Annotated in this window: 57 protein-coding genes; 48 read left to right on the forward strand and 9 right to left on the reverse strand. The window is 66.0% G+C overall.

Annotated features, from left to right (window positions below):
• Positions 1-25: 25 nt before the first annotated feature.
• Positions 26-919 carry a tyrosine-type recombinase/integrase gene (locus ACQCSX_RS21890; RefSeq protein WP_427019246.1) on the reverse strand — a complete coding sequence of 298 codons (894 nt, stop codon included), beginning with the start codon at positions 917-919 and terminating at the stop codon, positions 26-28.
• A 216-nt stretch (positions 920-1,135) separates the two neighbouring features.
• Here ACQCSX_RS21890 and ACQCSX_RS21895 point away from each other — a divergent pair, with 216 nt between their 5' ends.
• From ACQCSX_RS21895 to ACQCSX_RS21910, 4 genes are all read left to right on the forward strand, one after another.
• Positions 1,136-4,192, forward strand: a complete 3,057-nt coding sequence (locus ACQCSX_RS21895; RefSeq protein WP_427019348.1) for a Tn3 family transposase — start codon at positions 1,136-1,138, stop codon at positions 4,190-4,192.
• 88 nt (positions 4,193-4,280) lie between these two features.
• A complete protein-coding gene (locus ACQCSX_RS21900) occupies positions 4,281-4,943 on the forward strand; it encodes a hypothetical protein (protein ID WP_427019349.1) in 663 nt (220 codons plus the stop codon).
• Between the two features lie 115 nt (positions 4,944-5,058).
• A complete protein-coding gene (locus ACQCSX_RS21905; RefSeq protein ID WP_427019350.1) occupies positions 5,059-5,379 on the forward strand; it encodes a hypothetical protein in 321 nt (106 codons plus the stop codon).
• Between the two features lie 221 nt (positions 5,380-5,600).
• Entirely contained in the window at positions 5,601-5,936 is a 336-nt protein-coding gene (locus ACQCSX_RS21910) for a hypothetical protein (protein WP_427019351.1), read from the forward strand.
• Between the two features lie 21 nt (positions 5,937-5,957).
• Here ACQCSX_RS21910 and tnpA (ACQCSX_RS21915) read toward each other — a convergent pair whose 3' ends face one another.
• Positions 5,958-6,395, reverse strand: a complete 438-nt coding sequence (tnpA, locus tag ACQCSX_RS21915) for an IS200/IS605 family transposase (protein ID WP_427019299.1) — start codon at positions 6,393-6,395, stop codon at positions 5,958-5,960.
• 38 nt (positions 6,396-6,433) lie between these two features.
• Between tnpA (ACQCSX_RS21915) and ACQCSX_RS21920 the strand changes: the two genes are divergently transcribed.
• From ACQCSX_RS21920 to ACQCSX_RS21970, 11 genes are all read left to right on the forward strand, one after another.
• Positions 6,434-7,804, forward strand: a complete 1,371-nt coding sequence (locus ACQCSX_RS21920; protein ID WP_427019352.1) for an RNA-guided endonuclease InsQ/TnpB family protein — start codon at positions 6,434-6,436, stop codon at positions 7,802-7,804.
• Positions 7,805-7,927: 123 nt separating this feature from the next.
• Complete coding sequence (locus ACQCSX_RS21925; RefSeq protein WP_427019353.1) at positions 7,928-8,263, forward strand: hypothetical protein; 336 nt, start codon at positions 7,928-7,930, stop codon at positions 8,261-8,263.
• On the forward strand, positions 8,260-8,538 hold the full coding sequence (locus tag ACQCSX_RS21930) for a hypothetical protein (protein ID WP_427019354.1): 279 nt from the start codon (positions 8,260-8,262) through the stop codon (positions 8,536-8,538). Before ACQCSX_RS21925 ends, ACQCSX_RS21930 begins: the two co-directional genes overlap by 4 nt.
• Positions 8,531-8,896, forward strand: coding sequence for a hypothetical protein (locus ACQCSX_RS21935; RefSeq protein WP_427019355.1), 366 nt, complete (start codon positions 8,531-8,533; stop codon positions 8,894-8,896). The genes ACQCSX_RS21930 and ACQCSX_RS21935 overlap by 8 nt, the downstream gene beginning before the upstream one ends.
• A 135-nt stretch (positions 8,897-9,031) precedes the next feature.
• Positions 9,032-9,490, forward strand: coding sequence for a hypothetical protein (locus ACQCSX_RS21940; protein ID WP_427019356.1), 459 nt, complete (start codon positions 9,032-9,034; stop codon positions 9,488-9,490).
• Between the two features lie 130 nt (positions 9,491-9,620).
• A complete protein-coding gene (locus ACQCSX_RS21945; protein ID WP_427019357.1) occupies positions 9,621-10,034 on the forward strand; it encodes a hypothetical protein in 414 nt (137 codons plus the stop codon).
• 84 nt (positions 10,035-10,118) lie between these two features.
• On the forward strand, positions 10,119-10,607 hold the full coding sequence (locus ACQCSX_RS21950) for a Clp protease N-terminal domain-containing protein (protein WP_427019358.1): 489 nt from the start codon (positions 10,119-10,121) through the stop codon (positions 10,605-10,607).
• A 17-nt stretch (positions 10,608-10,624) separates the two neighbouring features.
• A complete protein-coding gene (locus tag ACQCSX_RS21955; protein ID WP_427019359.1) occupies positions 10,625-11,410 on the forward strand; it encodes a Clp protease N-terminal domain-containing protein in 786 nt (261 codons plus the stop codon).
• 60 nt (positions 11,411-11,470) lie between these two features.
• A complete protein-coding gene (locus ACQCSX_RS21960) occupies positions 11,471-11,965 on the forward strand; it encodes a hypothetical protein (protein ID WP_427019360.1) in 495 nt (164 codons plus the stop codon).
• Positions 11,966-13,530: 1,565 nt separating this feature from the next.
• On the forward strand, positions 13,531-17,589 hold the full coding sequence (locus ACQCSX_RS21965; protein ID WP_427019361.1) for a hypothetical protein: 4,059 nt from the start codon (positions 13,531-13,533) through the stop codon (positions 17,587-17,589).
• Positions 17,583-18,980 (forward strand): hypothetical protein, encoded by a 1,398-nt coding sequence (locus ACQCSX_RS21970; RefSeq protein ID WP_427019362.1) that lies wholly within the window; start codon positions 17,583-17,585, stop codon positions 18,978-18,980. The genes ACQCSX_RS21965 and ACQCSX_RS21970 overlap by 7 nt, the downstream gene beginning before the upstream one ends.
• A 157-nt stretch (positions 18,981-19,137) precedes the next feature.
• Here the strand turns inward: ACQCSX_RS21970 and ACQCSX_RS21975 are convergent, their stop codons facing one another.
• Complete coding sequence (locus ACQCSX_RS21975; protein ID WP_427019363.1) at positions 19,138-19,293, reverse strand: hypothetical protein; 156 nt, start codon at positions 19,291-19,293, stop codon at positions 19,138-19,140.
• 112 nt (positions 19,294-19,405) lie between these two features.
• On the opposite strand from ACQCSX_RS21975, the gene ACQCSX_RS21980 reads away from it, so the two are divergent.
• A complete protein-coding gene (locus tag ACQCSX_RS21980) occupies positions 19,406-19,735 on the forward strand; it encodes a DUF4190 domain-containing protein (protein ID WP_427019364.1) in 330 nt (109 codons plus the stop codon).
• Positions 19,736-19,754: 19 nt separating this feature from the next.
• Here ACQCSX_RS21980 and ACQCSX_RS21985 read toward each other — a convergent pair whose 3' ends face one another.
• On the reverse strand, positions 19,755-20,150 hold the full coding sequence (locus ACQCSX_RS21985; protein ID WP_427019365.1) for a hypothetical protein: 396 nt from the start codon (positions 20,148-20,150) through the stop codon (positions 19,755-19,757).
• Positions 20,151-20,248: 98 nt separating this feature from the next.
• Here ACQCSX_RS21985 and ACQCSX_RS21990 point away from each other — a divergent pair, with 98 nt between their 5' ends.
• The 9 genes from ACQCSX_RS21990 (at position 20,249) to ACQCSX_RS22030 (ending at position 31,078) form a co-directional block, all read left to right on the forward strand.
• Positions 20,249-20,407 (forward strand): hypothetical protein, encoded by a 159-nt coding sequence (locus tag ACQCSX_RS21990; protein ID WP_427019366.1) that lies wholly within the window; start codon positions 20,249-20,251, stop codon positions 20,405-20,407.
• 1 nt (position 20,408) lies between these two features.
• Positions 20,409-21,077, forward strand: a complete 669-nt coding sequence (locus ACQCSX_RS21995) for a nuclease-related domain-containing protein (RefSeq protein WP_427019367.1) — start codon at positions 20,409-20,411, stop codon at positions 21,075-21,077.
• 63 nt (positions 21,078-21,140) lie between these two features.
• The gene (locus ACQCSX_RS22000) at positions 21,141-26,567 is read left to right on the forward strand and encodes an LAGLIDADG family homing endonuclease (protein WP_427019368.1); all 5,427 of its coding nucleotides are present in this window, start codon (positions 21,141-21,143) and stop codon (positions 26,565-26,567) included.
• A gap of 104 nt (positions 26,568-26,671) precedes the next feature.
• Complete coding sequence (locus ACQCSX_RS22005; protein ID WP_427019369.1) at positions 26,672-27,349, forward strand: hypothetical protein; 678 nt, start codon at positions 26,672-26,674, stop codon at positions 27,347-27,349.
• A gap of 72 nt (positions 27,350-27,421) precedes the next feature.
• Positions 27,422-28,111, forward strand: a complete 690-nt coding sequence (locus ACQCSX_RS22010) for a helix-turn-helix domain-containing protein (protein WP_427019370.1) — start codon at positions 27,422-27,424, stop codon at positions 28,109-28,111.
• Positions 28,104-28,922 (forward strand): hypothetical protein, encoded by an 819-nt coding sequence (locus tag ACQCSX_RS22015; RefSeq protein ID WP_427019371.1) that lies wholly within the window; start codon positions 28,104-28,106, stop codon positions 28,920-28,922. The genes ACQCSX_RS22010 and ACQCSX_RS22015 overlap by 8 nt, the downstream gene beginning before the upstream one ends.
• Positions 28,923-28,993: 71 nt before the next feature.
• The gene (locus tag ACQCSX_RS22020) at positions 28,994-29,341 is read left to right on the forward strand and encodes a hypothetical protein (RefSeq protein ID WP_427019372.1); all 348 of its coding nucleotides are present in this window, start codon (positions 28,994-28,996) and stop codon (positions 29,339-29,341) included.
• A 202-nt stretch (positions 29,342-29,543) separates the two neighbouring features.
• On the forward strand, positions 29,544-30,401 hold the full coding sequence (locus tag ACQCSX_RS22025) for a metal-dependent hydrolase (RefSeq protein ID WP_427019373.1): 858 nt from the start codon (positions 29,544-29,546) through the stop codon (positions 30,399-30,401).
• 122 nt (positions 30,402-30,523) lie between these two features.
• Positions 30,524-31,078, forward strand: coding sequence for a hypothetical protein (locus tag ACQCSX_RS22030; protein WP_427019374.1), 555 nt, complete (start codon positions 30,524-30,526; stop codon positions 31,076-31,078).
• Between the two features lie 506 nt (positions 31,079-31,584).
• Here ACQCSX_RS22030 and ACQCSX_RS22035 read toward each other — a convergent pair.
• Entirely contained in the window at positions 31,585-32,112 is a 528-nt protein-coding gene (locus tag ACQCSX_RS22035; RefSeq protein ID WP_427019375.1) for a hypothetical protein, read from the reverse strand.
• Between the two features lie 281 nt (positions 32,113-32,393).
• Here ACQCSX_RS22035 and ACQCSX_RS22040 point away from each other — a divergent pair, with 281 nt between their 5' ends.
• From ACQCSX_RS22040 to ACQCSX_RS22060, 5 genes are all read left to right on the forward strand, one after another.
• Positions 32,394-32,999, forward strand: coding sequence for a 5' nucleotidase, NT5C type (locus ACQCSX_RS22040; RefSeq protein WP_427019376.1), 606 nt, complete (start codon positions 32,394-32,396; stop codon positions 32,997-32,999).
• A 1,081-nt stretch (positions 33,000-34,080) separates the two neighbouring features.
• Positions 34,081-34,965 (forward strand): hypothetical protein, encoded by an 885-nt coding sequence (locus ACQCSX_RS22045; RefSeq protein WP_427019377.1) that lies wholly within the window; start codon positions 34,081-34,083, stop codon positions 34,963-34,965.
• Positions 34,966-34,967: 2 nt separating this feature from the next.
• A complete protein-coding gene (locus tag ACQCSX_RS22050; RefSeq protein WP_427019378.1) occupies positions 34,968-35,366 on the forward strand; it encodes a hypothetical protein in 399 nt (132 codons plus the stop codon).
• Between the two features lie 32 nt (positions 35,367-35,398).
• Positions 35,399-36,361 carry a DUF7007 domain-containing protein gene (locus tag ACQCSX_RS22055; RefSeq protein ID WP_427019379.1) on the forward strand — a complete coding sequence of 321 codons (963 nt, stop codon included), beginning with the start codon at positions 35,399-35,401 and terminating at the stop codon, positions 36,359-36,361.
• Between the two features lie 2 nt (positions 36,362-36,363).
• Entirely contained in the window at positions 36,364-37,077 is a 714-nt protein-coding gene (locus ACQCSX_RS22060; protein ID WP_427019380.1) for a DUF7007 domain-containing protein, read from the forward strand.
• Between the two features lie 21 nt (positions 37,078-37,098).
• Here the strand turns inward: ACQCSX_RS22060 and tnpA (ACQCSX_RS22065) are convergent, their stop codons facing one another.
• Positions 37,099-37,536, reverse strand: a complete 438-nt coding sequence (gene tnpA, locus ACQCSX_RS22065; RefSeq protein ID WP_427019299.1) for an IS200/IS605 family transposase — start codon at positions 37,534-37,536, stop codon at positions 37,099-37,101.
• A 38-nt stretch (positions 37,537-37,574) separates the two neighbouring features.
• Here tnpA (ACQCSX_RS22065) and ACQCSX_RS22070 point away from each other — a divergent pair, with 38 nt between their 5' ends.
• The 16 genes from ACQCSX_RS22070 to ACQCSX_RS22145 all read left to right on the forward strand — a co-directional run bounded on the left by ACQCSX_RS22070 (position 37,575) and on the right by ACQCSX_RS22145 (position 51,581).
• Positions 37,575-38,945 carry an RNA-guided endonuclease InsQ/TnpB family protein gene (locus ACQCSX_RS22070; protein WP_427019381.1) on the forward strand — a complete coding sequence of 457 codons (1,371 nt, stop codon included), beginning with the start codon at positions 37,575-37,577 and terminating at the stop codon, positions 38,943-38,945.
• Positions 38,946-39,151: 206 nt separating this feature from the next.
• Positions 39,152-39,892 (forward strand): hypothetical protein, encoded by a 741-nt coding sequence (locus ACQCSX_RS22075; protein WP_427019382.1) that lies wholly within the window; start codon positions 39,152-39,154, stop codon positions 39,890-39,892.
• 598 nt (positions 39,893-40,490) lie between these two features.
• Positions 40,491-40,919: a hypothetical protein gene (locus tag ACQCSX_RS22080; protein ID WP_427019383.1), complete on the forward strand. Its 429-nt coding sequence runs from the start codon at positions 40,491-40,493 to the stop codon at positions 40,917-40,919.
• A gap of 127 nt (positions 40,920-41,046) precedes the next feature.
• Positions 41,047-41,532 (forward strand): hypothetical protein, encoded by a 486-nt coding sequence (locus ACQCSX_RS22085; RefSeq protein WP_427019384.1) that lies wholly within the window; start codon positions 41,047-41,049, stop codon positions 41,530-41,532.
• An 11-nt stretch (positions 41,533-41,543) separates the two neighbouring features.
• Positions 41,544-42,488 carry a hypothetical protein gene (locus tag ACQCSX_RS22090; RefSeq protein WP_427019385.1) on the forward strand — a complete coding sequence of 315 codons (945 nt, stop codon included), beginning with the start codon at positions 41,544-41,546 and terminating at the stop codon, positions 42,486-42,488.
• A 26-nt stretch (positions 42,489-42,514) separates the two neighbouring features.
• Positions 42,515-43,354 (forward strand): oxygenase MpaB family protein, encoded by an 840-nt coding sequence (locus ACQCSX_RS22095; protein WP_427019386.1) that lies wholly within the window; start codon positions 42,515-42,517, stop codon positions 43,352-43,354.
• A 45-nt stretch (positions 43,355-43,399) separates the two neighbouring features.
• Positions 43,400-43,894: a DUF2958 domain-containing protein gene (locus ACQCSX_RS22100; protein WP_427019387.1), complete on the forward strand. Its 495-nt coding sequence runs from the start codon at positions 43,400-43,402 to the stop codon at positions 43,892-43,894.
• 249 nt (positions 43,895-44,143) lie between these two features.
• Complete coding sequence (locus tag ACQCSX_RS22105; RefSeq protein ID WP_427019388.1) at positions 44,144-45,349, forward strand: hypothetical protein; 1,206 nt, start codon at positions 44,144-44,146, stop codon at positions 45,347-45,349.
• A gap of 63 nt (positions 45,350-45,412) precedes the next feature.
• A complete protein-coding gene (locus ACQCSX_RS22110; protein ID WP_427019389.1) occupies positions 45,413-46,405 on the forward strand; it encodes a hypothetical protein in 993 nt (330 codons plus the stop codon).
• Positions 46,402-47,175: a hypothetical protein gene (locus ACQCSX_RS22115; RefSeq protein WP_427019390.1), complete on the forward strand. Its 774-nt coding sequence runs from the start codon at positions 46,402-46,404 to the stop codon at positions 47,173-47,175. Before ACQCSX_RS22110 ends, ACQCSX_RS22115 begins: the two co-directional genes overlap by 4 nt.
• On the forward strand, positions 47,175-48,134 hold the full coding sequence (locus ACQCSX_RS22120; protein WP_427019391.1) for a hypothetical protein: 960 nt from the start codon (positions 47,175-47,177) through the stop codon (positions 48,132-48,134). The genes ACQCSX_RS22115 and ACQCSX_RS22120 overlap by 1 nt, the downstream gene beginning before the upstream one ends.
• 4 nt (positions 48,135-48,138) lie before the next feature.
• Positions 48,139-48,867: a hypothetical protein gene (locus ACQCSX_RS22125; RefSeq protein WP_427019392.1), complete on the forward strand. Its 729-nt coding sequence runs from the start codon at positions 48,139-48,141 to the stop codon at positions 48,865-48,867.
• A gap of 175 nt (positions 48,868-49,042) precedes the next feature.
• Entirely contained in the window at positions 49,043-49,654 is a 612-nt protein-coding gene (locus ACQCSX_RS22130; protein WP_427019393.1) for a hypothetical protein, read from the forward strand.
• On the forward strand, positions 49,654-50,310 hold the full coding sequence (locus ACQCSX_RS22135; protein WP_427019394.1) for a hypothetical protein: 657 nt from the start codon (positions 49,654-49,656) through the stop codon (positions 50,308-50,310). Before ACQCSX_RS22130 ends, ACQCSX_RS22135 begins: the two co-directional genes overlap by 1 nt.
• Positions 50,307-50,822 carry a hypothetical protein gene (locus tag ACQCSX_RS22140; RefSeq protein ID WP_427019395.1) on the forward strand — a complete coding sequence of 172 codons (516 nt, stop codon included), beginning with the start codon at positions 50,307-50,309 and terminating at the stop codon, positions 50,820-50,822. The genes ACQCSX_RS22135 and ACQCSX_RS22140 overlap by 4 nt, the downstream gene beginning before the upstream one ends.
• A gap of 6 nt (positions 50,823-50,828) precedes the next feature.
• Positions 50,829-51,581 (forward strand): hypothetical protein, encoded by a 753-nt coding sequence (locus tag ACQCSX_RS22145; RefSeq protein ID WP_427019396.1) that lies wholly within the window; start codon positions 50,829-50,831, stop codon positions 51,579-51,581.
• Between the two features lie 54 nt (positions 51,582-51,635).
• Here the strand turns inward: ACQCSX_RS22145 and ACQCSX_RS22150 are convergent, their stop codons facing one another.
• Positions 51,636-52,424: a metallophosphoesterase family protein gene (locus ACQCSX_RS22150; protein ID WP_427019397.1), complete on the reverse strand. Its 789-nt coding sequence runs from the start codon at positions 52,422-52,424 to the stop codon at positions 51,636-51,638.
• A 65-nt stretch (positions 52,425-52,489) separates the two neighbouring features.
• Here ACQCSX_RS22150 and ACQCSX_RS22155 point away from each other — a divergent pair, with 65 nt between their 5' ends.
• A complete protein-coding gene (locus tag ACQCSX_RS22155; RefSeq protein WP_427019398.1) occupies positions 52,490-52,918 on the forward strand; it encodes a hypothetical protein in 429 nt (142 codons plus the stop codon).
• Positions 52,915-53,784, forward strand: a complete 870-nt coding sequence (locus tag ACQCSX_RS22160; RefSeq protein WP_427019399.1) for a hypothetical protein — start codon at positions 52,915-52,917, stop codon at positions 53,782-53,784. Before ACQCSX_RS22155 ends, ACQCSX_RS22160 begins: the two co-directional genes overlap by 4 nt.
• Positions 53,785-54,227: 443 nt before the next feature.
• Here ACQCSX_RS22160 and ACQCSX_RS22165 read toward each other — a convergent pair whose 3' ends face one another.
• Together ACQCSX_RS22165 and ACQCSX_RS22170 are read right to left on the reverse strand one after the other, a co-directional pair.
• The gene (locus tag ACQCSX_RS22165) at positions 54,228-54,875 is read right to left on the reverse strand and encodes a ParB family protein (RefSeq protein WP_427019400.1); all 648 of its coding nucleotides are present in this window, start codon (positions 54,873-54,875) and stop codon (positions 54,228-54,230) included.
• Complete coding sequence (locus ACQCSX_RS22170) at positions 54,872-55,699, reverse strand: ParA family protein (protein ID WP_427019401.1); 828 nt, start codon at positions 55,697-55,699, stop codon at positions 54,872-54,874. The genes ACQCSX_RS22165 and ACQCSX_RS22170 overlap by 4 nt, the downstream gene beginning before the upstream one ends.
• Positions 55,700-56,219 lie beyond the last annotated feature (520 nt).

Genomic DNA, 56,219 nt, shown 5'->3' on the forward strand with positions numbered 1-56,219 from the left:
GCCTGAAACCTGCCACGCCCGTGGTTTATCGGTCGGTGGGGAGGGTGTCGATGGCGTTTTGGCGGTCGGCTTCGGATGGTTTCGTGTAGCGGCGGGTGGTCTCCAGCCGGGCGTGGCCCATGAGTTCGGCGACGAGCACGACGTCGTGGCCCTCGCGCACGAGGTTGGTTCCGAACGTGTGGCGCAGGATCTGGGTGGTGAAATCGATGTCGGGGCTATCGGTGAAACCGGCGTCGCAGGCCAGATCCCCAAGGATGCCATCGCATCCCTTGACGCTCAGTCGTTCGCCGCGGTAGTTCAAGAAGACCGCGGGGTTGTTGGCCGCGCCCGGCCATGAGGGGCGTTCCTCGTTGATCCACAAGGCCAGGTTCTCCCGCAGCACGGGGTGGACGGGGACTTCCCGGTAGCGGCCGCCCTTGCCGGAACGAACGATCAGCAGGCCCTTGCGGGCCGAGAGGCGCACGTCCCCGAGGTCGAGTGCGGTGATCTCGCTGATCCGCAACCCGGCATAGAACGGGGTGTAGCCGATGGCCCGGTTGCGGGGGTGGGTGCAGCGTTCACAGGTGCGTAGCCAGCGTTTCTGGTTGCGTTCGTCCAAGGCCCTGGGTGCGGTGGAGGGCAGTTCGAGCCGTTTGGCGTTCGGGGTGCCCACGCCGGTGCGGGTGTAGAAGTCGCTCAGGGCCGCCAGATGCGCGTTGATCGTGGCGGGTTTGCGCTTGAGGACTTTCTGAAGGTGGGTGCGCCAGTCCCGGACGGCTCCGTCTCGCGCCGCTGGGTCAAAGAGGGCCGAGCTGTCCACGTCGGCGCCATCGAGCCAGGCGAAGAAGGTACGCACCCGTGAGGCGTAGGCGCGGCGGGAATCGTCATCGAGCGGGGCAGACCCCAGAAGCAGGAGGTATTCGCCCCAGAGTTGTTCCAAATACGGGGCCAACCCGGCCGGGGCACGTCCCCGTCGAGGCTTTTCTTCTGCTTCCGTTGTGATATCTGAAGCTGCCCCGGGGCCTTCCTGTCCCGCAGATTTCGCGATATCTGAAGTCATTGCAGTATTCTACTTCAGATATTCGTTGTTATCTGAAGTTGTTTCGACTTGTGCGCCTCGCTGGTGCCTCCGGTTCCCTGCAGGAGAGGAAGATTCGTGACGTCCGTGGACAGGACCGCCTATCCGAGATTCACCGCTGCGGTATCGGAGCGGCAGTTGGCAGAGTCGTTCACCCCGACCGAGGACGAGAAGGACTGGGCCGGGGCAAAGACACGGGACGAAGCCGGTCGTGCGGTGCTGCTGACGGTGTTGAAGTGCTATCAGCGGTTGGGGTATTTCACGCGGGCCGAGGAGGTTCCCGCGGCCGTTACCGGCCATGTTGGAGCGCTGTTGGGTGTGACGATCGACCTTGCCGGCGCGTCCCGGGCGGAGAGGACCTGGTGGCGCTATCGCGATTATGTCCGCGTCCGCATGGGCGTCGTCTACGATGCCAAACGGGTTCGCCGGATGGCTGCCGGGGCGTTGGAGGCCGCGGTGGTGACCAAAGACCACCCTGCCGACCTGATTAACGTGGCGTTGGAGGAACTGCTCCGTGCCGGCTGCGAGCTGCCCGGGTATTCGACTCTCGACAGCATGGTCGCCAGGATCCGTGCCCGGTACAACACCACGCTGTTCGCCGGGGTTCAAGAGCGGATGGCTTCCGGTGACCGGCTGCGGTTGGAACGATTGCTGCTGGTGGACCCTGTATCGCGGCGCAGCGAATTCGAGACGCTCAAGGCGCCCGCGGGCTCGGCGATGAAGCTGGGGAAATTCAAGGACCGCATCGAGCTCCTGCGCCGGCTCGACGCGGTCGGCGAGACCGGCACCTGGCTCGGCGGCGTCTCGGCGCAGCGGATCTCCCATTTCGCCGGGCAGGCCCGCGCCCTCGATGTCGATGAACTCTCCAGGACCGGGGAGCCCAAGCGGCTGACCCTCATCGCGTGCCTGCTGCATGAGACCCGTATCCGCCTGCGCGACGAGACCGTCGAGATGTTCTGCAAACGCATGGCCCTCGTCCACAAAAAGGGACGCGAGCGGCTCGAGGAACTCAAACTCGCCCACCGCGCCGAGTCGGAGTACCTGCTCGATGTGTTCGGAGAGGTCCTCTCCCTGGCCCATGAGGTGTCCGGGAATGAAGAGACCTCCGAGGGAGGGTTCGACGCAGCCGCGGCGGGGCAGAAACTCTTGGAGACGCTTCAGGCCGCCGGTGGCCTGAAGCGGCTGACAGCCGCACACGAAGCGGTCTCGGCCCACCACGGACGCAACTACTTGCCACTGCTGGAATCGTTCTGCCGGGCTCACCGCGCCGCCCTGTTCGAGCTGTTGGAGGCCCTTGTCCTGGAAGCGACCAGCGCTGATGCCAGCGTGGTGAATGCCGTGAACTTCATTCGTGCCTGCCGCAAACGCACCGGTGAATACGTCCCCGAAACCCTCACGGTTGCCGGCGAAGATGGCACCTTGCGGAAGCTGGCACTCGATCTGGACTCCTTCGCTACCGAGGCGTGGAAGAAGGTCATCCGTGACAAGAAGCACCCCGGGAAACTCGCGCGCCGCCACCTGGAGGTCTGCGTGTTCTCATTCCTCGCCGCGGAACTGCGCTCGGGCGATATCGCAGTGGTCGGCGCCGATTCCTACGCGGGGCTGCACCGGCAGATGATGACTTGGCAGCAGTGCCGCGACCTCGCCGAGGACTTTTGCTCCCAGACCGGCATCCCCGCAACCGGGAGCGGGCTGGTCGAGCACTTCAAGGCGCAGCTGGCCGACACCGCACAGGCCGCCGACGCCGGATACCCGGCCAACACCGACCTCGTCCTGGAAGGCGACCGGCCCTTGCTCAAACGCCGGAAAGGGGCCGACCGGAGGCCATCGGCCATCGCCCTGGAAGCAGCCGTCCATGAGCGCCTGAGCGAACGCGGACTTCTGGACATCATTACCGTCAGCGCCCACCGGCTGGGCTGGCACAAGCATTTCGGACCGGCCTCGGGCTCCGACCCGAAACTGCGCGACGCCTTGGGCCGATACTGCCTCACTGTCTTCACCTACGGCACCCTCCTTGGCCCCGCACAGGTCGCCCGCCACATGGAAGGCGCCGTCAGCGCCCACGAGCTCTACACCGCAGGGAACAAGCACGCCACGGCCGAGAAGATCACCCGTGCCTCGGCCGAGGTCATCAATGCCTTTGCGCATCTGGACGTCGCCTCCGTCTGGGGCGATGGGCGCACCGTCGCAGCCGACGGCACCCAGGTCGATACCTGGGAGAACAACCTGCTGGCCGAGTCCCATATCCGCTACGGGGGATACGGAGGCATCGCCTACCGCCACGTTTCCGACACCTACATCGCGCTGTTCAGCCACTTCATTCCCTGCGGAGTGTGGGAAGCGGTCTACATCATCGAAGGACTGCTGCAAAACGACTCCGAGCTGCAACCCGACACGATCCACGCCGACACGCAAGGACAGTCCCTGCCCGTCTTCGGTCTCGCCGCGCTCCTGGGCTTTGACCTGCTCCCACGCATCCGGGACTGGAAAGACCTCATTCTCTACCGCCCCGACACGACCACCCGCTACACGCACATCGACTCACTGTTCGGTGACACAGCCATCGACTGGGGACTGATCGAGACCCACTGGCCCGACCTGATGCGCACCGTCATTTCCATCCGCGAGGGCCGCCTGTCATCAGTCACCCTTTTACGCAGGCTGGGCAACCACTCCCGCAAGAACCGCCTCTACCGGGCCTTCCGCGAACTCGGGCGCGTCGTGCGCACCATCACGCTGCTCCGCTATCTATCCGACCCCGAACTGCGCGAACAGATCACCGCGATCACCAACCGGGTCGAATCGTTCCACAAATTCAGCGACTGGCTGGCTTTCGGGAACGAAATGATCGGTCACAACGACCCCGAACAGCAGGAAAAGATCATCAAGTTCAACGAGCTGCTGGCCAACATCGTCATCTACTCCACCGCCTGCGACATCACCGCCGCCGCCAACGAGCTCGCAGCCGAAGGCCACACTATCGACACCGAAGACCTGGCCACGATCTCTCCCTATATCACCAGGAGCATCCGCCGCTTCGGAGACTACGTCCTCAACCTCGCCCCGCCGGACCAAGACCCGCAAACGAAACTAGACCTGCAACCAGGGGCACTATTCCCACCCACCAGAATCTAGAACCATGCATTCCCCGCCATGGGGCATGGCAGGTTTCAGGCGTACTTGGGTCCCACCCCACCTGGACGGGTCCTCCGCACGATTGGACATGGACCGCTCCGGCGAGTTCAGCTTCCAATACCGCGGACGGCCGATGGAAACGGTTGGCACCGGGGACTACCTCTGTGGGGGTTGGGAGATCATCGCCCCCGGCGCCGCTGCTTCCCCCGACGTCGTGGCCGTCCTCGTCAAACGGTCCCAGCGGTACAGGGCCGCCCTGGCCGCCCAATGGTTCATCAGCACCTGGGACGTGCACGATGGTGCGCAGCCGGTCAACCTGCGGGCCCTGCTCAAACGCCGCGGCGGCCGGGTCAACAAGCCAGGAGACCAGCCCCCGGGTGTGAGCGCCCGGCTCATGTCCCCGCCGGCCGGCTTCCAAGTGATCTGGCGCGCGGAAGACGACGGGAACCGCCGGCAGGAGTTGCTGGCCCTGGCCATCGCCGCCCGCGAAATGGACCGGACGATCGACAGCTACGCGCGCACCGTGGACTACGACTTCAGCGACACCTTCACCACCAGGCCCGACCTGTACTGGTTCGCTACTCTGCTGCTGGTACCGGCCGCGCAGGCAGCCTTGGCGGGCAACATGGAGTCCGCCGCGCGGATCGGACACGACCTCCAAGTCGACCCGGCCAGAGTTCATGACGCCCATCGGCTCTGGGCGGAGATCGCCACCCCCGAAATCCCCTGGGCGCTCAAAGGAACGCCGTGAGGAACCCTCGGCCGGCAAGCCGCTGCGGGAAACGCAACGGGACTGGCCCTGGCGGCGGTGAGTCGACGTCGGTGCCTGGTTGCTCCTGGCACCGTCCCAGTGCGACCATCACAAGATGACAACCGATAACCGGATCAGCACGGAGTTTCCCCTGACCCCGGGGGCCACCGGTGCCCAGGAGCTAGTGACCCTCTGGTCGGTCCACCATCCCGGGACCGTGCATTATGAGGCGATCGCCGTCCGCTCTCACATCAGCAGCACTGACGGGACCGGCCTCGAAGCTGACACCATGGACCCGGTCACCATTTTGAAAGGTGTTGGTGACGGCACCCATCTTGCGTTCTTCCACGAACAGGCGCTGATGCAGCTGCAGGAGCTCAAAGCCACCGACTACCGGGTCGCCGACCTGTTCGCACCCCAGGACGAGTGGCCATAATCCGGGCAGGCACCGGCTGTGGCATGCCCACCGGGGCGGGTGAAACTTTTCCCCGTGGATTCGAGTCCAGACTGGCTGGATGACAGCCCGCAGCCCGAACAATCCCCCTTCCCTGGGGCGGACCCTTAGTTTTCTCACGACAAGCCCACCGCCACGAACCACCGGCGAACAAGCAGCTCCAGCCGGTGAGACCGAGGCAGTCTTCCGCACACATGGCTGCCATGACCGATTTCATCACGTACCGCGAAACGACCGAATACACGATCGCGCTGCCCCGCGACGACGAAGCGGACGAGATGTACGGCGAGCCCGACCGCCGGGACGTGAAGGTGATCTCCCGTGAGGAGATCGGGCGCCGGCACGAGCCCGACTACACGCTGGGTTGCGACTTGGACGCCGAGATCTACTTCCTCTTGAAAGACGGGGAACGGATCTTTGAATCCCGCAGCCACGACGCCGTCGTCACCCACTGCGCCTCCCTCGGCGAGGATGTCTCCCGCGTCTTCCGGTTCGGGGATCTTGAGCGGGTTTTTGCTGGGCGCAACCCCCGTCCGTGAGGGCGGGGATAGCCCTGTAGGTCAGCTGGGGTATCTGCCGCGTTTGCGGTTCGGGGACTGCTGGTTGCGGATGTATTCGGCGACGGTTTCCAGCGGTGCGCCGCCGCAGGAGACGACGGCGTAGGACGGGGACCAGAAGTGGTCGCCCCACAGCGCCCGGGTGACCTCGGGCCACTGGTGCGCGCGGACGCGCATGGAGGAGATGGTCTTCAGGCTCATCACCAGTTTCGACAGGGCGACCTTGGGCGGGTAGGTCACCAGCAGGTGGGCGTGGTCCTGGTCGGTTTCGAATTCATCCAGGGTGGCCCCGTACCGGGTGCAGACCTCCTCGAACGTGGACTTCAACTCCGCCCCGACCCGGTCCGTCATGACCCTGCGGCGGTATTTCGGCGTCAGGACAAGATGCGCATGAAGTTTATAGACCACATGACGGCCGTTCCTGAAATCATCATCAATCATAGGTTGATTCTAAATCCAGACCACTGTAAAATCAAAGGATGAAGAGAAGCTCCGCAGACTACCGGGTGGCCGTGGTCCCCGTGCGTCTGAACGGGGCCTCCTACACGGCTGCGCATCAGGCCTGCCACCGGGCCGCCGGGCTGTGGAACCACACCCTCGCGACCCTCAGGACCCGGTGGGATGAGGTGAAAACCGACCCCACCACCAAGGAGCTCCGGCACCTGGCCGCAGCCTCGGACCCGGACCTGCAGCGGCTGCACGCCCACACGAAACAGGCCATCGTCGATGACCTGCTCGACGCGGTCGCCACCTCCCGGGCGAACCGTGGTGCCGGGACCCGTGCACCGTGGCGGGAGAAGAATTACCGGCCGCTGTCCTTCACCAAAGGCTACGGGTGGCGCATCACCGGGGACGGGCGGCTGAACCTGTCCCTGGGCCGGAACCTGCCGGGCATCCGCCTGGCCCTGCCGGCCGTCACCGACTCCCGCACCAACCATGGTGTGCCGGCCGCCGACTGGGGCGAAATCCGGCTCTGCTGGGACCGTGACGGACGGTCCTGGTCCCTGCACATCAGCCACCGCACCGCTGCCACCCCCGTGCTGGACCCGGCGAACATCATTGCCATCGACCCCGGCATCATCAACCCCATGACCATCGCCGTGGAAACCCCGGACGCCTACGAGATCACCGTCATCAACGGCCGTGCCGCCCGCGCCATCAAGCACCGCCGCAACAACGCCGTCGCGGACCTGCACCGCCTCATGTCCCGCTGCACCAAAGGCTCCCGGCAATGGCGCCGCTACAACCAGGCCGCCAAACACGCCCGCGCCCACGCGAACAGCTCCCTGCGCAACATCGACCACCAGGTCTCCCGCAAGGCCGCCGACATCGCCATCACCCACAACGCCGGCACGATCGCCGTCGGGGACGTGCGCGGGATCGAGAAAAACACCGCCAAAGCCGAGAAGCGCCGCTTCGGCAAGGACCAGCGCCGCCGCCTCTCCCAATGGTCCCGCGGACGCCAGGACCACTACCTGGCCCACAAAACCGGATCCAAACCGACCTACACGAACGAGTCCCACTCCTCCAAGACCTGCCCCGCGTGCCTTACACGCAACGCCCCCTCCGGGCGCGACTACCGGTGCCATCACTGTGGCTTCACCTGCCACCGCGACGCCGTCGGCGCACTGAACATCCTCATGCGCGCCACACACGGGAAATACACCCCCATCGACCCGGACAAAACCATCCGGGTCCTATATCTCCGAGCCACACCCCTGCGTGCGGCCCTGAGTAAAGCCCGGAACCGGGCCACACCCCGCACAGGGTGTGTAGCTGAAAACACCGTTAGCCACGCTGCAGCCGCAGGCCCCCGGGCCCCGGCAGGAGAACACTCCGTTGCAGCCTAAGCAAAGCGCAGGCTTCAGAAGCCCCGTCCGTAAGGGCGGGGAGGTTCACGACCCGGACAAGTCCTGGGACGTCATCGCCGAGAACAGGGCAGCCGCCACGGCCGTGACGACGGGGCGCAAACGGTGAACATTCCTGCCCAGGCACTCGACGCCGCGAAGGAAGCGATGCGGGAAGTCACCCCGCCGCCCGGCGTGAGCAAAGCGGACTGGCTCGCCGAGCACGGCACCTGGGCACTGTTCGCCGGTGCCATTGCCGCGGCCGCCCCGGCCATCGCGGCCCAGGCACTCACCGACGCCGCCACCGACCTGCAGGACTGCGTCGACGTCATCCGGGTCCGGTCCCATGACGCCGGCATCGACAACAGCGCCCAGGTGAACGCCATGACCACCGATGTGGGGTGGCTCCACCACCGCGCCGACGCAATCCACGTCCCGTCCACGAGAATGAGGAACCCATGAGCTACACCCCGATGCCCGCCCATCTTGACCCGCAACTGCAGGCCGTCGTACGGGAGATCAGCAGCCCCCACGCCGACGCCGGCAACACGGTCTTCGTCATCCGCGAAGCCCTCGCCCAGGCGTACGCCGCCGGCCACAAGGACGCCCACAACCAGGCGGTGGGCCATGGGTGGATCACCGCCGAACTCAAGAAGACCTTCGAAGCCCGTGGGGCCAAAGCACCAACCGCCCTGGACGGCCCCGCCCAGACCCAGCCGGAGGAACCCCGTGCCTGAGCACGTCACTGTTCGCGAAACCATCGAATACACCGTCACGCTCGAAGGCTGGGAGAACGGCGACTTCACCCGCCTGAGCCACGTCAACGCTGAGAGCACCACGACCGTCCTGCGGGAAATCATCGGCCACCACCACGAGCCCGACTATGTGATCGGCCTCGACGCTGACAAGGAGGTGCACATCCTTTATGCCGACCGCCTCGAAGTGTTCAACCACCGCAGCCATGACGCCGTCATCGCCCGCTTCCGGGACCTGACAGGATACGCCGGACGGCTCACCCTCTTCGACGATCTGGTCGATACCGACAAGTCGTGGTTTCCCGAATCGAACCGCCCGGAGCCAACCACCGCATCCTGAAGCCGCTCCACCAAACACACCCGCAGGAGTCGAGCGGCCGGTACGACGGAGGAACTGGCCGGCCTGCCCGACTCCTGCGGGTCGCGCCTCCCAGGCCCGGGCAGCGCAACCGGCACCTCCGCACACATCAGTGGCATGGAAACCTTCTATGGCCACGTGAACACGCTCGAACAATTCTTCTCCTATGGCCCCGACTGCGCGCTCCGGTTTGAGCCGTTCAATGACGCCTATGGCACCGTGCACCCCGACAGCGCCCCGGGCACCGGCAAGTACGACGTCGAGCTCATCCTCAACGACGGCGAATACTTCCAGGTCCAGGACGCCAGCGGCGACGTCAGCAGGCGCCGGGGCGGGAACTTCCTGGACTACCGCGACGCCTACAAGGCGGCCCTCACCTGCGGGGAGTATGGCGGCATCGCCCGCATCACCATCAGAGTCCCGGCCGGCACCGAGAACGTCACCGCCCTGGCCGCCGACGGAACCGCCGTCATCATGGGCCGCGACACGAAATGGCGGAGCGTTTACCTTCCCGAGCGCATCCGGTTCCTCAACCGGCCGGCCACCGACCCGGAAGCCGGCGCTGGTGAGCAGTAGCGTCGGGAAGCACCTCACCGCGCAGCGGCTGGACCAGGCCGAGTTCGCGATCACCGCTGAACGGGACGCCGTCACCGGCGCGGCACCCTCCGCACCGCCTACCCCTCACCCCCTCATATGGAGCACTGACATGCCACCTCGCCTTCAGCCGGTCACCGCAAAAACCGTCGCCCTCCGTCTCGAACTCCACCCCGGCACCATCACCCTCGACACTGTCAAGACCATCTTCGACCAACTGGCCGATGGTGCCGCCGCCGACGGGAACCATGCCCTGCGGCTCGAAGCCCGCGACGCGGCGGCCGCCGTCCAGGACCTCATCGACACCCCGGAGCCCCGCGGGCTGGTCGCCTCCGCCCGGCTGATCGGCGACATCGACACCATGGTCCAGGTGTCCGAGGACCTCCGGATTCTCACCGCCGAAGCCTACGATCTGCTCTATGGGCGCACCGCACAGGCGACAGTGGCGCTGGAAATCCTCATGGCGTTCGCCGCGCAACTGGAAGCCGCCGACCTGGAACTGCGCACCGGAACCCGCGCCGCCTGAACGGGAACCGGCCGGGCATGGCGGCCCGCCGTGCCGCACACATGGCAGGCAACAACGACCCCGGCCACACCGAAGGAGCCCGCCATGTTTGAACGCTTCACCAAGGATGCCCGCCGCATCGTCGTCCTCGCCCAGGAAGAGGCCCGGCTGCTGAGCCACAACTATGTCGGCACCGAACATCTGCTCCTCGCACTCACCAGCGACGCCGGTCCCGCCGGCCAGGCGCTCAAAGCGCAGGGAGTCACCCGGGACAAGGCCCGCTCGCACATCGTCGAACTCATTGGCGAAGGCATGTCCGCCCCGAACGGCCACATTCCGTTCATTGGCGGCACGCGAGCAGTCCTGCAGTCCGCGGGGCGCATCGCCTTGGGGTTCTGGCACAACCATGTCGGCCCCGAACACCTGCTCTTGGCCCTGGTTATCGACGACAGGTCATCGGTGCAGGTTGCCGGACAGGCCATCCTCAACTGCGGTGCCGCACCGGAAACGGTCCAGGTGTGCCTCACATCCCTGATGGCTGCATCGCCCGCACCGGCTCCCGAGCCTGGCTCCGGCTTCGCACTCTCCGCCTGAACGGAAAGGACCCCGCCATGTTTGAGAAGTTCACCCCCGATGCCCGCCGGATCGTCGCCCTCGCCCTGGAAGAAGCGCGCGGACTAAACCATCGCTTCATTCATACTGACCATCTGCTCATCGCCTTGAGCCGCGACGACGGCCTTGCCGGTGAAGCACTCGGCTACCTCTGCATGGGGGCCGCCGCATTGCAGGACCTGGCGACCGGCCGGCTCGGCGGCGGCACCACCGCACCGGCCGGGCACATCCCGTTCTCCGGCCAGGTCTACGCCGTGTTCGAACGCGCCCACGAACTCCACCTCCGGCTCGGCCACCCGGAGGTCGGACCCGAGCACATCCTGCTGGCGATGACGACCTTGGACAACGCCATTGCCCCGGAGATCTACTCGTTTTTCGACACCACCGAGGCACAGCTTCAGGAGAGCGTTGCCCGCCAGATGGTCACCGGCGTCGATTCTTCCGGCCCGGCCGGCCCGTTCAGCTTCCGCGTCCGGGTCGACAGCCACGGCACCGTGCACGGCGGCTCCGCCTCCGCCACCAACTCCCGCAAGGCGGAATTTACCCTGCACCCGGGTGAACTGTTCAGTGTCTCCGAGGACGGCACCATCGACGAGAACGCCCGGTTCCTGGACTACACCGCCGCCGCCCGGGCCGCTGCCGAGAGCTACGGCGAGGTCGTGATCCTCACCTCGCACCGGAAGGACATCGACGCACTCGACCGCCACGGAAACCGCATCAAGGTCGGCGAAGTCACCGTCTGGACCCCCGAGCCCATCCACCAGCGCCTGGTGTTTCTGGACTAGGCTGCGCCTGCCCGCCACGCTTCGGTGAGGGGGCCGGCACGGTCCGCACACATGGGGGACATGAGCCACACACCCGACCCCCGCGCCGATGATGTTTCCACCACCGACTACTGCAAGCTCTTGCCCCGCCAGCGCTACACCCACGAGGCACGGGGCCAGATCCTGCTGCTGCCCTCCAGCGGCCTTGTCGTCGTCCCGTTCACGGAGCACACCGGGGGCTGGGACGTCGTCGTCATCGACGGCCACGGCAGCTACCCGGTCGGCGGCCACCATCTCTGCGTCGGCGACGCCGAAATCGAAACCGCCATCGAACTCGCGCTCGGCGAGCCGGTCCCGACCCGTTTCGTTCACAACCGCGTCGAGGCCGAGGCCCTCCCGGACGGCACGGCCATCCTCACCCGCGACGGGGGTTCGCTCCGCAAAAGCTCCGACGAGGCAGGCACGCTCTGGACCGGGTTCCTGAAAGCCCCGGTCCGCACCGCCGACCTCCACGAGGCCCTGTTCCCCGCGACGGTCCGCGGCCCCGTCCAGACGAAGGAGTCCTCCCACGTTTGAGAAGTTTCAACGCCCCCGCACGCAGCGCCCTGGTCCTGGCCAGGGACAGCGCCGCCGACCACGGCCAACATCATATCGTCGCCGGCCATTCCGGAATCCGCTCGACCTCGACGCGCGGCTCGTCCTTGAACAGGCGGCCATTCCCGAACCGGTGGATGCCTGACCTGCGCCCGGCTCCCCGGCGATAGCCGACTCCACGAACACCCTTTCCCGCGCCGCCGTCAGGTGGTGCGGCGTGTGGGGGCCGGCAGTAGCCGCAGACCCGGGCCGGAAAGTTTGGGCGGGAACGGTTGGAGGGCCATATTAAGAGAAGGACTCGGGGCTTCGCCCCTCGCCCTTCGCGTATCCCGTCTCGTTCCCCGGACCGCCACCGTCATGGTTCCCCCGTCTCGTGGCTCCGTGGTGTTGTCGTGGCTGCGCCAGTGCTCGCGCGCTGCGCGCGCTGCGCGGCATGTTTCTCGCCGCGGCTGCTTGGTGTCTTTCGTTGCGGCCGTGCGGGGTCGCTGCGCTCCCCTTTGCCGTGCTGCGCACGGCCGGTGCGTTGCCGTCACGGTCTCGTGTTGTGGCCCGTGTTGTTGTTCGTGCCGCTGCGCGGCGGGCTCGTCTCTGTCTGCCTCATCAGCACTGTCTGCCTCGCCGTCTTCTGCATCGTCGGCTGCGCCGGCTGCCGGTTCGTCCCCGTCGTGTTGGCCATCATGCTGCCCGCCGTGGTGTCCGGCGGGCGGGCCCGCCCCGGTCCCCGTCCTGGTTTCCGCCGCGGTGACCGAAATGTTTCACGGGGGCTGCGCCCCGGGCCGGTGCCAGATACCTGGGGTGGTTTCCTTCTGCCGGTGGGGCCTGCCGGCGGCCGGTGGCCGCTGATGCCCGTCACGGGGGACGCTGCGGTTCACGACCCGGTGCACGGGGGCTGCGCCCCGGGGCGAAGCCCCCGCCATGGTTCACGATCCGGGGAACGGTGCGGGCACCGGTGTGGGGGACGACACGGCGGACCGGACACCAAGACGGTCCCCCGACACGGCACCCGGGGCGAGAAACGGAACGGCACACCCGGGTGCGCAGCACCGCCGCCGGCAGGCCCCACCCAACATCCACCCACGCACCACCACCAGCCACCCAAGCCACCCGCGCGCAGCGCACCCCCGGCCACCGGCACCAAGGGACACCCACAAGACATGGATCAGAGGCACCCGCCGCCGTCCGCAGGACATTAAAGGCCCGCGGCAGGCGACACCCGAGGCACCAAAAATGGGCAACGCAACCACCCCCTGCATCCTGGGTGAGCCATTTCCTAGACGCCGTCATTTTGCCGTGCAGCCGCACACAGAACAAGTGTCAGCAGAACACCACCGGCAACACCATCAACCATCCCTGCAGGGTGACCAGTCCACTCCAACCTGCCCGCGTCAATACATCACATTTATAGGCCAGAAGCGGGCGCGGGGTTCCCGGACGGGTTTCGGGCGATTCGGGGATTTCTGCAGCGAGCCAGGATCTGTAAAAACCCCCAAATCCGCCTACCCGGGTCTGTATGGCCATCATCAATGAAACTACGCATGTTCCAGGGTATGGAACAGCGCATCTTCAGGCTTTCACGGGCCGGCGGCATCGACACAAACCCCACAACCTTCACTCAGCGTGCCGGAACTTTCGCGTCCGCTGCCACCAACTCCGGCCAGGCCACGCTGCTGACCCGGCGGGAGAAGACCGGACTCAACGGATACCTGATCCTGCCGGCCACCTCGCTTGGAACGAACGCGCCGCTGCACCTGGCCCACACGGTCGGCGCCCGCGCCGAAGAAGCCGAGCTGCCGACCGACCTGGGCGACACCGAGGCGATCGGGTCATTGACCTACAAGCCGTCCCCGGCGCTGCGGGAGACACAGTCCGGCATTGATCCGACCGAACTTCCGCGCCTGCTGGCTAACGCGTTGCCGGAAGGCTCCTGGGTTGCTGTCACGATGCGCAAGCCCTCCAACAAGGAGCGGAAGTTCTACACCCCGTGGCTGGGAAACCGGCTCGGCACCGCTGTCCCGACGCACCACTCCACCTCCCCGACGGCGGTCCTTGTCTCCATCGCCGCGGGCGGCAACTCCCGCGAGGAAGTGACGTCGCTGCTCTCCCAGGTCACCGCCGGTCTGCCCGGTTTCGACCTGGATTCCGGAGTCCGGTTTGCCCCGAAGCGGCACGCCCTGTTCCTCGGCCTGCCGATCGGTTTGGTCCTGGCCGCCGCGACTCTGTTCGGCCTCCCGCAGGTCCCGGCAGCGTACGCCGCCTACATCCCGGCAGGAATCGCCCCGCTCCTGTATGCGATCTCCGGTGTGGCCGCCACCCTCGGCCTCGCCGCCCTGACCGGCCGCATCTCCTCCCCGGACACGAAACTTCGCAACCGCCTCGCCGCGGCGGCGTTCCCGTCGCCGGCGGCACGGCGCGGACGGCCCCGCCCGCCCCGGAAGGAACGCACCATCAAGGGATCCCGAATGGTTGGCGGCGAGAAAGTCCCATACGAGAAGTTCGTGCCGGCCTCCGACGGGGACTACCCCCTGGCACCGGAGACGTTCATGGTCGGACCCAACGTTGTCGTCGGCATGGTCTCCCCGCACGCCGGAGCCGTCTCCGGTGTCGCCGCGACCCGGGCCCGCTCCACACCGCCGGCGATGCTGCAGCCGATCGGCCCGATGCTGGGCACGAACGACGACGGCTCGGCCCACCTCTCCGCCGACGCGATGCGCTTTTCCGTGGCCATCGTCGGCAAGCCCGGAAGTGGAAAAGCCGAAAGCCTCGACGCCAGGTTCCCCGTCCCGGTATCGGACAAGTTCCCGACCGGGTGGGCTCTCAACCGCGAACTCGTCGTCGGCGATCAGGTCTTCAGTACCGGAGGTGGTGTCACCAACGTTGCAGGGTTCTCCGAACCTTTTGACGGTGACATGTTTGAGGTCCGTTTCAGTGACGGCCAGAAAGTCAGGACCGACGCAGGACACCTCTGGGCCGTTTCGTCACGCACCACCCGACGCCGCGACGGGTCCGGTGTGCTGACAGGAAAGATGGCTGAGGTCGACCGCCGTGCGGAAGAGGAAGCCAAGAGACTTCGCGGCATCGCAGAGCAAATAGAGCCTGGAACCATGGCTGCAGGGAACGACATGGCACGAGTCAGCGGCATCGGGGCCGGAGTGCTCCTTCGGTTCGTCAGGAAAGCCGGTATCGATTCGGTCAGGGCGCAGGTGGCGGTTCGTCCGGAGGGTCCGACGAACGCCAGAAGGGCGCGCGTAAGGTTTGATGCGGTGTCGGCCAAGAAGGCGTTGCTGGACCTTTCAGCGAAGAAGACCTCAACCGTCGGCCGTATTGGCGTCGCATCGTTCACCCCGCGCCATGGACATCTCATGACGGCCCGCGAAGTCCTGGTCGCCTGCGGCGCGGCTGCACCGAGGACTGCCGACGTCTCCCAGATGAACGAGCGACTCAAGACCGCCGGCGTTCCCCGGGTCCGCGATTCGCACAACGTGCTGCTTCCGACCAAGGCCACCTTCAAGACGCTCGAGGTCTACCCACTCCGGGAGGTCCTCATCCGTTATGCCGACCACATCGAAGCCGGCAAAGAGCGCGCAGCACGCGTCCAGCTACGAACCACTGCCGAACTTGCCGCCGCTGTCCGGGTGTCCGCGGAAAACGCGGTGAACTGGGCCATCGACCTGGCCGCCCCCGTGGAAGGCCAAGAGATTGACGCCGTACTCGACCCTTACGTTCTCGGCGCCTGGCTCGGAGACGGGAACACAAACGGGCCTGCCATCACTTGCTTTGACCAACCGATCCTCGACGAAATCGCCGCCGCCGGCTTCGAACTGCGTCCACGTAAGGCACCGGGGCTCTACGGGTTCATTGGAGCCATCGAAAAGTTCCGGGCCCTGGGCTTGATCAACAACAAGCACATTCCGAGCCCCTATCTCCGTTCGTCCTTCACCCAGCGCCTCGCTGTGCTGCAGGGCCTGATGGACACCGACGGCACCGTGGGCGCGAACGGCACCTGCGAGCTCACACTGTGCCACGAGCGGCTTGCCGCTGACGCGCTGGAACTCATCAGGTCCCTCGGTATCAAGTGCAAGAGCACACCATCTGACGCCAGCTACGTCGACAAGCACGGCAACAGGAAGGTCACCTCCACAAGGCACCGGATGCACTTCACCACGTCGCTGCCCGTCTTCAGGCTGCCACGGAAACTGGACCGTCTTCCGGCCGAGACCAGGTCCACTCAGGGTCTTCTGTACATTGAGTCCATCGAGCGGGTCGAGTCCGAGCAGGTTCGCTGCATTTCCGTGGACGCTGCCGACGGGATGTACCTGACCCATGGCTTCATCCCCACCCACAACTCGCTCCTGGTCCGTTCCCTGTTCGGCTGGCACTGCCTGGAGCGGGTCAACCCGTCCGGCAAGCCCGGCTACCCCGGCACGCACAACACCCTGATCGCGTTCGAGTCCAAAGGAGACGGGGTGGCCAAGTACATCCACTGGGCGCACACCCTCGGGGACAAGGTGCTCGCCATTGACGTCGCCGACGCCCGCACCCCGGCCATCGACCTGTTCGCCGTTCCGGGCGACAACGCGGCCAAGGCCGTCTTCTTCACCAACGCGCTCAAGTACACGTTCGGCGCCGACGCGATCGGCCCCCGGTCCTTCCCGACGATCGTCGCCATCCTCACCGCGGCAATGTCCGTGGACGAACGCGTCATCGACTCCATCGAAGACCGGGACGACCGGATCCTCAAGCACGGCATGTCCCCGCTGTACTACGCCTACCAGCTGCTCGCCGGAACCTCCGACAAGATCGCCGTCCAGCTGGCCCTGGCCATCAAGTCGCTCGGCATCAAGCTGCGCGAACGCGGCGAACCGGACGAGACACTCGAACAGGCGTACATCGCCATCTCCTCCCTCTTCGAAGACCGCACCGAGTCCGCGCGCCGGCCGTTCCTTGAACCGCCCCGGAACAAGTTCGAACAGCTCCTGATCCTGGAGGACTGGTGGACCCCCTCACGCAAGAAGGTCAGCTGGACGGACATCATCGAAGGCCACCGCTCCGTCGTCATCAACACCGGCTCCTCCCCGTCCGGCATCCTTCTGGATGACGAACAGAACCAGCAGATCTCCTCACTGTTGATGTACTCGCTGCAGAACGCGCTCAAGCGCACCTGCTCCGGCTGGCTGGAACAGGACCGGTCCGTGTCGATCTTCGCTGACGAGCTCTCCCTCCTCGCCGGCACCTCCCCGGAGGTGGTCGCCTGGATCCGTGACCAGGGCCGGTCCTACGGCATCCGGGCAATGCTCGCCACGCAGCGGCCGGAACAGCTCGGCCCCGCACTGCGCAACAACTTCCTCACCTACGCGACCCTGATTTCGTTCGCCCAGACGGACGTCACCACCGCCGGTGAGGTCGCCGCAAACGTCGGTTCCAACGGCGAATGGACAACCGAGGACATCCAGCACCTCGAGCCGTACCATGTCGTCGTCCGCTCCGAAGTGGACCAGCGCCGGCAGTCCGCGTTCATCGTCAAGCTCCCCAACTTCGAAGCCGACGTCCTCTCCTACGCCACCGCGCAGGCCTACACCCACAAACCAGCAGGAGCCTACCCGTGGTAACCGTTGCACCCGAACGCCGCATCGTCAAAGACGGCATCCACGCCGAGATCATGCCGTCCGCTAACCCGGACGATGACCTGGCCATGCACCACCGGGCCGACCCGTACTGGGACAGGCTCTGGGCACCAGGGTCCCAGGCCAACTGGATCACCGGCTCGATCTCGCGGCACCACAAAAAGGAGGGGCTCAGCAAGGGCAATGCCAAGCTGAGCCTGGATCCCGATGAGGCGCTGCGCATCCTGACATCCAACCGGGGACGCACCGGCCGCCTTGCGGCGTGGGGTGTCCTAGACTCCTGGCGCACAGTGTCATCGGAGCAGCTCGCTGCCTTCACCGGTTGCCGGTACCTTCTGGATCCGAACTACTCGACCCTTGCCGCGTCCTTCGCGCTGGACATCATCGACATCGGTACCTACCCGAACAAAACCAGGCCCAGCCCCGGCATGAACCGCAACGTCGTCTACCGGACCTCCAACTCGGATTCCTTCACAAAGATCATCGAGCCGACCCTCACCGGCCCGGAGTGGTTGAGCGTCACCGCCGGCCACCCCTGGTCCACCGGAGGCCAGTACGACCGGCACAATATTCTTGCCACCGAACTGGGGCTGAGGGTCAGTGAGTATCTGGACGTCGGTGCCGTCCTGGGCGAAAAGCTCTCCTCGATTGACCTGCTCGCAGGCGCGGGGCTCGGTAAAAAACTGGCTCGGACAGACAGCCGGCGCGCCGACGGGACGATCGTCCGCACTGACGGGATGCGCATTGTGTTCGAGTTGACAGCCACCGCCTCGGCGGCTTTCGAGAACAAGGTCCGCCGCTGGGCGCAGGTGCTTTCGGAGCGGCCACTGGAAACATCGGGACTGACCGTGGTGTTCATCGCGGCCCCGCACCCTGACCGTCCGCGGCACACGAGCACGGACCCGCGGCACGAAATCTACCGCAAGATGGCAACCGTCCTTCGCGAATTCCCCGGCCGCGGCCAGGACTCACCAGCAGCCCGGATGGGGGTCGCCCACTGGGAGTCATGGTTCCCGGACCGGCATCTGATGAGCGAAGAATTCTTCGACCTGCGCGCCGACTTTGCGATCAACGATGCGACCGGGCCGGACCGGTGGGCGCCACGGGATCTGCTGGGCGACTACCCCTTCACGCCGTGGCACACCTTCGATGCGACCGCGGTGCTGGAGAACTCGAAGCTGCTCGCCGCCACCCCGCACTGGATGCGCAAGGGCGATCACACGGCAATGATCGGCTCCCCCATGGACCGCGCCGGCGTCGAGGTCCCGCACCCGGCACCGGCCAAACCGCACCTCTGCAAGGGCCGTCCGCTCGGTGGCGCGGTCGGCAACGGCGGCGACGCAAAACTTCCGGCCCGGCTCCGCATCGAATGGTAGCTAGGCGGGAGAGCCCGCCTGACACAATCGAGCGGATTCAGCATGGTGCTTGACCTCTGACTCGAATTGCAGGACTCTCATCCCAGCACAACGTTGTGTACGGTCTGCCTGCCTGGAGCTGACATCAAGCCTTGGGGAGCCGCATGAATTGCCCGAATTACCAAACACCCAACGACCGGAGCGCCACGTCGTGCAGCACCTGCGGCACGACCGTCAAAGCGTCACCCTCCAGCAGCCACGCACCCTCCGCGGGTTCGCGCCCGGACGGGCGGATGACCATCGCGGAGCGCCGGGCCGCCGGCGTCGCCACCACTACGGCCATGTTTCCCGCAAACGATCACACGGCCCTTGCGGCATACGATGTACCGGCGGCGTGGCGGGCCCAGACGCCCGGCCCCCGCACCAACTCCTTCGCCGTCACATCCATGATCCTGGGACTCATCGGCATGTGCGTCCTGGCCATCGTCTTCGGCCACCTCGCCAGGGCACAGATCAGACGCACGGGTGAACAAGGACAAGGCATGGCCAACATCGGGCTCATCTTCGGTTACATCGGGGCGGCGCTCCTTCTCATGGTCATCATCTGGACGTGGGTCGGGGTTGCCGTGTTCAAAGGACACTGGCTCCGGCCGCGGCCCAAATTCCACAGCGCTCTGCTTCGTGTGCCGGGCCTTTGCACCTGCACGCCTGATACCTCATCCCTATGGACCGTGCCGGTGCATATGTCCCACCTGTCCAGGGCCGGCAGTCGGTAACGGCGGCGACGCAGGCTCCTCAGCTAAAATCTCCCGTTGACAGCGCATATGCGATGTCTCTAGGAGTGCTGATCGGGTGGCCGACACTCCCGTCTCTCTTCACGATTTTCATCTCCAGTCGACAACTATTCGAGCCCCCCGCGCTGCTAAAAATGGCTTGTCCTCTGAAATGAATGCCCTCAAGTGTCAGGTCGATGTTGTAGACCATTTGGGTACCGTTCCATCCGTCGCTCGGAGTGTACGGACCATCACGCGTCGTGTAGACGGGATCCTCTTCTGGGCCAATGCCGGTGCTCCACTTTTTGACAGAATCAGGAACTCGCGCACGCGTTTCTGCGATGAATTTGCGTTTGTATTCTTCGACTCTCCGTCTGTCTTCACTGACAAGTTTCTCGGCGTCCTCACGCAACCCCATGTCTCCTCCTCAGCCGGCCAATCCCCAACCTTTACCCGTAGCCTCGCTCCCGGTCAAGGGGGCACCGGTGACCGCATTGCCTACGCATGTTTCGAGGTATGAGCGAAAAAAATTTCAAGGAGCGGGTCCTCAGCGACCGGGACAAAGACAAGAAGGACATTGAGGACTGGATGCACGGATCCGGTGGCAAGGTCCTGGGCGTGATCCTCCTCCTGTTGGGGATCTGGACCGTGGCCCGACTGATCTGGACGTTCTGACGTGAACGGCGTCTACGGCCGGGCCGCCACCGGGTTGCAGGATTCTTCCTGGGCGGTGAACGAGACCGTTGCCCGCATCGGCGCCAAGGGGGAACAGAAAACCGAGGCGCTCCTGAACGGCTTCGCCTTGAAGGCCGCCGTCCTGCATGACCTGCGCGTTCCCCTCCCGGGCTTCAAGGCCAACATCGACCACGTCATCGTCTCCGGGAAGAACGTGCTCATCCTGGACACCAAGGTGTGGAAGCCCGGGTTTTACTCATCCGTCTTCGGCTACCGGCGCGGCTGGGCGAAGGCGGACCATGTGGGCAAGGACCAGTCGTACGTTTCCCGGTCGATGGACTCCTTTCTGGCCGGCACGGGCGCACGTATCGGACTTCCCCGCCTGGTCGTGTGGTCTTCCCGTGACGGGCAGTCGCTGAGCACGTGGGCGCTGAAGGTTCCGGGAGCCTCCATCGTGCACGGCCTCGGCGTCGTCCCCCTGGTGAAGGCCTTCGTCCGGCAGGGGCCGGCCGACCCGGCCATCGTCGCCCGCCTGCGCCAACTACTCGTGACGTCACCGCGCCCGGGCCGTGGAACGGCACCGGCGAATGTCGGCGGCGATGATCCGTTCGGAGGCCCGCCCCGTCCGCCCCGCGTGAACCCCCACCGCGGCCCGGACCCGTTCGCCTAACCGCCGCCGGGAACCGGCCCGCATAGGTACACCCAGGACCAGAACTCTCACCGAAGGACGACCATGGCGGCACGCCGAAACCAGGGACCCTCCAAGCCGATCACCGGGCTGGCCATGCTGGCCGCCGTCGCGGTCGCCGGCTACGCCATCTACCGGGGCTACCCCGGGGTCGCCGCCATCTGGGCCGGACTGGTCGTCTCCGCATGGACGTACCCGCCGGCGATCTTCTCCGGCAAAAAGGATTCCCGCGGCTACCCGGCACCGGCCCATGCCGGGGAGCAGGCCGCCATGAACAAGTACCGGTTCTGGGAGGACCTGAAGTTCAAACTCGCCCTCCCCACCACCGACTGGCTGCCGGGGCTCAAACCGCACCTCTCCTTCCTTGTTGCCCTCTGGGCGGGGGCTGCCGCCTACCTGGTCCCCGTCAGCGATCCCTACACCGGCGGGTACGGGCCCTGGATCAACGCCGCCGCCGCATTCATTGCCGTCGCCCAGTCCGCCGCGTCCCGGCGCCGCACCCAGGTCGCCGATGATGAGAACCCCGGCGCCCGGCTGGACTCCCTGATCGCCCTGGCCCGCAAGCACCCGGGCCGGGTGGCCGGGCTGGTCATCGGCGGGCTCGTCGCCGGCGCCGTGGCCGGCACCATCACCACCGTCATGCTGCCGCTGGCCACCACGGCCGCCGCCGTCCCGGCCATCCCGGAGCCGGCCATCTGGGCCCTGTGCCTGACCGGTGGACCGTTGGCGCTGCTCTCCCGGGCCTGGATCACCGAAGCCCTCGAACACTGGCGGGTCGTCGTCGCCGCCCGGGAGGAATGGAAGGGCCGGTGGGACATGCTCAAGCAGGACCCGGCCCCCCGCCTGATTGACCGGCAGGAAGTTGGCACCGCCGTCATCGACACCTTCGACGCCCCCGCCTCGGCCGGTGCCATGGCGTACTGGACGATGGGTGAGAAGATCATCCCCACTCTGGGGACCGGCGCCCGCGTCGCCATTCTGGACGTCCCCAACCTGGACTCCAACAACCAGCCGATGCCCGGCACCAAGCACCCGCTGCGCTTCGACATTGTCCGCTGGCCCTCCGACCAGATGCCCGACATCACCGACCCCGCCACCCCGAAGGACGTCGTCTACCAGTTGGCCCGCTGCGCGATCGCGTGGGCCGCCGACGGTGTCTACTCCCGCCCCGTCATCGACGACGTCCACCTCCTCACCGTCCCGGCCGGGCCCGCCGGCGGCACAGGAGGGGATGACACGGACAGGGATGAACCAGCCGGGGATGACACGGATGGTTCCGGGCGCTCCGCCTGGGCGATCACCTGGTACCTTCCCGAAGGACCCCCCGCCTCCTACATCCGGGCCAACGGCAAAAACGAAATGGCCGACGCCCTGCAGGCCGAGGTGTTGGTGGACCACCGTGCCCGGTCCGGGCTTGGCTGCGTCTACACCGGGGCGCTCTCGGACAACGACACCGTCTGGGATCCGGCCTGCGGACTCACCGGCAAGGACATGAAGAAGCTCATCAACGAGGACGCCTGGAACCAGCGCTGGGCCGAGGCCGCCCCCAAGCACAAGGCGAACCCGCCCGTCATGGAAGCCAGCACCGCCAACTCGGCGCGCCTGAAAAACGGGGTGATCGTCAACCACTTGGCCTTCATCACCCGCCAGGGCATGACTCCGCACGATTTCTTCCTCTTCGAACCGGCCCTGCCCTCAACTTTGAATGCCGCCCCGTTCGTGGCCATGACCGGGTTCCCGGGATCCGGCAAGCGGCAGGGCGAACGCCACCCGCAGGCCTTCAGCGTGTACTGGGCTTCCGAGGCGGTGCCCGCGAAGCCGGATGACCTGGCACCGGTCCCCCGCTCCGATGCCCCCCGCTGGGTGCTGGCCGGGCTCATCAACCAGGCGTTCAAGGCCGCCAAGCTCGCCGACCGTCCCGCGATCGCCGCCGCGACCTGCCTGACCAAGCCCGAGTCGCGCCAACACATTTGGAAGATCGACCTGCGCCTTTACGGCGGAGTGACGTTGAAGGATGTCCGGGGCATGGCGGACCGGATCCGCCAGCACTGGGCCTCGGGCTGGTTGCGCGTCGCCGCCGCCCCGGACGGCTGCACCATCGTCGTCGGGGCCAGGCCGTCCAAGGTTCAACTGGCCAGCCCCCGCCATGAGCAATACCTTGCCGCCCTGGACTGGGAGCAGGCGTTCCTTGACTCGGGGGTCTCCGGTACGGGTGGTCTCATGCCGGTGCTGACCAATGTCGGCCATCTGCCCAAGAACGACAAAGTCATCGTGACCGATTTCAACCTGCCCTCCGGCCTGGACTACACCATGGTCCGCGCGGTGACGGAGAAGCTCAAAAACGCGACGGACAACATCTTCATCGATGTCCAGCGGACAGCCTCGGCAAGCAACATCCGCATTCTCAGCTGCCCCGAAAACCCGATGCCCGAACGGGTGGCCTTCGACTTCGAGGCCGTCGACAACTCCGGGCACCTCATCCCCTTCGCAACCGGCATCGAGGGGGAATCGATCATGTACGACCCGATCACCTCCCCCCACGCGCTGCTGGCCGGCGTCACCCGGTCGGGAAAGTCCGTCCTGGCCCAGGGCTTCGTCTACGGCATGCTCATCAAGGGGGCGCTGCTGTACATCATCGACCCCATGAAGGCGGCCGCGGACTTCAAATTCGCCAAGGACTACGCCGCAGGTTTTGCCGTGGACCTGTTCGAGGCGGCGGCCACCCTCAAGGCCGTGTACGCCATCGTCGCCGAACGGAAGATGGTCAACTCCGCCATGGGCGTCGGCTCCTACCACGAACTCGCCGACCCGCCCCCGCCCCTGGTGGTCCTCATCGACGAATTCACCTCCCTCATGCAGAAGGAAGTCGTCCCCCCGCCGTCCGATGACCCCGAAGAGGAAACCCTTCGGGAAGAGATCGTGGCCATCAACCGTGCCAAGCAGGAGATCGGCACGTTCACCGGCAAGCTCGCCCGTGAAGCCGCCTCCGCAGGGGTGAACCTGCTGCTGGGCACCCAGAAACTCTCCGCGAAAATGCTCGACACCGTCCCAGGCGGTGGCGACCTCAAAGATTTGACTCTGGACACGCTCGTGCCAGTCCCGGTCTCCGGCAAATTCCCCAGCGGATGGGCCCGCAACGACCAGCTCTCCCTCGGCGACCTCGTCTACACACCCGGCGGGACCACCACCCCGATCATCAAGTTTTCCGACGTGTTCCCCGACAACGAGGTCTACGCGGTCACCTTCGATGATGGACAGGTTGTCAAGGCCGGCGGCGGCCATTTGTGGCAGGCGACCGACCGGCAAGCACGCAGGAACCGGGCCCGCCAGGATGCGTCCCGGCCTGCCGGCCATCCTCACAACGTCCGTGACTTCATGAAGACCTCTGCACCTCATCGTGCAGACCGTCCCGGACACGACCCGCGCACAGGCGGCAGTCAAGAAGGGGAGCGGATTGTCACCACGAAGGAAATGGCAGCGACGATCAGGGATTGCCGCGGCCACCTCAACTGGGCCATCCGGACCAGCGACCCCATCGACGGGCCGGACATTGACCTGCCGGTCGACCCGTACGTGCTGGGAGCCTGGCTCGGCGCCGGGTGCAAAGGGTCAGGGAAGGTTGTGTCCTCCGCAGCCGCCTTCTGCACGGACAAAGACGGAGTAACCGACCAGCAGCACCTGCTGCGGGAACTGGGCGCTGCGGGGTATGCGCCTCACGTGTTGGCCTGCCACGACACCTTGATCGGAACCCGCGGACTCCAGGTCAAGCTCCGCGACGCCGGGGTCCTCCACGATAAGCACATCCCTGCCGTCTATCTGCGCGCTTCGCGGGCGCAACGGCTGGCACTTCTGCAGGGGCTCATGGACACGGACGGGTCTCTGATGGCGTCCGGCCGGTGCGTGTTGGCGCAGACTAGCCGCCGCCTCGCCGGCGGCGTCCTCGAGCTCGTCCGCTCCTTGGGTATTACGGCCCACTGGTCTGAAGGAGAGGCCTCCCACCTGCCAGCAGACACCGCCCGGAAGAAGGTGGCGGGAACGGTCCACCGTGTCACCTTCCGCACCGGCACGCCTGTCTTCCGGCTTCCACGGAAACTCGCCAAGCAGGGCGCACCCGTTGTCGGCGGGACAGCGAGCCGGCGGATGATTGTGTCCATCGAGCGGATCGCCACAGAGCCGACCCGTTGTATCGGGGTCGCCGACGAAGGCCATCTTTTCCTGGTTGAGGGGTTCATCCCAACCCACAACACGAACCTCGCCAGGACGCTGCTCGGCCAGGCGTCCAGTGGTGACCGCATGTCTGCCCTGCGGGACTTTGACGCGGCCCCGCCCGTCGGCAACCCCATTCCGAAGGGGCGAGGACTGTGGGAGCCGCTGGACCACAGTGCGGTCGTCATCCAAACCTGGTTTGCCACCCAGGATCAGCTCCAGGCAGCGCTGGCGGAACGCATCCCGGTCCTTGACGCCGGATCGAAAACGGACATCTCATCCTTCGTCAAGCGGCCCGCCCTCCGGGACGCGATTGCCCCCGCACCGTCTTCACCTGCCACCGTGGTCGACCTGGGCGAGATCGAGTTGGACCTCGATGATCTGGACTGGTCCGACATGGACCTCACCGATGACGAACCCGCTGCGCCGCTGACCGCCCTGAATGAGGAGCCGGAGGGAACGGCCATCACCGCTTCCGATGATGACCCGAACTGGCCCGATGACGGGACGGAATCCCGCGTGGATGACGAATCGGTGCTGTTCCTGGACGTCGACGGGACCATTGCCCCCTTCCTGTACACCGACGGTCTCGAGCACCTGGCCGCCGGCGGCCGCGGCACCGTCATGTACCATCCCGGCAGCGTGGCCCGGCTCGCCGCCCTCCCGGTCACCCAGGCATGGCTCACCGCCTGGGCGGAGGACGCCCCGGAAAGTTTCGGGCACCTGTTCCCGCACGCCCGCGACGTCCTCACCGCCGACACGGAGGTGGCCGGGTGGTGGAAGATCGATGCCGCCCTGGACTGGCTGGCCCGCCACCCGCAGGTGCGCCGTGCGGTGTGGATCGACGACGAGCTCGCCGGTGAAGATCCGGTCCTGGGCCTGACCCTTCGGGAGGTGGCCGCCGAGGCGTTCCACCATGCCGGTGTCGAAACGCTGCTGGTGGTTCCGGACCCGGACACCGGGATGGGTGCAGAAGAGCTCGGTGAGGTGGAGGCCTTCTTCGGCCTCGCGTCAGATAGCGGCCCCGCAGTGCCGGCCGGCCCGGCCGCTGGGGAGGCGGAGGCGGTGCCGGAACTTCAGGAGCTCGACTGGACCGTTCTGGAAGCCGAGGTCTCCGCACCGGCCGGCCCGGTATCCGACGACGACGACGACGACGACCCGTTCCTTCCGGACAAGGCCGCCACCGCCGCCGATGTGGAGGATCCGTTTGAGGCGCCCCGGCGGAGGCGCTTCGTCCCTCTCGATGACGAGGACCCGTTCGCCTGAGCCCCTCCCATCTCCCTGCCAGAACACCTTGGGCAGGGGGATGGGCCCGTCCGCACACATGCCTGGCAACAGACACCCAACCGGAGGCCGGAACGATGAACCCCATGCCGCACGATATGACAACCCGCGACGATTGGGAGGCACAGCCGGTCGGCACCATTGCACGGGTCGAACACTTGTCCTCCAGAGAGGAGGGCGGCCCCGTCCTGGTGGCCTTTGTCACCCGCGTCGACGGGGACTTCCAATCCACCGCCGGTCAATACCAGCTCGCCGGCGGCAGGCACTGGTCCGGCATCTGGGACCACCAGCGGCGGGCCACCGTCCTGAACGCCGCCACGGTCCCCGCAGCACCTGTGGACGCACCGACGGACGCCCCTGTCAGGCCATCGTCCCGCGATGGGGTGATCGCCGCCGCCACCGATGCGATTGACAACGCCATCACCCAACACCACCAGGTCCTCGATGGCTTCCTCCAGACCCCGTACCGGGAGTATGTGAAGATCCCCGCCGCGGAGCACCCGGCGTCCTCCCCCGCCGGCCACATCATCGACCAGCTGCTGCAGCTGGGCTGGCAGCCGCCCGAGAAGGTCGCCGACGGAGTGCAGGTCTGGACGATCTCCGGGACGCCGGCCACGACAATCCGCTCGGACGGCACGATGGTGTACCTGTCCCTGCCGGCCCGCACCGACTCAGACCGGTTCGCGTATCAGGACCGCGGCGACATCTGGCTGGAAAACCCGGTCATCACCGTCAACTTCGAACTCCCCTCCCGCACCGACTAGAACACCACTAAAGCTTCGATAGGAAAGCTTTAGTGTATTGACTCTATTGCTTCGATAAGAAAGCATTAGCGCATGTCTATTGTTGAAACCATGACGACCCTCCAGGCCAGTGAAAGGCTCGGGATCACGCAGGTGTCTGTCCGCCAGCTGGTCCACAACGGCCAGCTGAGCACCGCCGGCACCGCCGGCCGGACCATCCTGCTCGACCGGGCCTCCGTCGAGCGCCTCGCGGCCGCCGGTACCCGCCGCGGCCGCGCCTGGACGGCCAAGACCGCGTGGGCTGCGCTGGGACTTCTCTCCGGCCAGAACCCCACGTGGATCACCGCGTCCGAGAAGTCCCGGCTGAAAAGCAGGCTGCGCGAGCTCGACGCCGACGCCGTCTGCATCCTGGCCCGGAACAAGGACAAGACGACCCGCTTCCGCGCCACGCAGGACGGTCTGACAGCGCTCACCGACCACCTGATCGCCAGCGGCGCCTCAGCCATGCGGGACCAGGCCACAGCGGAAACTTTCGGCATGTCCGGCGGCAGCGGGATCGCCGAAGGCTACGTCATGGCCGGGGACGCCCGCGCCCTCGCCGACGCATTCGGCATGGTCGAAGATGCCGACGGGAACGCAATTATCCACGAAGTTGACCTGACCGACCCTTTCGCTGAAGGCCGGGCTCCGATCGCCGCGATCGCCGTGGACCTGATGGCCTCCCTGGCCACTCGCGAACGCAGCGCCGGCCGGCGCGTCATCAATGAACTCCTCCATGTCTGAGCCGACCGTGGCCCCGCTGGCCGCTGCGGCCGCCGGCCGGGACATCTGGGACGTCCCCGTCCCTCCGGGGGGATGGGGCACCCCGTGGCCACAATGCGTGGAACTGGCCAGGGCCCTGCCTGCAACGGTGTGGACGCTGGTCGGCGGCCTCATGGTGCAGCTGCATGCGGCCGCGGCCGGCCTGGCCGTCTCCCGCCCAACTGCGGACGTCGACATCGTGCTGCACATCGAAACCGGTGCGGCGACGACGGCGTCGGTGATCGGGGTCCTGACAGGGCTGGGCTACGCGCTGGAGAAGTCAATTGCGCACGACGCCCCGGCCCACCGTTTCGTCCGCGGCAAGCAGCAGATCGATGTCATGGTCGCTGACCACCTGGCTCCGGCGAAGGTCCCCACGATCGGCGGCCGCAAGCCGTTCCAGGTCGTCGGCGGCACCCAGGCGCTGCAGCGGACCGTGAACTGCCGGATGACTGCCGACGACGGCGGGCCCGTGCTCATCAGTATCCCGAACGCGCTCGGGGCACTGGTCCTCAAGGGCGCCGCCTACCGGGAAGATTCCCGCGACACGGGCCGGCACCTCGATGACGCCGTCGTCCTTTGCGCCACGATCACATCCCCGCTGGTGACGGCCGCCCAAATGAAAGGCAGCGACAAGTCCCGCATCCTGACCCTGTACAGGGAGCTCGCGGATCCCGGGCACCGGTCCTGGCAGTTGCTGGACCCGGCTGACCGGACGCCGGCAATGGATGCGCTCCGGATCCTGGCCGCCAACCACAGCCTCCCGCCGGCGAACCGGCTCAAAAAAAGCTGACCGAGCCCCGTGTCGCCGCCGACATTTGAGCCAGGATGACGTTCGCGACGAAAGCCGCACACAGGGTGGGTATGACGATACTTCAAGCCCGCGCACCCCGCGGCATCCCCTCCGGTGGGCAGTTCACCTCCAATCTCCGCGCCGAACCGCTCATCACCCTGGCACCGGCGAACCCGGCAGACATGTTCCAGCCGAAGGTGCAGGAGCCACCCTACAGCCCCGGTGTGCGCGAAAATTTGCGCCGGTCGGTGGCACCGGCCACCCCCATCACCGAGGAACAGGCGGAACACCTGCGCCGGCACCGCACACCCCTTACGGACGCCATGGACAGCCGGGGCGTGACCTCCCTGCCCTCCACAGAAGGGGCTGACGCGGCCATCCGCACCATCCAGCAACGGCTCCGGGGCCGGGGCGCCTAACAGGGCCATTCGCGCGGCGAAGCCGCACCGATCATTGGCCTTCTCTCCCCCACACCCCTGATCCCCGGCCGATAACAATATTGGCCGGGGATCACTGTGTCTACACCCCTGCGTGCGCCGCAACGGCCGGCGGTGAGTCCCGGCCCGGTGGCCGCACACATGGGGTGCAGACACCAACTCCTCTCCGAAAGGACTTCCCGCCATGATGGGAGCCCACCATGCAGCCTGCGGCGCCGCCGCCTGGGTTGCCCTGACCACCAACATCCACCTGGACCTGACAGCGGCAGCCGAGAAGGTGGCCATCCTGCCGCACACCCTGGACCTCGGACTGGGACTGATGCACGTCAGCCCGGTCGGCATTGTCACCGGGGCCCTGGTCACCGCCGGGGCCGCCATGCTCCCGGACGCCGACCACCACAACGCCACCATCGCCCACTCCCTGCCGCCCCTGTCCAACGTCATGTGCTCGGGCATCGGCAAGCTTGCCGGCGGCCACCGGCACGGCACCCACTCCATGGTCGGCATCGCCGTCTTCGTCCTGATCGCCTGGCTCGCCGGTCTCTGGACCCAGGGCACGGACCTGTTTGGCACCATCTACCCGGGCGCCGGCATCCTCTCCGTCCTGCTGGTGGCCTTCGCGGCGAAGGCGCTGAAAATCATCCCCGATTCGATGCGCAAATCCCCGTGGATTGTCGGACTCGCCGTCGGGGCGTTCATCACCGTCTTCGCCCCACAGGAGCAGAACTGGTTCCCGGTCGCCATGGGGGTGGGCGTCATCGTCCACATCCTCGGAGACATGATGACCACCGAAGGCTGCAATCTCGCCTGGCCGTTCGCCATCAAGCCGCCCAAGGCGTTGGCCAAGATCCCCGTCCTCAAATCCTGCTGGCATTCCAACGGATACATGACCATCCCCGTGCTCGGCCATGCCGGGTCCGTGCGTGAATGGCTGCTGCTCGTCCCGATCGGCGGCTACGCCATCTTCGGGGTCGGCGCCACCCTCGTCGGCATGGGCCAGAGCGGGCTGAAAGCCCTAGTCGCAGCCGCTGGGGGGTTCTAGCACCACGACAAAAGCCCCGCCTCTTCGGAGGACGGGGCTTTTGTCTGCGCCCAAGCAGGGACATCGGCTGCAGTGGGTGCTGTCCGTGGACCACCACGGGTCCTGCCGCACACATGCAGGGCATGGAAACGATGACCCTGACAACTGACCTTGCACCGTCCACCCCGGGCCTTGGAGCGTACACCTCCCCAACCGTGGCCCCGGCCTACGCTGACGGACCCGACTTCGACTACGCCTTTGAAGCATCCCGCGGCGCCGCCCTGGCCCGCGAACTGCAGTCCATGCCGAAGGTGGCTGCCCGGGAGGCCGTCAATGCCTCGCGCATCTCGGACCTGCTGCGCGACTCCTACGGCATCTACCGTGTGGACGGCAGCGCCTCACAGAGCCGCCGGCAGGCGGTCACCAACCTTGAAGCCGTCCTGGGACACCTTCCGCGCGACCGGCGCGACCACCACGTCGAACTGATCCGCTTCGCCGTCCACGAGGAAATGAAACACTGGTCCGACCCTGCCCATGTCCTCAACCCGGAACATGGGTACGAACTCCTCATCGACCGTGACGATTATCGAAGCGAGGACGACCTGCTGGAGGGTGGACAGGACGAGAACCGGGAGAGATGGGAACTGCTGGCCGACACCGCCGCCTTCCACGCCGCAGCCGAGGACAACGCCTTCTAGCGGCTGAGCCGAATAGGGAGGACCAGAAGTCCAATCCGAAACGCCGGGGATCCGTCTGCAGCCAGCAGGTGGGCGACAACAGTAAGGAAGATGACTGGCGCCACGTCATCGATCACAGCATCAGCGCCATGAACGGGTGGCCCTTCTCGCCGGCAAGTGACAAGCACCGTTAGCCACGCTGCAGCCGCAGGCCCCGGTAGGAGGACACTTCGTTGCAATCTAAGCGAAGCGCAGGCGTCAGAAGCCCCGTCCGTAAGGGCGCGGAGGTCCACTTCCTAGGTTCCAACCCCATGCGGGAATCAATGTCTCATCATGGAGTACAAATCTGGCCCTGAAAAGGGGTTGGTGTGGACCACAAAGTCTCGGGCCGCCACCGATGCATCACATCCAGTCCGCGAGTACAAGCAGCATTCAGGCCACCGTGGATTTAACGAAAGACTCCCCTGGGGCAATTGCGCCAGGGGAGTCTTTTAGGTCAGGTCGCAGGGTCGGTGTTGCGGCACGTATTAGCGCCCGCCGCCGCCGATTACACCTTTCTCAACAGCCTTCGTAACGGCGTCTGCTTCAGCCTGGGTCAGCGTGCCAGCGGCCACGGACTTGTCCAGCTTGGTCTTCAGAACAGCCGTGCGCTTCACCTGCTCCGCAGCGTGGATGTCCGTCAAGGCGGTGGAGACCTTCGTCTCGTCGATGCCCAGCGTCGTAGCCAGTGACTTGGCCATCGCTGCGTCCATGGCGGCATGGTCAGGTTTGGTGCCCTTCGCCGGCTTCCCAGCGGGCTTGTTGGCATCACGGAAGGTCTTCAGCGCGGCGGTGACCTTGGCCTGGTCAACGCCGAGCTTCGCGGCGAGGTCTGCAGCCAGCTGACCCCGCTCACCGCGCACCGCGTTGTTGTCGGGTTTGTCAGTGACGGCACTGGAGCTCGCGCTTGGGGTGGTGGGTGTGGCAGCTGACGCCATACTGGTGACTCCCAAGCCGAGGCCCACGGCCAAGGCTGCGGCTGAGATTCCGAGCGTGATTTTCCTCTTATGTTTCAACGTATCGTCTCCTCGCTTTTCGGCCGGCGGTTTTCACCGGCGTCACAGCATACGCTCCAGCACCAAGATCGGCAGGACCTGTCCGGACACTGTCTTTGACCTGTGAATGCCAAGGGAAGTGCGGCCGTTCAAGCTCATCGGCGTCCAGGCGCCGGCCAAGACCTGCCTTCAGCAGGGGTGAGGCCCGGGCATCGCCGCGCATGGAGCGGAGGCCTTCTGACCCTGTCGGTGCGGGCCACTATCCTGTGCAGATGAAGACGCTGGATGGAGCCGCCGCACACATGACCACCATGACAAACCAGAACACCGCCCCCGGAACGGGAAGCCCCATAGTCCTTGTCGACATGGATGGCGTCTTCGTCAACTGGGGCCAGGGCTTGAATGACAGGCTGCTGGCCCGCGACCCCCGTTACCCGATCGTCCCCGTCGGCCAGCAGCTCGACTACGACCACCTGTGCGGCCCCGGAGGGGACCGTACCGTCCTGGCCGAGGTCATGGACAGCGAAGGCCTGTACCTGAATCTGGAGCCCTTGCCGGGCGCCGTGGACGCCATCCTGGCCATGGAAGAAGCCGGGCTGGACGTCTTTTTTTGCTCCACCCCTTTCCCCACCAACCCGACCTGCGCGTCCGAAAAACTAGCCTCCATCGAACGCCATCTGGGCCTCCGATGGGTGTCCCGAACCATCCTCACCCACGACAAAACCCTCGTCCGCGGGGACGTCCTGATCGATGACCACCCGGGCATTATTGGCGCCATGAAACCGGCCTGGCGGCAGCTTGTTTTCGACCAGTCCTACAACCGCAACCTCGTGGACGCGCCGCGAATGACCGGATGGAAGCACTGGGAGAAGGCCATTTTCCCGATGCTGGAAATGGCCGGCGTCTAGAAAAACACCATTTTGAGGGCCGCACCGCAATCCGGTGTGGCCCTTTTTGGGTGTCCGGACGTGCTTTTCCCGGCAGCACCGGCGTCGGAAGTGCCGTGCAGCGGGGCATTCGGCTTCCGTCCGTCGAGGATTTTCGTCCACGTTCCAGGTTCGGACACCCTCAGCTGGCGAAAAATTCTGCGTTTCGGCCTGGTCGCGGAAATCTCCACCCAAACACGAATGGCCCCCATCGGGGAGCCATGTGATAACCACAGTCACTGGTGTGGATAGTTCGTTCCTTTAGGTTATCACATGAGAAAAAATCGCCGTCTCCCACACCCGGCGCCACAACACCCTCAATCACCTGCCGCCCGACCGGCGGTCGAGCCGGTTTTTCGGACATCGTCGCAGGTCAGAGGCACATTGGAGGCCTTTTTGACCCCTCACTCGACCAACACAACCCGGGAGGATGGCACCTCCATAGAGAGATAGATATAGAGAGCCCCTGAGTGGGGGAGGGGAGGTATATATAGGGCCCCTCTATCTATCTATCTTTTTAAGAAGAGTAGGAAGAGTCTCTCTCTATAAGGGCCCTCCTTCCCAGTATCTACAAGGAATTTCCCACTCGACCAGAGGGTCGTTTCAGCACCGAACCGGACGACCCGGCGGTGGAGCCGTCCCCCACCGCCATTCGGCCCGTTCCTGGTCCCTCCTGCCCTCACATCGGGCAGAGGCAGCGATGCCCTGTCGAAGCCACCGGAAACCTTCCCGCGCGGACTCCCCTGCATCGGCGCCCCGCTGCCCGATCCCCGGTTGCCGACGGCGTGGGAAGCGATCCCGGCGGAGGCCGCGGGTCACCAGGCGGGAGCCAGGGCAGACACCCCAACGGGTTCCGATCTGGACGTCCGGCTGGTCCCCGGCAACGACGAACAATCCGGCCCGAAACAACCCTTCCGGTGGACACCTTGCGCCGGAGCGCCACAGCCGCACACGTACAGGGCATGACCACCATTCCGAACCGCCAGGCCCAGGGCCTCCCCGCCGGTGCCGCCCTCTCCGCTCCGCGGACGCGTGGCCGCAACCCGATTTTGGAGGGATCCCCGTGAGGGACCAGAACAGGGTCCCGAAGGGCATCAGCACTGCGGGCCAGTTCGCCGCCACCACCCACCCCGAGTCCACCCTTGTGCTCGACCCGGTCCACCGCCCGGTCACCCTCGCCCCCGGCGACTGTGAGGACTTCACCGAATTGGCCGACGGGGATGTCATCGAGCGGTTGGGTGTAAGCCGGCGAAACGTTGACGACGGCGCCGGCTACTGGGTGGAGCCGTCCAAGACCCTGAACTTCAAGGACCTCATCACAGCCGAAGACCTGGGCGGCACCGACGAGGACCGGGACGCGTACCTGGAGGTGAACACCGCGGTCATCGAAGATTTCATGGCCACCCGGTACGGGGCCGAAATGGACGGCGGGGACGAGGGCTGGGAGAGCGTCTCCCTCACCTGCCCCACCCTGCTGCCCGCCGGGCCACTCACCGAAGGCCAGGTGGCCGACGCCGCCTGGAACAACTCCAAGATCGTCCAGCTGCACAACGAATCGGATCCTGGCACGTTCGGCTCCGACTACCTGGGCCGCCTCCTGCGCGAGCATGTCGGCTCCACCACCGTCATCAAGGACTCGTTCGCGGCCCGGGTCGCGGCGCGGCAGATGAGCGGGGAGCGGCTGGACGCCACCGTCGCGGCCCGCTACGCCGTCCGGGCCCTCGATGACGCCACCGCCCTTGCGGTGGCCGACAGCCTGTCCTGTGAGGGCCGGCACCCGGCACTGCGCAAGCTCAGCGACCGCGGGTATGCGTCCACCGGGGATTTGACCCGTGAGCTCACCGACGCAAAGCTCGCCAACCGCCACGCACCGAACATCGACGCGAAACTGGGTGAGCGGATCTCCTCGCTGCGCCATTGGGTGCTCCGCGGCGGCGATAACGACTGACCATGTATCAGCCCCGCCAACCCCAAGGCATCCGCACCGGCGGCCGGTTCGCCACCACAGTCCGGACCGAACCGGCCACGTCCCTCCACCCGGCACAGGTGACGGCGGGCAGGTACCGCCGCTACACCAAGAACGGGATGTCCCAACACGAGCAGCGGGCCAGGTCCCGGCGCCTGGTGCAGGAAACCTACGACTCCGGCCAGCTGGGCCGAATGGCCGGAACCTTGCATGCCGGCCATGCCGCCGCCGTCCTGGCCGCCTCGCAACGAGACGACGTCCTGGACGCAGCCATCCATGCGGTCGTCATCGACGAACAGCGCAACCCGGGCCTGGCCCGCCCCGAGACCCTCGGATTCCTGCTGAGCAGAAAACTGCTCCTGGCGCACCGGGGCGCGGCCTGATGAAAACGGCCGCCGCCGCACACAAAGAAGGCATGACCGAAAACATGCCCGCCCGCCAGCCCAAAGGCGTCACCGTTGGTGGCCAGTTCGCCGCCACCGCGCACGCAGAACCCGAGCTCACCCTCCACACGCCGGAGCAGGATATCCTCCATGACGCCGACGGCACAGCATGGGGCTGGGCGGACCCGGACACACAAATCCTTGAAACCGACCTGCTGAACGGTATCGGCATCCGTCTCGACACCGACACTTCCGGCGATGGCGGATTCCACTACGAAATCATCGACCACCAGGCCCTGAAGAAGATCGGCGCCGGCGAGGCCACCACCGTGGCAGAGGCGAAAGAGGCTGCGAAGGCCGGCCGTTCCCGTGCCGCCGCGTACGGCCGGACCAACCTCCACGTCGGGTCCCGCACCCCGTGGGGCGCCGCCGATGGGGTGGAGCCCCGCGCCGCAGGCATTGACAGCGTGTTCACCCCCGGACACGGAGGCCTGAAGCTGTCTGCCGCACGTAACCGGGAGGTCGCCCCGGCCTGGCGGCGGCCCGGGGCCTGGTACGAGGAGGACTGCGACTTCGCCATCGCCGTCATCACGCACTGGCGCGACCTGCCCGAGAAGGACGTCGCCTACGCCCATGAGAACGCCCGCCGCTGGAACCCGGTGGAGTATGAGCAGGTTGTCGGCAAGGATCCCGCCGCATACGGCATCACCGACTACCAGCCGATCCGGCCCGGCGAGTCCCGGATCCTGGATGAGCACCGGTTCTTCGCCGCCCATGCGGACACCGTTGATCGCGTCTGGTCAGCCAGCAGCTCAGCCAGCCATGCGGGCATGGTCGAGGTCACCGTCTCGGCAGTGCTGGCCGACGGCACCCGCGGTGCCCATGCCCGGCGCGCCATCCTGGTCCCGGAGGAGGAATACCGGACGGCACGTGCGAACTTCAACACCCTGCCCAAAGACGCCCCCTACCCCGTCCTCGACACCAAGGAGGTCTGACCATGGCCACCAACCCCGCCCACGCCCGCCAACCCCAAGGGATCCCCACCGGCGGCCAATTCGCCCCCACCGTCCGCGCCGAGCCATGCATTGGCCTGGACACCCCCGCCTCCCCATTTCGGGATGCCGACGGCACCGGTTGGACCCTGGGCGGGGACGAATACACCGACACCTATACCTCCACCACGGATGACCTCGAGATCCGGGTCTCCACCGACATCCGGGCCGAGGGCGCCACCGTCCGCGTCACCGACCGCCGCGGCGTCCAGCCCGCCGTCCTGCTGGAACGGCCGGCGGAGGATATCGACGGCGCGAAGGAAGCCGGCAAAGCGGAACGGCAGCAGGCCATCCGCTACGGCTACAACACGTTGCGGGTCGGGTCCAAGGCGTTGCGCGGCACCATCGAAACGGTGACCAACCATGGCGCCGGCATTGACAGTGTGAGGACCACCGGGCACGGGTACCTCGTCCTGTCCGGGCCCCGCAACCGGGACGTCGACCCGGCCTGGTGTTCGGCGTCTGGCTGGTACGAGAGGGACTGTGCTTGGGTTATCCCGGTCCTCACCCACCACCAGTCCCTGCCGCCGGCCATGGTCGCCACCGCCCACACCGAGGCCCGCCGCTGGTTCCCGGACAAGTACGCGGCCGTCGTCGGTGCAGACCCTGCCCGGTACGGGGTTGAGCGGGTTTTTGCTGGGCGCAACCCCCGTCCGTGAGGGCGGGGATAGCCCTGTAGGTCAGCTGGGGTATCTGCCGCGTTTGCGGTTCGGGGACTGCTGGTTGCGGATGTATTCGGCGACGGTTTCCAGCGGTGCGCCGCCGCAGGAGACGACGGCGTAGGACGGGGACCAGAAGTGGTCGCCCCACAGCGCCCGGGTGACCTCGGGCCACTGGTGCGCGCGGACGCGCATGGAGGAGATGGTCTTCAGGCTCATCACCAGTTTCGACAGGGCGACCTTGGGCGGGTAGGTCACCAGCAGGTGGGCGTGGTCCTGGTCGGTTTCGAATTCATCCAGGGTGGCCCCGTACCGGGTGCAGACCTCCTCGAACGTGGACTTCAACTCCGCCCCGACCCGGTCCGTCATGACCCTGCGGCGGTATTTCGGCGTCAGGACAAGATGCGCATGAAGTTTATAGACCACATGACGGCCGTTCCTGAAATCATCATCAATCATAGGTTGATTCTAAATCCAGACCACTGTAAAATCAAAGGATGAAGAGAAGCTCCGCAGACTACCGGGTGGCCGTGGTCCCCGTGCGTCTGAACGGGGCCTCCTACACGGCTGCGCATCAGGCCTGCCACCGGGCCGCCGGGCTGTGGAACCACACCCTCGCCGCCCTCAGGACCCGGTGGGATGAGGTGAAAACCGACCCCACCACCAAGGAGCTCCGGCACCTGGCCGCAGCCTCGGACCCGGACCTGCAGCGGCTGCACGCCCACACGAAACAGGCCATCGTCGATGACCTGCTCGACGCGGTCGCCACCTCCCGGGCGAACCGTGGTGCCGGGACCCGTGCACCGTGGCGGGAGAAGAATTACCGGCCGCTGTCCTTCACCAAAGGCTACGGGTGGCGCATCACCGGGGACGGGCGGCTGAACCTGTCCCTGGGCCGGAACCTGCCGGGCATCCGCCTGGCCCTGCCGGCCGTCACCGACTCCCGCACCAACCATGGTGTGCCGGCCGCCGACTGGGGCGAAATCCGGCTCTGCTGGGACCGTGACGGACGGTCCTGGTCCCTGCACATCAGCCACCGCACCGCTGCCACCCCCGTGCTGGACCCGGCGAACATCATTGCCATCGACCCCGGCATCATCAACCCCATGACCATCGCCGTGGAAACCCCGGACGCCTACGAGATCACCGTCATCAACGGCCGTGCCGCCCGCGCCATCAAGCACCGCCGCAACAACGCCGTCGCGGACCTGCACCGCCTCATGTCCCGCTGCACCAAAGGCTCCCGGCAATGGCGCCGCTACAACCAGGCCGCCAAACACGCCCGCGCCCACGCGAACAGCTCCCTGCGCAACATCGACCACCAGGTCTCCCGCAAGGCCGCCGGCATCGCCATCACCCACAACGTGCGCACCATCGCCGTCGGCGACGTGCGCGGGATCGAGAAAAACACCGCCAAAGCCGAGAAGCGCCGCTTCGGCAAGGACCAGCGCCGCCGCCTCTCCCAATGGTCCCGCGGACGCCAGGACCACTACCTGGCCCACAAAACCGGATCCAAACCGACCTACACGAACGAGTCCCACTCCTCCAAGACCTGCCCCGCGTGCCTTACACGCAACGCCCCCTCCGGGCGCGACTACCGGTGCCATCACTGTGGCTTCACCTGCCACCGCGACGCCGTCGGCGCACTGAACATCCTCATGCGCGCCACACACGGGAAATACACCCCCATCGACCCGGACAAAACCATCCGGGTCCTATATCTCCGAGCCACACCCCTGCGTGCGGCCCTGAGTAAAGCCCGGAACCGGGCCACACCCCGCACAGGGTGTGTAGCTGAAAACACCGTTAGCCACGCTGCAGCCGCAGGCCCCCGGGCCCCGGCAGGAGAACACTCCGTTGCAGCCTAAGCAAAGCGCAGGCTTCAGAAGCCCCGTCCGTAAGGGCGGGGAGGTTCACGACTACCGGCCAGTGACCGCTGCGGAATCACATGTCATCGCCGACCGCGAAGGCGCCGCACGAAGCTGACTCTCAGCGCGTGGGGTGCCCGGGCGAACATGGCGGGGGTGTCCTTCGCACTCCGTGCATCCGGGGATCTGCCGCACACAGGAAGGGCATGACCATTTCCAGCACTGCACGCCAACCCAAGGGCGTCCCCGTCGGCGGACAGTTCGCCGCCACCGCCCATGCCGAACCCGCGCTCACGCTTACGCCCGCCACCGGGACGAGCACCTCCTCGCGTGGCCGCACCACCACGGTGACGCTCCCCAACGGGGTGGTGGCCACCCGTACGAGCAAGACGAAAACCTACTCGCACGCCGTCGTGCTCTCCGAGGAGGTGCCCGAGTTGGTGGTCGCGTCCCGTGAATCTTCCATCCGTGCCAGCCGCACCCGCATCAAAGACCTCACCGAGGCGCTGGAAAACCCCAAGTTCGCCAAACGGCAACGGTTCCCGGGTGACAAGGACCCGGACGTCGGCTACCAGGGCAAACCCATCTACCACGGCTTCGAATACTTCCTGATGTCCCCGGACGGGAAAACCAGGCTGGGCGACACCCGCGGCAACTCCACCGGCGACACCCAGGGCATGTACGACGTGGAGACCGGGGACTACGACGTCCACAAGGTGGGACGCGCGATCCAGTTCCTGAAGGACCAGGCCGTGCTTGACATCAAGAACAACGAGCAGCGGATCACCGACGCGGAGATCGACATTTCCGCCGTCCAATCCGGCACTTACGATCTGGGGTCCCCCGGGGTCGCCAGCTGGTCCAGCCGTGCGGACCTGGCGGCAAAGGCCGCCGCCCAGTGGGCAAGCACCACCCGCCGCACCATGGTGGTTCCGGTCGACGAGTAGGAGTCATCCCGCAGGCCTGCCCGGCCCCCAACGATACCGGGCAGGCCTGCGGGATGGGCGGCCGGTCAAGGGCACGCCATCCTGACTGGGCTAGCTTTCCCGTTTGCCCAGTCAGGCCTCCAGCCTGACGCCGGGGGTGTGGGCGCGGATTATCCGAAGAGGGCTCTGATCGCCGGCAAGCTTTTTTCTCAGAACCTTCTCCTAATGGACGCACTGGGGGCACAGTGTTGCGTCGGAGATCGCCCATCCGGCAACTTCAGCCATCCGCACACTGATGCGCAGTGGATTCGCCGTGGTGAACGCGGCCCCGGACGGGCATTTTCCCTGTACTCCGTCGCATGCAATGACAACGGACCATGCAGTATTGACAGACACTGAGACCCCTCATTCCCGCGCCGATGGTCCGCACTGCTGCAGGATCAACCGGTGCTCCCGATAGGCACAGTCACAGACAAATCCCAAAATTGAACATGTCCAAACTGCTGGTGTGAGACTACGTCAAAATAATTGAACATGTCCAATCTGCTAAGATTGTTGGGATCACGACGGGTATGACCATCCCGACTGTCTGGAAGGAAGCATCCACATGGTGACATCGATGTCCATTGGCAATACACCGGGATCCTCCCTGGCAAGGAAGCTGAACCTTCTGCTCGACACTGCAGAAGCCGAGGGGCGCAAGGTCTCCTATAACGACATCAGCGCCGCAATGAAGGCTGCGGGGACTCCCCTGTCCCGCGGGCGCTGGCATTACATGCGGGCCGGAACCGGACCGGCCGTGAAAAAGGTTGAGCTCCTGCAAAACCTGGCAGAGTTCTTCGGAGTAAATAAGAACTACCTGCGCGACGACGGTGACGACGAGTTGCCGGCCCGGGTTGAGGCGCAGATGGAGCTCCTGACCACCCTGCGTGAGAAGAAGGTTCGCAACTTTGCTGCCCGGCAACTTGACGGACTCACCCCTGAAGTCCTGCTGCAGATTAGAAACCTCATCGATCAACAGCTGGACGGGCACGACGAGAACGATTGATCACGAAATCATCGTCTTGCTCCGCAACAGGTGAGATTGTCCGTTGATCCCATCTCCTGGCTGGTAATCTCACATGCTGGGGTGGGGCCCAATCTTATTGGCATCGAAAAAGGACCCGTTTCAACGCATGGATTACGTTGCCGCCCGCACTAGGGCCAAAGCAGCAGAGGATGCTCTGAACCTTCAGGACCCGGTGTCCCTTGAATCAACCCACCGGCATCTGGAGAAGCTCCGCAACCGCAAGATTCTCATCCAGCCAATGGATGGCCCCATCACCGACAAGGTGTGCGGGCTGTGGTTCGGGCTTGACCATATGGACTTGATCCTGCATGCCAGGGCCGTCTCTGAAGTGCATCGTCAGCAGATTGTGCTGCACGAATTTGCACATATGATCCTCCGCCACAAGCAGGAGACCCTCACCCCCGATTTCGCTCGCAAGTTCTTCCCCGACCTTGACCCGAACCGGGTGGTCAAGGCTCTGAAGCGCACCGACTTCATGGATGAGCTTGAGGTCACCGCGGAGCTCCTCGCGGACCGGCTCGCCTCCCGGATCCGCCTCTCCCAGGAACGCTCCGGCGGGCAACCTGAAAATTTCGGATCTGTGTTCGGATGATCCAAATAATCATGGCAGCAGCCCTCGCCATATTGGCCCTCGTTCGTGTGCCCGCCCTCAGAAGGAATGGCCGCGACACCGTCTTTGTGGCGGCCGTTTTCGAAGGCGCCGGGGCACTGCTGATGTCCCCCCTGGTGTACTTTCCCCTTGATCAGCTCCTCGGCGGAGCAAACCTGGTCAAGCTGATGATGCACACACTGCTAATCACCGGCCTGTGGTTTCTGCGGCGAGCGGTCCTCGAAGCCATCACACCCGTTGCTGGGGACCGGCCGTCCTGGATCCGTTCACTGCCGCTGACCCTCACGTTAGGCCTGCAGACACTGTTCTTTGTCCTCACCGGACCTACGGTCACCACGGGTGAGTGGGGAATCTACCATGTGAGGCCCGCTGGCGCGCTGTTCTCCACGATGCTCATTCTCTTCATTGGATGGATCTGCGCGGAAATTTCTATCGTATGCTTCCGCTATGTTCCGCAGATGCGGAGTTCATTCAGGGTCGGATTCAGCCTGGTCGGCGCCGGCTGCTTGGCTGGCCTGCTCGTCATCTTCAAGTTTTGCTGCGGCCTGCTCGAACAGCTTTTCCCCGTACTGAAACCTGTTGGTGAGTTCCCCAATGAAATCATCCACCTGATGGAAATGCTGGCCATCGTGTTGGTCGGGGCCGGCCTGACCATCCCCGCCGTCGCCGGCCGCCGCGCCCGCCTGAAGAGGATGCATTGGGCGGTGGATACTCTTGCCATGGTGGCACCCATCAGGGAAAGGGTGCTTCTGGGCGCATCAGCGGAGCGGCTGCTCGAAAGTGACCCGGACGCGCCTGTCCAGGACAGGTTGCACCGGATGATGGTGGAAATTTGGGACGCAGAACTTGCCGCCGGCGAGGACGGCGTTCTGACCACCGAAGAGCGTTTCTTCCTGCTCTCCGTCGACGGACAGCTTGACCTTCTCCCCGTTCACTGACCAGCCCCGGCCACCCAAGGAGCCCCGTGTTTTTCCCCACCCACCCGACACGTCTAGACCATCTATCAGGTACAGACCCGTTCGAGATCTACCGCAGGATGGTCAACTACGACTTCGGGTACGAATTCTATTTGGGCTTCTTCGTCGCCTACTACCGGAACTTCACGATCCCCTCGATCGCGAAAACCCTGGTCGCGAGCGGGGAAATCACCGCCCGGCCTTTGAAACGCTCTTACGACACCGGCATCGTCCTCCACGAGATCATTGCCAACGGCTTTGACAGCGACCGCGGCCAGGCCATGGTCGGGTTGCTTCGGCGCGTCCACAAAAACGTCCCCGGCAGTTCGGATGATTTCCTTTACGTGCTCATGACCTTGCTGGTGCTACCCCTGCGCTGGGTTGAAGCCCATGGCTGGCGCCGGCTCACCGAGCGGGAAAAGCAGTCGGCCGTGGCCTTTTACGTGGAGCTGGGGGCACGGATGGGCCTTGGCCGTGTCCCGGAAACTTTCGAGGAGGCGGGGCGGTTCCTCGACGAGTACGAGGACCGCTGGATGGGTCCGAGCCCGGAGGGTGCCACCCTCATGAAGGGCACCTCCCCCGCCCTCACGGGAGCCCTGCCAGCCCCGCTGCAGCGCCATACACCCCTCGTCCTGGCCTTGATGATGGACAAGCGCCAGGTTGCCCTCGCACTCGGCCTCAAACCCGCTCCAACCCTCCTGCGGTACGTGTTCAACGGCCTCCTGCGGGTGCGGGCCCTGAAAGCCCGGACGACCCCGATGCCGACCACCCCCGCCTTCACCCCGGGTCGCGCCAACCCGGCCGTCTACCCGAACGGCTACGCCTTGGCCGACGTCGGCCCCTCGTAATGCCATGAGTTTCCAATAGCGCCCGTCGCCGCACACATGGTGGGCATGACAACACCACAGAACCGTGTCCGGCCCGGCATCCCCTCCGGAGGCCAATTCGCCCCGACCGCCCATGCAGAGCCGGGCATCAGCCTGGGAAGCACCCGTGGTGACGGCGACAACACCATCAACCGCGAACCCGAGGCGGCGGCCCCCGTACAGCTCCCCGAAACCCAGCGCAGGATCCGCGGCCACCGGTTCTATGCCCCGAAGGCCGTCCTGGCCAAGGTCCCCGCCCTGGGCGCCACCGAGGACGTGCCGCTCATGGACAAGAAAGTGCATCTTCACTACTTCACCGGCGGTGCCGACTGGTACCTGATGGAGGTCGACCCAGCCAGTGGACGGGCGTTCGGTTTCCTGAACCCGTCCGGGCGCGGCGGCTCCTGGGGCTATGTCAGCCTTCCCGAACTTGAGGCCGTCAACCTGGGCGGATACCGGGTCGTTGAGCGCGACTGCCATTTCAGCCAGGGCACCCTGGCCGACGTCACCAGAAACCGTTGATGGGCCCCGCACGCCGGCCCCGGGGCGTCCCGGCGGGAGGCCAGTTCGCCGCGACGCCGCGTTCCGAACCGACCATCCAAATCCAGAAACTGGACCGGCTGCCCCACCCCTACTCCGTGTGGCCGCTCTCGACGGTTCCCCTGTCCAACGAAGGATACGGGTACAGGGGTGTGCCTCTGTCGAACCCCTCACCGGCCCCGGCAGGACCATCGACCAGGAAATCCTCGACAGGAAGAGATCGGGACTACAGTGCGCCAGCCTAAAGGCATCCCGGTCGGCGGCCAATTCGCGCCGACCGCCCACACTGAATCGGGCATCACCCTTGCTACCGCGCACCGACTCTCTGAACTGGAACTGCACGGGCCGATACCGGCAGCCCTTCCCGGCCAGACATATGCCGATGGCACACCCGTACCCGATGGGTCCTTTGCTGAGGCTTATGAAGCGTTTTTCCGCCCCTTGGACGCATACGAAAACGCTCAGGGCCCTTACCAGTCCACAAAGGGCCCCACCGGGGGTGAACTGCAGGATCTAGCCGGGCTCACCGGCGTCAACCTTGGTCGGGAACGCGGGACCTATCTTGAGGAGGATGTGGAAACCGGCGACGCGGTCATCGTCGTGCATACCCGAAATGGCGGCGGCAACCGCGAATGCTGGGGAGAACACGCAGACGATGATCCCTGCACCGGCTGTATCCAGGAAGACATCATCCCGACCCTGCCCACCTATCTTCGGGACGAAGACGATGACGGTGACCGCACCTACGCAAACAATTTTTTCCGTGCGGTGGACGTCGAGGCGGGTAGGGCCTTGGTCGCGGCCGACAGAATGAACAAGGGCCTGAGCCTGCGCAACCACCTTCGCCGGGCTATCGCCGACGGCAAGTGCGCCCCCTGGGAAATCCTCAGCCAGGTCCACGGCGAGTCGGTCCCCTATGAGCTCGTCAGCAAGCACAGCGAGGCCGTGAAGAACGAACGCAGCCATAGCCGCTACGCCAAGGCTGCCGAGGGGGTCCTCGAGGTGGTGGAAGCTGGTATGAAGGCTCCCGAGATCGGGCGGGACCTGCGTGGCCCGGTAAATCTGTCCAGGTACAACGTCTCTGTCGCCCGCGTGGCACGCTACCAGGTTGAGGCTACCGAGGCCCGGGCGCAGGAAGCTGTGTTGTCAGCCGAAATGCAGAGTGCACTCCTTCCCGCCGTGAAGGCTCTCGCAAGTGCCGAACTCGACCGGCTAGCCAGGACTGCTCACCAAGCGGAGGCCCTCTTGTTGGTGGAGCGGGCCAAGGTCCAAGAGTACGGGAAGGACCTGATCGTGTGGGCTGAACGCCAAATCCGCGAAACCAGCGCCTACGCGTCGCAGACCGTGGCGGCGAATGACGCGGTGGAGAACTTCCATTGGGCCCGGTCGTGGCCTGGTGAACTCGCGGATTGCCCGCCCAGACCGTCGGACGGATGACCTGGAGGGCCGTCTTGTGTGCGGTTGCAGCGTTTCCGGGGCACAGCCGCACACAGACAAGGCATGACTGAAAACATCACCCGCCAGCCTGCCGGCATCCCCGTCGGCGGCCAGTTCGCCGCCACCTCCCACGCCGAACCGTCCCTCGTCCTGTCCCGGTCCGCGGACCCGGAACGCGACCACCTGCGCGCCCTCATGGGTGTGGCGGCACGCACAGGCCTCTCCCCCGAATCGGTCAACCACATCGGCTCCCTGATGGGGAACAGCCCCGAGCCGGTGTATGAGGAGAATGCCGCCACCCTAGCCGCCGCCTACGCCGTCACGCCGGAGAACATCAAGGAGATCGACCGGATCGCCAACCACGGCGCCACACCCCTCACGGTCGCTCCCGGTGTGGACGAAGCCGCCGCGGACCTGCTGGCCGCCGGCGGCCTGGTCGGGCATTTGGAACCGTACCGGGGCACCAACCCGGACATCGAGGAGGGATCGCTGAGCTACACCTCCGTCTCCGGCCGGGAGCTGGCCCTCTCCAACATCACCGACGGGGAACTCGCCGTCACCTACGACGACCGGCACGACGAGGACAACCATTTCACCCTGGAGCAGGGCACCTATGGCGCCACCCCTGCGGAGAAGGTCGACACCGTCCGTGAGGCGCTCTGGTCCCTGGCCGTCAAGGACGCCAACTACTCCACCCCTGGCGGCCTCCACAACGGACACCTGTACGAACTGCGCGACACCATGATCGAGCGGGGCACCTCCGACGCCACCGCTTCCTTCGTTGTCCAGAACGAGGACACCGGCGACTTCAACATCATCACCCACTGCTTTGCCGACCGGACCACCACCATTGAACGCGACGGCGACAAGCTCGACGGTTTGGCCGCCGAATGGGAGCTCGCCGCCGTCTTCGAAGACATGCGCAGCGAACCCGACGACGGGGACTTCAACGCCCACGCCGGCAAGGTCTTCGCAAACCTGCTGGCCACCGCGGCCGCCGACGCCGACGCCCCGGCCTGGGCCCGCACGGCAGCCGGACAGCCGGTGGCCCGATGAGCGCGGCCCGGCACCCTGGCGGCATCCCGGCCGGGGGACAGTTCGCCGCGACCGCGCATGCGGAGCCGGGGGTCGCCCTGCACGCCGGCGGCAGCCCCCGGAACGAGCTCGAGAGGGGCATGGCCCGCTGGGCGGCGTTGAAAGGGGGTTGGGACCGGGAAGCTGATGACCTGCAGACTCAGAGCGAACGGCTCCGGGGGCGTCGCGGCCGCCTTGCCGGCGCTGGGGCGGCCAACACCCTGCTTACCGGATTCCCCCGTGCCGCCGTGCTGACCTACACCCGCAACACCAAAACTGGGCTCACCGAGCTCGACGGGATCTATGATGCCAGCGGTGCCAGCCTGCTGGGCAACGAGGACCTCAGCGACGCCCAGTCGCCGAACCGGCCCACCAGGGAGCAGTGGTCGTGTGCGGAACGCTCCGTGCGCCACCTCGAGGGGACGTCGCTTCCGAACCCCGAGGCCCAGGGCATCAGTTCTCTCGGGGATGTGGTGGAGCGGCTGCACCTGGACACGGCCCTGGAGGACGCCCTCGCCTACATGGGCGATGAAGGACGGACCCCCGCCCAGGCCTCCAACGACCGCATGCGCCGGGCGCTTCAGAGCTGGTCCGAGACAGTGGATGACCCACAGACCACGTTCCGGGATTTGCTCACGGACATGCGCCACTACGCCAACGGGCACGGCATCGACCTGGACCAGGCGCTGGAGGACTCGCGTGCAATGCATGCCTTCGAGACGACCAGCGCCGATTTCACGGGTGGCCGCTGATGACCGCCGCCCGCCAGCCCGCCGGCATTCCGGCCGGGGGCCAGTTCGCCGCGACCACCCATGGCGAGTCGGTCCTGGCCCTGGGTGCCGGGCCCGGCTACGACCCCGAAAAGGTGCTGGCCGGCATCCTCGAGGAAGCCCACCGCTCCCCGCTGGGGTCCATGGGCAAGTTCTACTGGGACACCAAGAACGCCTTCCGTTCCGGCTCCACCACACCCGAGGAGGTCATGGGGGTGCTGGAGGGCGCCAACCACGGCGGCCGGTGCGCACGCCACGCCGACGACCCGTCCCAGTCCTCCCCGGAACGCCACTGCGCCGACTGCCACCTGTGCGTCATGGTCCAGGCGCGCACCCGCCCGGCCCCGGCCCCGGTGTCCTACGGTGTGGCGCCCGGCCGGCCGCAACGACACCACCTGACCGCCGGCACGTCCACCACCGACTACGACGATGATGACGAGGCGGTTTCCACCACGACGACGGTGATGGCGGGGGATGAGAAATTCGCCGCGGCCATCCGTCACCTGTTCCGTGCTCCGGCAGATGCGGAGGTCACCGTCTCGAAAACCGAATGGGAGGACAACTCCCAGTACACGGCCGAATCATCCACCGAGATCATCATCACCTGCGATGGACTCCCGGCCACCTACGCAGACATGGGCTCGCTCATGCGGGATCTGGACCGCTCCACCCTGCCAGACCCCCTCGAGATGGCCATGCGGTTCATGCAGGCCTCCGACGCCCCGCGGCCACTGCTGCACGGGATGGCCGCCGTCTACCTGGACCGCGGCGAATACAGTGCCCCCGAACCGGTCTTCGGAAAAATCCTCAACGTCTTCTCCCGCGACCCCCGGCCGTTCATCGAGTTCATGCACCGGGACGGCCGCAAGGAGTACCTGAAGCTGGACCGCATCGCCGCCATCCTGGAAACCGACCAGTCCGGCATCTACAACGAAAGCTGACCCGATGACCTCCAGCACTGCCCGCCAGCCCGTCGGCATCCCGGCCGGGGGACAGTTCGCACCCACCTCCCACGCCGAACCCGGCATCTCACTCGCCACAGCCACAGGACAGCCCGCCCAGGGCGCCCAGGACGCCACCACCGACCGTCCGTGGCGCCCCTACGAGTTGTCCCCCAGCCCGGATGGCACCATTTTGTACGACGAGGGCGGCCTCACCACCGACTGCCAGCACAAGGTGCCGGCGACCCGCAGCGAGGCCCGGCGCGCGCTCTCGGCCCCGCGCCTCCAGGGCCGGTTGGGCCGGGTGGTGGACATGGGGGCAATGCCCGGGCGCACCAGCTCCTACTATGACGACGACTACGAGGTTGTTGGCCCCACCTCCGGCGCCCCCCTGGTCATCCGGGTGTCCTCGGGCCACCACCGGTTCAACATCCGGTCCGGCCGTGTCCACGTCGAAGTCTCGGGCGGGTTTGACGGCGGCGGCGTGGACGTTCTGGGCGGGGATGCCGGCATCGTGGTGGACGGCGACAACTCCTCCCGGATCACCGTCCGCGACGGGGCCCACGCCCGCATCGCCCTGTCAGAACCTTCCCGCGTGTCCATCCAGGCCCTGGGCGGCACCACCTACGTCACCGGTGGAGGCCCGCGCAGCAGGGTCGCGGCGGCAAAGGAGGCCACCGTCCATCAGGATGGGCCACCGGAGAACCGGCTCCCGGTGGCGACCCTGGCCTGATCGTGTGTGCGGCTGCCGTTTCAGGGCGGCAGCCGCACACAGAGAAGGCATGACCGATAATAGTTCACGCCAGCCAGCAGGCATCCCCTCCGGCGGCCAGTTCTCCAGCCACAAACATGGTGAGCCTGAGTTCACCATCGCCCCCTCCGCGAATCAAAGTTGCGCCGAAGAGCATGTGGCAATCAGCACAAGGGCGCAAGCGCAGCGCCGCATCATCGAGCGTGCCATCGTGGAGGAGGATATGCTCCGTGCCGACTCCGCCATCACCGGTGCCCGGCGCCAGTTCCCCGTGGCGTTTGCAGGTGCTCTGCTGGTCAAATTCCGCGACGACGCCAGTGGCCGGCTGGAACCTGTGGGTGTTTCGGCGTACAACCGGGACGTGGCCGCCGGCGACTCGACCTGGATGCGCTATGAAGCCCCGGAGACGCCGGGCTGCAACATTGCCTCCGATCTGGGCTCCATCAACCCGGAGAACGTCCGTCTGCTCAAACTCACCAACACCGGTCAGGCGGGTGTCTTCGCCATGCCCATCAACCGCGGCTACCACAAAGAGGTTACGCGCCCGGACCTGACGAGCACCCCCGCACAGGCCTCCGAGAAGCGTGCCGCTGCGGCCATGGCCATTTGCGCGGAAGGGGAAGAAGCACAGGTCACCATGCGGGACTTGCTCACCGACCTGCGCCACCACGCCGACAAGCACGGGATCGATCTGAACGAGGCATTCGATGAGTCCTACAAGGTGTATATCGAGGAGAAGGACGACCAGTCTTTCAAGGACGGCTACTGATGAGCGCCGCACGCCAGCCAGCAGGCATCCCCTCCGGCGGCCAATTCGCCGCCACCACGCATGCCGAGCCGGGGATTGTCCTGGGTGCCGGCTACGGCCAGGTCGCCCGCTTCGTCACCACCCGCGACCTGTTTGAACGCGAAGTTGCCGCCGCCACCGGAGGGGCCGAACAGGACCACAAACACCCGGAACGCAAGGCAGAGGCCAAGCGCCTGCTGGTCAACACCCGCGGGGAGCGTGACGGGAAGGTCCGCCACATCCACCTTGACTCCAGCAACTCCCCCGACGCGAAGATCGGGGAACATGTACAGGTCGTAGGACCCAAGGATGGCCGGCCCATCATCGTCAGCATCAGCTCCGGCCTGCCCCGACTGAAGGTCACCTCCGGCACCGCCATCATCCGTGCCGACTCACGCTGGGGCAACTCCGTCTCCGTCGGGCCCGGCGCCGAGGCCATCATCATCGCCGACGCCGACAGCAAGGTCACCACCGAGGTCGACCCGGGCGGCAAAGCCACCTTTGTCTGCGCGTCTGCCAACAACCGTTTCCACGCCTACCCCCGCGGCGACGCCATCGTTGACCTGTCCCACGGGACGGACACGGACCGGATCCGGTACGTCCCACACCGCTACGATTTCACCGGAGCCACCTCATGACCACCAACACCGTCCGTCAGCCAGCCGGCATCCCCGCCGGTGGCCAGTTCGCCGCCACCTCCCATGCCGAACCCGGTGTCAGCCTGGCGCCGGCTGCACCGGAGCCCAAGAACCCCGACTGGCATGCCCTGGCCGACCAGATTACGGCCAACGGGGCCAGAGTTGAAAAGGCCCGGAGCGTGACCGCCCAGCTGGTCTCCCTGGAACTGGTGAAAGCCTATGCCGGGAACTCCCGCGCAGCCTTGGATGCCGGGGCGGAGAGCTCCTCGGCCATGTACCTGATCGCCGCTTCGTCCCTGCAGACCCTGGCCGAGAAGCTTGAGAAGGCCGGAGAGGACCCCGCTGCGCTCCGTTCCGCGGTCACCTCCGCGCGCCGGTCCCTCTCGAGGACAGGGTCCCTGTTGGACGGGTTCCACCCGACCGGACGGCAGCCCATCTTCCGTGAAGCCGACACCGTGCTCGGCGAATTGGAGACCTTCCTGACCTTCCCCTCCCCCGACCAGAACGGATAGAGCACCATGACCACCACCCCCGCACGCCAGCCCCAGGGCATTCCTGTGGGCGGACAATTCGCCGCCACCTCCCACGCCGAACCCGAAGTGCAGCTTCAGGCCGTCCCGCAGCTCCCGTTCAAGATGACCGATGCGGTGCTGGACCGTGACGAGGTGCGCGAACGACGTGAACGGCTCCAGGAGCAGACCGACCGCATGGACCAACTCAGCCAGGCCCACTCCGTCCGCGGCGTCGCAGCCGCGATCCTGGTCAAGTTCCCGGGTGCGACGACGTTGCGCATCGGCGAGAACGAGGACGGAGAGAACCAGTACGACGCCGTCTCCGTCACGGACGCCAACGGGGCCATCCTGGCCCACACCGATAATGACGATGCGTGGGTGGACGAGGAGATGCTCCAGAACGGGCCCAGCATCCAGGAGCTCGTCTGGGACCTGAATCCGACGGATGACCGCTGGGCCGCCGGCATCGGCACAATCCAGGGGGCAGGGACGCGTCAGCGCAAGCTGGTCGACATCGACTTGCAGTCGGCTGTCAACGCACCACTGCCCACCATCCCGGAGGAGAACGACCCCTACACGCGCTCCTTCAGCGAGGATGAGCAGCGGGTCCTCGTCCAGACCGCCTTCGAGGGCGTGGCCGAGCTTGAAGACAAGCTGAACGAACGGGCCAGCGACTACGAGGGACCCGACCTGGCCCGGATCCAGACCCAGCTCGATGCGGTGAACATTTTGCTCACCAACACGAACCCCAGAGTCTAGAGAAGACGCATAAAGTGGGGCCGCCACCGGACAGTTGGGTGGCGGCCCCTTTTTCTATGCGGCGGGGACCGGGTGGTATCTTTCGACGGCCAGGCTCTCCAGGTCGAGGGAGGCCAGGTTCCCGGGGCAGAATTCCTTGTGCAGGACGTGGACGCGGGTTTCCATGCCGGGCATCAGCCCGGTCCGGCTCTGGTGCCAATGGCCGGAGAAGACCCGTCGGGGTGTGGTGTTGCGGACCGCCTCACGGACGAGTTGGCGGCTGATGAAGGATTCCCGTTCCAGGAACTCCGGCAGGTCAAATTCGCTCACCAGGTCGATCCCGGCCGGAACCTCATGGGTGATCAGCACATCCAAGGGGTCATGGCCCAGGCGCTCCACATCGGCGGGGATGACCTCCTCTCCCATCCACCAGGACTGTCCTTCCACCCGCCACTGGCGGTCGATCGAATAGGCCCCGCCCAGGGCACCGAAGCGGAGACCTCCGATCATCCAACGGTGTCCGCGCGGGGCGTACAGAAGCCGGTCGCTGATGATCCCAAACCCGGCCCCATTCAGCGGCAGGGCGCGCAGCTTCGGATGCACGTCATGGTTGCCGTCAATGAAGACCATGGTGATGCCAAGCTCATCCAGGAGGCGTGCCAGCCGGTGCGTGAACTTCATCTCCCCCGGCCACAGCACGGCCAGATCCCCGACGTGGACGATCATCGTGAAGCCATCACGCGCCGCCTGCCGAAGGACGACCTGCATCCACCCAACGTTTCCATGCCAGTCGCCGCCGATCAGAATCTTCGTATTGCGCGGTGGCGCGAAGCCACCGTGTGAGTCAGTCTCCATGGCCGCCATGTGTGCGGCACCCCGGCTCCGGCTTCCCGCCGAGGAAACCCGCCGCGGCCGCACACAGAGAAGGCATGACCACCACCGCAACCCGCCAGCCCAAGGGCATCCCCGTCGGCGGCCAGTTCGCCGCCACCACCCACGCCGAACCAGCCGCCACCCTCCCCGCACCGGTCCAGACAGCTACCGTGCACGAACGCGTCCACGCCGACCTGCTGGGCGACCGGCTGAACCCCCAGGAGGAGGCCCGCGCGGCGCGCGAGGCCATCGATGAGGCATTGGACACCGGCGACCTCGGTGCCGACGGCGCCCAGGTGTGCGACCTGTCCCACGACGATCGTCTTGTCCGCCTTGCCGTGGACCGCTATGTGGTCACCGGGCGCGACCATCTCGGCGAACTTCCCCCTGAAAAAACCGGGTACCGGCTCGGGCGGCTACTGCTCGAACTGCACGGGGAAGACCTAGCCGACGCCATGAACTCACAGGAAGGTGAGCTCGCGTGAGCGCCGGCACCCGCCAGCCCAAGGGCATCCCCGTCGGCGGCCAGTTCGCTGCCACCACCCATGCGGATCCGGAGGTGCGGCTGGACAAGCTGCGCGAGTACGCCAAGCCGCTCCCCTACCCCATCGGGTCCAGGGCCATGTCGGGCAACCAGTTTGGCACCGTCACGACTGAACCCGACCGTCTGGGAAACATCCGGCTTCGCCTGGACGATGGCTGGTCGCTCATCACCAAGTCCACCAATGTCGTGCCGTGGGATGCGCATCTAGACTCTGTCATGCCGGTGCCCAACCGCATGTCAGTCCCGGGTCTTGACACTATTCCGCAGGAGCATGCCGACCGGATGCTGCGCCGCAGCTTGGTGAAAATGCGCAACGCCCTCGAATCAACCGCCAACACCGGCCAGACCTACTATCAGGGGATCGCGTGGGGTGAGGCGGAGGTGGTTGCGGCCCTCATGGATGCCGACTCTGACCCTGAAGCGATCCGCCTGGGCGCGGGTGCCCAGCTTCTCCTCGGTCTCCCGCTGGGATCGGCCGCCGAAGAGCTGCGGCCGGAGGAAATCAAGAGGCGCTCCTCCGCTCCCCTCTCGGGGGTCAGGGCGCTCCGCCTGGCCGGGTACTTTACCTCCCAGGCCGTGCAGATGCAGACGGTCCTCGGCGCGAAGTCCCAAAACGAGTGGGGCAACACCGAGTGGACGAAGCAGGGAGCCATGTACGCCTATGCCCAGGCCGCCGTCCGATTCGCGGACGGGGCGGCCCCTGGCGACAACAGGCATCACGAGGACCGCTTCACCCGGTTGCTGATGGAGGGCGAGACGAATACCGACACCATTATCGGCGAGACGTTCGACGAGGGTTCCTGCTAGCCGGCACGCCTGACCGGCCGGCCCGGGCCAGCACCTCGGGTCACCGTCACAGGGGCCGCCCCTGTTAAGCAGTGCGGGCACGTCACCTCGTCGGTGACGGTCCAGCCGGCACGCACGGCCCTGCGGATGTTTCCGGCCAGGGTGGAGGACACCAGCACGACGGGGGCTGATGCGCTGCAGCGGACCCCTCCCCCACCGTCGCAGGACACTGTGGTGCGGTAGCTGACAGTGATGGACATTTGCTCCCCGGAGTGGTTCAACATCATTGCTTGTTCAGGTTGGTGACAAGGCAATGCTAGGTCCCGTATTTTCCAGAATGCCCCGGATAGGGGTTTTTCACCCGCGACTTCATCCGGCGTGAGGCTGCCATCGCCGCGAGCACCGTCGAGGGGCACGCCAGGGACAGGCCCCGCCAGAAATTGCCGGCTGGGCCTGTCCCTGGGCTAATTCTCCAGGGGCCGGCCGCGCGGGACGGTGTCCGGGTCGGTGTCGAACTGGTTGCCGTTGTTGTGGGCCCGTTCGAGTTCCGCCACTTCGCGTTCAACGGCGGCGAGGATGAAGTCCGAGAGGGTGCGTTTGCCGGTCAGATGCCGGGTTGCCATGTAAGCCGAGCGCATCCGGGCCCCCGAGTCCCTGGTCTGGAAGAAGCTCGTCTTGCGGTACTCCTTTTTGGGGGCAGCCGGCGGCTGCTGGACCTGGACGGGTTCTGGTGCGGCAGCCGGGATGTTCTGGACCGGGGCCTGGTAAACGGGGGCCTGGTAAACGGGAGGCTGTGGAACCCATTGCTGTTGAATGGGCGCGGGTGCCACAGGCTGGGCCGGGGCTGCAGGCACCTCCACCGGGGCGGGCGCCGGATCGACCGGCACAGGGACTGCGGCGGCGGGTGGTGCATCGGTGGGCCCATCGACAGGCCGGTCGGGAACCGCGTGGAGCCTGTCGGCCGCGAGGGCCTCCCCTACCGGCTCAACGTCCGCCGTCATTTCGGCGATGACACTCGTGGGCCGGGCTTTCCTGAGGCCGCTCTTGCCGCGGATCAGGGCCAGGGCATCGGGGCTCCCCGTCCGGTCGTCGGCTGGCTTCGGGATGCTCATGCCTCCGTTCCTTTCAGGATGAGGGCGGCCAGCTGGATCAGGTCCGCGCGCAACGGCATGGTCAGCGACCCGAAGGCCCGCAACGGGTGCGAGGCTGCCTGTGCCTTGGCGAAGACTTCACGGTCCGGAAGCATCGGATCCAAGACCAGATCCCCAAAGTCGGTGCGGACCTTGCTGATCCAGTGCTCCTGGTCGCTGCGGCCCTTCCGTTCCTTGTTGATGATGACGCCGACCAGTTCAATGTTCTCGTTGAGGTTTTCCTGGACCTCGGCAATGGTGGTGACTATCTCGGAGAGTCCGTCCACGGAGGCGACGCGAGGCTCGGTTACTAGAAGGGCGTGGGTGGCGGCGGTGAGGGCGTTGACGGTCAGCAGACCGAGGGATGGCGGGCAGTCGATGAGCACGACGTCATACGCTTCCGCGACACCCTTCAGGGCGATGCGGAGTCGGTGTTCGCGGGCCATCATTGAGTCCCGTTCCCGCGAGGCCAGGTTGCGTTCCGAGGCGATCAGGTCCAGCCGTGGAAAGTTTTGGTCCTTGTCGGGGTTCGCCTGCCAGTTCTTCCCCGCCGCCATGATGGCGTCAGCGGCCACCCCGGGCATGATCTTCTGGTTGTTCGACTCGTCCCCGTAAAGGACGTCGTTGAGGGTGAATTCGGGATCCGTCACGCCCATGGCCGTGGTCGTGTTGCGTTGCGGGTCGGCGTCGATTACCAGGACCCGCTTCGACAAGGCCTGGGAGTAGACCTCCGCCAGGCCGGTGACGATGGTCGTCTTGCCGACCCCGCCTTTCTGATTGCATACGGCGATGATCGCTGCCGGCATGTGTTCGTACCTTCCGTTGACGGTTCAAGGGGTGCGGAAGGCCCACCTATGGCAGGATCATCGGGCCGGCACCGATGATCCCAGCGTAGCCCGCAACCGGTCCAAAGTCGGGCTGCCACGCCAGACGCAAATGCCTCCATACGCGCCAATACCGCCGTTGGCGCAAATACCACCTTTTGCGGCATATGCGTGAACGGCTCCCGTGGTGCCATTTGCGGGGTTGGCGGCAATGCCACCATTTGCGGGATACATTCATGCGCAAATGCCACCAAATCGGCTATGCGTCATTTGCGCTCAAGGTGCCATTTGCGCAAAGCCCGCCCTCCAGTCCAGAAATGGTCCCGCCGCGTACGTGGCGCAATAGGTGGCATTTGCTCCGCACGATCCTGTCGTTGTCGCCGCCTCAGGCGGGAGCTGGGGGGTTCTCGGGAGGGAAGCGCTGCCTTGGCCACAAAACGGCCCTGGTGGGTTCCAGGCGTGCAGTCGATTCCGCCCCATGGGTACCATTTGCGGTGTTTTA

Origin of the sequence: Pseudarthrobacter sp. P1 (assembly GCF_050156935.1) — a bacterium.
Taxonomy (GTDB): domain Bacteria; phylum Actinomycetota; class Actinomycetes; order Actinomycetales; family Micrococcaceae; genus Specibacter.

Excerpts from the sequence above, each read along its gene's own strand:
- ACQCSX_RS21990 (WP_427019366.1), top strand. The coding sequence starts at position 20,249 with ATGAGCGAAAAAAATTTCAAGGAGCGGGTCCTCAGCGACCGGGACAAA.
- ACQCSX_RS22075 (WP_427019382.1), top strand. The coding sequence starts at position 39,152 with ATGACCATTTCCAGCACTGCACGCCAACCCAAGGGCGTCCCCGTCGGC.
- ACQCSX_RS22030 (WP_427019374.1), top strand. The coding sequence starts at position 30,524 with ATGGAAACGATGACCCTGACAACTGACCTTGCACCGTCCACCCCGGGC.
- ACQCSX_RS21965 (WP_427019361.1), top strand. The coding sequence starts at position 13,531 with ATGGAACAGCGCATCTTCAGGCTTTCACGGGCCGGCGGCATCGACACA.
- ACQCSX_RS22080 (WP_427019383.1), top strand. The coding sequence starts at position 40,491 with ATGTCCATTGGCAATACACCGGGATCCTCCCTGGCAAGGAAGCTGAAC.
- ACQCSX_RS21945 (WP_427019357.1), top strand. The coding sequence starts at position 9,621 with ATGCCACCTCGCCTTCAGCCGGTCACCGCAAAAACCGTCGCCCTCCGT.
- ACQCSX_RS22000 (WP_427019368.1), top strand. The coding sequence starts at position 21,141 with ATGGCGGCACGCCGAAACCAGGGACCCTCCAAGCCGATCACCGGGCTG.
- ACQCSX_RS22115 (WP_427019390.1), top strand. The coding sequence starts at position 46,402 with ATGAGCGCGGCCCGGCACCCTGGCGGCATCCCGGCCGGGGGACAGTTC.
- ACQCSX_RS21980 (WP_427019364.1), top strand. The coding sequence starts at position 19,406 with ATGATCCTGGGACTCATCGGCATGTGCGTCCTGGCCATCGTCTTCGGC.
- ACQCSX_RS22150 (WP_427019397.1), bottom strand. The coding sequence starts at position 52,424 with ATGGCGGCCATGGAGACTGACTCACACGGTGGCTTCGCGCCACCGCGC.
- ACQCSX_RS22015 (WP_427019371.1), top strand. The coding sequence starts at position 28,104 with ATGTCTGAGCCGACCGTGGCCCCGCTGGCCGCTGCGGCCGCCGGCCGG.
- ACQCSX_RS22110 (WP_427019389.1), top strand. The coding sequence starts at position 45,413 with ATGACTGAAAACATCACCCGCCAGCCTGCCGGCATCCCCGTCGGCGGC.
- ACQCSX_RS22100 (WP_427019387.1), top strand. The coding sequence starts at position 43,400 with ATGACAACACCACAGAACCGTGTCCGGCCCGGCATCCCCTCCGGAGGC.
- ACQCSX_RS22020 (WP_427019372.1), top strand. The coding sequence starts at position 28,994 with ATGACGATACTTCAAGCCCGCGCACCCCGCGGCATCCCCTCCGGTGGG.
- ACQCSX_RS21910 (WP_427019351.1), top strand. The coding sequence starts at position 5,601 with ATGACCGATTTCATCACGTACCGCGAAACGACCGAATACACGATCGCG.
- ACQCSX_RS21950 (WP_427019358.1), top strand. The coding sequence starts at position 10,119 with ATGTTTGAACGCTTCACCAAGGATGCCCGCCGCATCGTCGTCCTCGCC.
- ACQCSX_RS21905 (WP_427019350.1), top strand. The coding sequence starts at position 5,059 with ATGACAACCGATAACCGGATCAGCACGGAGTTTCCCCTGACCCCGGGG.
- ACQCSX_RS22025 (WP_427019373.1), top strand. The coding sequence starts at position 29,544 with ATGATGGGAGCCCACCATGCAGCCTGCGGCGCCGCCGCCTGGGTTGCC.
- ACQCSX_RS21900 (WP_427019349.1), top strand. The coding sequence starts at position 4,281 with ATGGACCGCTCCGGCGAGTTCAGCTTCCAATACCGCGGACGGCCGATG.
- tnpA (WP_427019299.1), bottom strand. The coding sequence starts at position 6,395 with ATGATTGATGATGATTTCAGGAACGGCCGTCATGTGGTCTATAAACTT.
- ACQCSX_RS21985 (WP_427019365.1), bottom strand. The coding sequence starts at position 20,150 with ATGGGGTTGCGTGAGGACGCCGAGAAACTTGTCAGTGAAGACAGACGG.
- ACQCSX_RS22140 (WP_427019395.1), top strand. The coding sequence starts at position 50,307 with ATGACCACCAACACCGTCCGTCAGCCAGCCGGCATCCCCGCCGGTGGC.
- ACQCSX_RS22135 (WP_427019394.1), top strand. The coding sequence starts at position 49,654 with ATGAGCGCCGCACGCCAGCCAGCAGGCATCCCCTCCGGCGGCCAATTC.
- ACQCSX_RS21960 (WP_427019360.1), top strand. The coding sequence starts at position 11,471 with ATGAGCCACACACCCGACCCCCGCGCCGATGATGTTTCCACCACCGAC.
- ACQCSX_RS22010 (WP_427019370.1), top strand. The coding sequence starts at position 27,422 with ATGTCTATTGTTGAAACCATGACGACCCTCCAGGCCAGTGAAAGGCTC.
- ACQCSX_RS21920 (WP_427019352.1), top strand. The coding sequence starts at position 6,434 with ATGAAGAGAAGCTCCGCAGACTACCGGGTGGCCGTGGTCCCCGTGCGT.
- ACQCSX_RS22005 (WP_427019369.1), top strand. The coding sequence starts at position 26,672 with ATGCCGCACGATATGACAACCCGCGACGATTGGGAGGCACAGCCGGTC.
- ACQCSX_RS22085 (WP_427019384.1), top strand. The coding sequence starts at position 41,047 with ATGGATTACGTTGCCGCCCGCACTAGGGCCAAAGCAGCAGAGGATGCT.
- ACQCSX_RS22145 (WP_427019396.1), top strand. The coding sequence starts at position 50,829 with ATGACCACCACCCCCGCACGCCAGCCCCAGGGCATTCCTGTGGGCGGA.
- ACQCSX_RS22170 (WP_427019401.1), bottom strand. The coding sequence starts at position 55,699 with ATGCCGGCAGCGATCATCGCCGTATGCAATCAGAAAGGCGGGGTCGGC.
- ACQCSX_RS22060 (WP_427019380.1), top strand. The coding sequence starts at position 36,364 with ATGGCCACCAACCCCGCCCACGCCCGCCAACCCCAAGGGATCCCCACC.
- ACQCSX_RS22125 (WP_427019392.1), top strand. The coding sequence starts at position 48,139 with ATGACCTCCAGCACTGCCCGCCAGCCCGTCGGCATCCCGGCCGGGGGA.
- ACQCSX_RS22090 (WP_427019385.1), top strand. The coding sequence starts at position 41,544 with ATGGCAGCAGCCCTCGCCATATTGGCCCTCGTTCGTGTGCCCGCCCTC.
- ACQCSX_RS22155 (WP_427019398.1), top strand. The coding sequence starts at position 52,490 with ATGACCACCACCGCAACCCGCCAGCCCAAGGGCATCCCCGTCGGCGGC.
- ACQCSX_RS22055 (WP_427019379.1), top strand. The coding sequence starts at position 35,399 with ATGACCGAAAACATGCCCGCCCGCCAGCCCAAAGGCGTCACCGTTGGT.
- ACQCSX_RS22040 (WP_427019376.1), top strand. The coding sequence starts at position 32,394 with ATGACCACCATGACAAACCAGAACACCGCCCCCGGAACGGGAAGCCCC.
- ACQCSX_RS21930 (WP_427019354.1), top strand. The coding sequence starts at position 8,260 with ATGAGCTACACCCCGATGCCCGCCCATCTTGACCCGCAACTGCAGGCC.
- ACQCSX_RS21955 (WP_427019359.1), top strand. The coding sequence starts at position 10,625 with ATGTTTGAGAAGTTCACCCCCGATGCCCGCCGGATCGTCGCCCTCGCC.
- ACQCSX_RS22050 (WP_427019378.1), top strand. The coding sequence starts at position 34,968 with ATGTATCAGCCCCGCCAACCCCAAGGCATCCGCACCGGCGGCCGGTTC.
- ACQCSX_RS22070 (WP_427019381.1), top strand. The coding sequence starts at position 37,575 with ATGAAGAGAAGCTCCGCAGACTACCGGGTGGCCGTGGTCCCCGTGCGT.
- ACQCSX_RS22165 (WP_427019400.1), bottom strand. The coding sequence starts at position 54,875 with ATGAGCATCCCGAAGCCAGCCGACGACCGGACGGGGAGCCCCGATGCC.
- ACQCSX_RS21940 (WP_427019356.1), top strand. The coding sequence starts at position 9,032 with ATGGAAACCTTCTATGGCCACGTGAACACGCTCGAACAATTCTTCTCC.
- ACQCSX_RS22120 (WP_427019391.1), top strand. The coding sequence starts at position 47,175 with ATGACCGCCGCCCGCCAGCCCGCCGGCATTCCGGCCGGGGGCCAGTTC.
- tnpA (WP_427019299.1), bottom strand. The coding sequence starts at position 37,536 with ATGATTGATGATGATTTCAGGAACGGCCGTCATGTGGTCTATAAACTT.